Origin of the sequence: Bacillus sp. NH11B (genome assembly GCF_001884205.1) — a bacterium.
Taxonomy (GTDB): Bacteria; Bacillota; Bacilli; order Bacillales; family Bacillaceae_G; genus Bacillus_A; species Bacillus_A proteolyticus.
The window spans coordinates 1-57,671 of the sequence record NZ_MAOG01000110.1 but is presented as its reverse complement, the minus strand read 5'-3'; the positions used below and the strand labels follow the sequence as shown (position 1 = coordinate 57,671).

Below are 57,671 nucleotides of genomic sequence, written 5' to 3'. Positions count from 1 at the left end.
CTTTATGAACTGCTTGCCTTATGTATGCCTCCCACAGCAACATTTATAGCCAATCGGAAAAGTCGGTTTTGAACGTAAAAAAAGATGTTTTTGAGGGGTAACAATCTTATTCCGACCTTTCCGGTAGACTTTATGGTTATTAGCTTATATCTTTCAGTATATTTTGTCAATTATTTCTATATAAATATTTCGAGAATTCTCCAAAAATTATTGAGCAATATTCAATTTAGGTAAACTTAACAAAATACCATTATAGTTATCTTCTTGTAATCCTTGAATTCGTGCATTATGTGCAGACACGACTTTACTATTGTTTAAGAAGATAACAGGTGGATCCTCACTTAACTCTTGATATAATTTTTTATAGATTTCTTTTCGTTTTTCAGTATCCAATGTTTCTAGTGCCTGCTTAGCTAATTCATCTACCTTCGGATTATAATATCCATCATAATTACGCTTACTTGTCGAAACAAACTCCTCAATTGTTCCGCTCGGATCATCAATCATCGGTGTGGAGACCATCGCTAAATCATAATCTCCTTTAATTACCTTGGAAATCATCGTATTAAAGTCCATGTATTCAGGATTGAAATCTACCCCAATCTTTTTATAATCCTCTTTCATAACGGGGATCATCACATCGTTGATTTTACTTGCAGAAGAAGCAAAATAACTTACCTTCAATTTCTGGCCATCTTTTTCCCGAATACCATCTGCCCCAGCTTTCCACCCTGCTTCATCAAGTAATTTCTTTGCTTTTTCTAAATTATATTCGTATTTATTGATCCCTTCTTCTGTATACGCCCAAGAGACTGGTGTAATTGGTACATTGACGAGTGAAGCATAACCTTGGAAATACGTATCAATTACTTTTTGGCGCTCTAATCCGTAAATAAACGCTTGGCGTACACGTTTATCTTTAAAGTAGGGCTTCTTATAATTCATTTTAATATAGCCGTAAGAACTTCCTATATACACATTAATATTAGCGAAACCTAGCTCTTTTAATTGCTCAATCGTTTCCGCACTTGTCGTGAAACCATCATAATCTACTTCTCCCGCTTGAAATTGTTGCAAATTCGTATCACCTTTTGTAATTTTATAAATAAAGTGCCCAATCTTCGGTTTACCTTCAAAATAATTTTCATTTGCTACAAAACGAACTTCTTGACCTGGAATATATTTATCTAGTTTATACGCTCCTGCTCCCATCGGTTTTCCGTATAACTCTTTTAAGTACTCTAAATTCCCTCGCTTATACTCTTTACCGTAATAAGCTTTTGAAATCACTTCTCCACCAATTAACGACAATGTTTGGGCATTTACCTTTTCAATTGTAATCGTAATTGTTTTCGGATTAACTACTTGAATGCCTTCAATAACTGTTGCCTTTCCTTCTTTATATGCTTGCCCACCCTTTATTGCGGTTTGACTTATATCCGTTGCTCCGCTATATGCCGGGTCATGTAGTAACGTTAATGTAAATGCTACATCATCTGCAGTTAACGGCGCACCATCACTAAACTTCAAATCATCTTTCAAGTGGAACGTATATGTAAGCTGATCCTCCGAAATATCCCACTGCTTCGCCAAAATGGGAATTGGTTTTCCTTCCTTATCCAATCCAACAAGAGGCGCAAATATAGCTTGCGTTATATTACCATCCCACCCATTCTACATAAAATGCGGAAGGAATATCCCGCCAGGGCTCGGTATTCCAATTACAAAAGTATCTTTTCTTTCTTTTGCCTTTGCTGGACTTTTTGCTTTGTCACTCGCCTTAATAAACTCATCTTTTACTTTCGGCATCTTTGCTGCTTCATTTGTACTTTTCTCGTCTTGAGCGCATCCTGCTAATAAAACCGATGTACTAAGGAATGTAGCAAGTAACCCTTTCAAAGCCTTTCGCATAATTCTCACCCTTACTTTCCTGTTTTTTAATTAAGAGGGAACATAACGCTCCTTTCTGTAACTATCTTTATTTTACCTATAAAAATAGTATGAATTGATTTCAAGATTATTCCTTTTCAATAGGTATGTCAATCCTTACCAATTGTTTTCTCTCAAAAAAACAAAAAACACCTTCTATTACCTAATAGCCACGCATAGAATAATAACAATCAACTACCAAAAAGGGGGCGAAAATATGGACAACCTATTCCAATATGTCCTGCACTATGTGCTATTAACAATCATAATAGTCGGGGCGTTATTACTATTCCCGTTCTTCCCAAAGTTCGTCCTCTTTTTAGCTTTTTTTATTATGCTCGGGATCGCTATTATAATTTCAACGAGGGAAGATACCACACAAAAAGAAAGCAGAGTTCAGCGAGTAAAGCTGTAACTCTGCTTTCTTTTTTCAGTCGTAACGTATTCTTGTTAAACCAATTACGAAAAATACTCCTGCAAATAAAATGAGTATACCAATATATCCTCCTATATCTGCTAATGTGCCTCCCCTTACAATTAACTCCGTAAAGCCACGCATCGCCCAAGTTTGCGGAACAAAATTTGCCGCTGTTTGCATCCAAGCTGGTTCAATTTCAACCGGCCAATAAAGACCACTAATCATACATGTTGAAATTACAACGATATTACCTAGTGCGGACTGCTGTTCTGTTGTTTTTACGATACTTGCCAATAATAAAGCTAGACCAATGACGGCTAATAACAATACTGAAACGAGTGTAATAACCCCTAATAAATTTCCCCACTGCACATCAAATAATGAATGCGTTAATATCATTAAAACACCAAATTGAATCCACCCTATTAAAAAGAAGGAAAGGATATAACCTGCTAGTATTTGAACTTTTGAAACTGGTGTCCCTAATAAACGAGACCAAACACCAAGTTGTCTAGCTTTCAAAATAGTTCCCGTCGCACTTAACATGACAATCATGACGAATAGAATTGAAAAACCTGCAGCTCGACCTGTAACGTTATTTAACTTTTGATCATCATGTAAAATCGATTCTTTTTGAATCGAAACAGGATTTACTTTTGTATAAATTGTTTCATACATCGTTTCCCACGAAGTGTTACTTTTCTTCTCAAAATCTCTTGCCGCACTAACTTCTATCTCCATCTTTTTTAATGCACTTGCTAATACTTGCCCTACGGAAGTTCCACCCGTAAAATCAGCACTGGCTTGAAATTGAATATTTTCTATTTTTCCATCTAGCATACTCTTTTGAAAATCTTTTGGAACGATGATTATACCAGATGATTTCTTGTTTTCGATCCTCTGTTTCCCTTCCTCATATGTTACCTTCTCTATAGAAATTAAATCACTTTTCTTTATTTCCTCATAATACTTGCTAGATAATACAGAACCATCTTTATCCACTAAACTAATATTTACTTTCTCATTCCCACTTCCACCTAAAAGTCCACCGAAAATAAGTGTAAAAATAATAGGCATTCCAAACATGAGTATATAGCTTTGTGGCTTAATTAAGATTTGTTTTAATTCTAGCCAACAAAGTGCCCAAACCTTTTTCATCATTTCCCCTCCTATCTCGTACGTAAACGTAACGTTCCAATCATAACGGAGATAATTCCTGCACTACATAAACTTAAAATAATAGGGAGTAGCACATCCCAAGATGTTCCCGACATAATATTTAAGAAGCTTGTAAGTGCCCATTTATTTGGAACAATATTCGCAACTGTTTGAAGCGTATCGGGAAATACGTAAATCGGTAACATTGATCCACCTAATATAGCTAATATTTGAATGCCGATTCCCCCCATTAAATCTGCCGTTTTTTCCTCACGAATAAAGGCTGCAATTAGCATGGATAAACCAGAAACACAAATTGCATACGAAACCCCCAACACTACTATTTGAGACACGTCTTCGCCCCATTCCACATGAAACATAAAGTGTGTAGCAACTATAAACATTCCAAATTGTATACAGGCAAATAGTAATGTACCTAAAAATTTCCCGAATAAAATCGAAAATGAACTCGTCGGTGTACTGAACAACCGCGCCAACGTTTCGGTTCGTTGCTCTGTTACAACTGACTTCGCACCTACTGTTATGTTATATAGTAAAAACATGACTAACATCGCTGCTGCATAATATTGCATCGCTGCAACTGTTTTTTTACCAACTGTTCCTTTTTCGATATGATTCGCACTTGCAGTTGCTACCGTCTGTAGATTTCCACTTACCTCTTTTGCAACTTGTGCCACATCACCCTGCTGGGATTTTACTAATTCTGTTACAACACTTTTAGTAGATACTGCGACTGTTTGAACACGTTCTGAAAAAGAGCGGATCATTGATTCGGCAATTTTCGCTTGTATATCTTTTGATGGGTCTATAAGCACCTTTGGTTCTTTTAATTTTCCATCTTGTATTTGTTCGCTCCATTTATTTGGGATGATAATTCCTACATCGATTTTCTTTTCCTTTAACATATCTTCAAGCTCTTCCTGAGAATTAACTACCTTTACTTTCACATCATCTTTTATTTCTTTAGATTGCAATACATCTTTTTGAAAGACATCTGCAAACTCATCCGTTCCCCCTTGATAATAGCCAATTATTGTTTTCGGTAATCCACCACTATCAAATACATTACTTAACGCTGAACCTAAAATCGCTGTTAATAAAAGCGGCATAATTAACATCATCATAAATCCGCGGCGGTCGATTAAACGGATTTTTAAATCTTTCCATGCAATAATGAAACTTTTCATTTCGCACTAACCTCCTTAATCACGCAGTGAACGTCCTGTTAATTGTAAAAATAGTGCCTCTAAATTCGGTTCTTGTACTTCCAGCTTTAAAATTTGCGCGTTGTTCTCAACAACTACTGAAACAACTGTACCAATTGCCTCGCCACCATTTAATCCAATGTCAATCGTGCTATTATCTTCGTCAAAAATAATACGCTCAACAACAGGTAGTGCTTTCAACTTTTGTAGCAGTTCCGTACTATAGCGATTTAATTGCAATTTCACTATAAATCCATCTGTCAGACGATTACATAACTCTCTTTTCGTTCCTAGTGCAATTACCTTTCCGTGATCAACGATGGCAATTCGCTCACATAAATACTCAACTTCTTCCATGTAATGACTCGTATAAATGACCGTCATGCCTTTTTCATTTAATTTTTTAACAGTCTCTAAAATATGATTTCTCGATTGCGGATCAATCCCGACTGTCGGTTCATCCATAATTAATAACTCTGGTTCGTGCATAAGTGCTGCACCAATATTAATACGCCTTTTCATTCCACCTGAAAATGTTTCAATTTTATCTTTTCCCCGATCCTGTAAACCGACGTAACCTAACACTTCCTCCGCTCGCTCTTTTGCAACTTTTCCATTTAAACCGTACATCTTTCCCCAAAAAACCAAATTTTCCTTTGCTGAAAGTGTCGGATACAGCGCAATGTCTTGCGGAACAATACCAATTTTCTTTTTCGCTTCTAATGGATACTCTTTTACCGATTTCCCACCAACTTTTATATCACCACTATCGTATGGAATTAATCCGCAAATCATTGATATCGTCGTTGATTTTCCTGCCCCATTTGGGCCAAGCAATCCAAATGTTTCACCTTTTTTCACTTCAAAAGAAACATTCTTTACGATTTCCTTCTTACCAAATGATTTCGTAATATGATCTATGACTAACATATTGATTCAGCCCCTTTGCATTCATCTACACTTTCATTGTAGAAAAATTTCTTCTTCTCTCCATCACCCTTAAGATAGAAATACAAAATAAAAAAGCAGCAAATTCTGCTGCCTTTTCACACTTGTATATGCCAAAAGTCATGTGTATGTCGTAACACCGTATCTTACTGCGTATATTGCTGCTTGTGTTCGATCTCTCAGTTCTAGCTTACTAATTAAATTAGAAACGTGATTCTTTACAGTTCCCTCTGTAATGAATAACTTTTCAGCAATCTCTTTATTATTTAAACCGCGCCCAATTTCCTTTAAAACATCTACTTCACGCTCAGTTAATTGTTCTAGTTGTTCTGGTGTGGGGCACTCTACTGCTACTTTTGTCTTTTTTAATTCTTTTACAATTTGCGCTGTTATATCTTGAGGAAGCACAGCACCTCCACCGTGTACCGTTAAAATAGCTTGAACGATTGCATCCGTCTCCATATCCTTCAATAAATATCCGCTTGCCCCTTGCTCTAATGCTTCAAAAATAAGCTCACTATCACTAAAAGTCGTTAACATAAGAACCTTTATATGAGGAAACTTTTCTCTAACTAAACGAGTTCCTTCAACACCATTCATACGAGGCATCCGAATATCCATCAAAATAATTTCAGGCTGTAATTGTTTCACCTTTTGTACAACTTCATCCCCATCACTAGCCGTCCCCACCACTTCAAGTTCCGGACGCAAATTTAATATCATTGCCAATCCATCACGAATCAGTGATTGATCATCAACAATCATAATTCGAATCATAACGCTCCCCCTATTATCCATGTTTTTTCTCGCAGTGGGAATTCGATTTTTAAGCGAAAACCTTTTTCTATTTCACTCTCAAATTGAATGATTCCACCATGCTCCTCTACACGTTCTTTCATATTAAGTAACCCAAACCCAGGACTTACTTCATTGACTCCCATACCATTATCCGAAATACATAACTTAACTTGTTCCATTGAACAAACTAAACTTACTTCACACAAGCTAGCTTTCCCGTGACGTTTTGCATTCGTTAAAGACTCTTGCATAATACGAAGCAGCGTAGGCTGTAGTGACAACGGAATCTCAACCGGATCCCCTTGCAATTGAAAAGATATTTGTACTTTCGTCGCTTTAGAATATTCATGTAACATTTCACGCATATTCTCTATTATGTTCCCTAGTTTACTTTCCTCTTTTAAGGCATGCACAGAAGCTCTCACTTCTTGAAGTGATTTTCTAGCTAACCCATGACATGTATGTAATACCTCTTCTGTAGCGTCCGATTTTTGTTTCCATAAAGCCTCCGCTAGTTGTAATTGAACAAGTAAGGCAGTCATATTGTGACCGACTGTATCATGAATTTCTCGGGCAATATCATTCCGCTCCCGAACAGCAGTCAATTCTTCCACCTCTTTAGCATATAACCGTAATTGTTCATGAGCTTCTTTTAAAGCTGTATGAGATGATGCTAATTCCCCATATTGCTCATCTACCATTTGCCGAGCAGCTGTAAGTTTTTTTATTAAGTTTCCAGCTAAAGCACTGAAAACGATGAACATAAAGTTAATTGCATTACTCTCCAATTCCAGGCTCCCTGTATGTTGATACGTATGTAGTATATTTATAAACCAACAAAGAAAGAAAAAAGCGATAAAAAAATAAGTCATCCTTTTACGCCAATCATGAATAAATAATCCTACCGCATCAATTCCAAATATAATTAAATACAAACATGTCTCGGGAAATAAAAACCCTAATAATGCTGTGACAATACCGTTTGTGAGCAAGGTATAAAAAATGATTTTCCTACTCTCTTTTGCTTTTACAAGTAAAATATGATTCACAATATAAATGAAAAGTGCAATACCGACAAAAAATTGTAAATTCGCTGTTTCACGTGAAACATGATTTGCGTAAACTAAACAAATCATAACGATTGTAGCAATCCGCGCGTATCCTAACATAAAATTCCCCTCACGTTTCCGTAGCATAAAGCTCATTTCCTCATCATACTAACAAGAAAATTATACCAATTTTTACCCCTTCGTTATACAAAAAAGAGCAAGCCCTCCCTCAAAATCTGGGAAAACAACTCGCTCTTTTTCATTCTATTTTCTTTACTCTACAATATTCTCTAACTCATTATATAACTCCGCTCGCAAAAACTCTTTTTTCGTTTTTTCTTCATACAATTGTTCAAGCATTTCAACATCAACTACATATTCCATTTTACATTCGAGTGCATATATATCTTCTTCTATATGCATTAACTCGTTTTCAACTTCCTCTAAATTCCTAGACTCCTTCTTTTTTATAGGTATTACTTTTAACACTTTATTCCCTTGCTGCTTCTGTTTTGCTACTTGTTTCTCAATTCTTTCTTCCCACTTTTGACGAGCCCATGCATAGTTCCCCGCAAACTCAAATAATTTGTGCTCATCAATCCAATATGTCTTTTCAAACAATTTATTTAAGAAATAACGATCATGTGAAACAGCTAAAATCGTCCCGTTATATTGTTCAAGGGCTTCCTCTAAAACCTCCCTTGATTCAATATCAAGATGATTCGTCGGTTCATCTAAAATAAGAAAGTTAACATCTTGATACATAAGTTGCGCGAGCCTTAACCTCATTTTTTCTCCGCCACTCAGTTGCGTTACTTTCTTAAAAACAGCTGGACCATAAAATAAAAAGCGAGCTAATATATGTCTTGCCTCTCCCTCTGTTACAGCTACACAATCTCTGAAAGCTTCCAATACATTGTTCTTCATATTCCCGTACGCATGTTGCGATAAATAACCGATTTTCACACTACTACCAATCCGAATTTCTCCAGCATCTTGCTTCATTTCTTCTAATAGTAATTTTAATAACGTAGTCTTTCCTGTACCATTACGTCCGACGATAGCTGAGCGCTCCTGAAAACGAATATGCAAATTTACTTTCTCGAATAAAGATCGTTCAGCAAATCCTTTACTCACTTCTTTCATTACAACAACATCTTTTCCGCTTCTCTCTTGCCCTTCAAACTGAAGTCCCATCTGTTTTCTATCCAAAATGGGTCTCTTTAGTTTCTCTATACGCTCTAATGCGCGTTCCATATTTCTCGCTCTCTTATGCAATCCTTCATTCGGCGGATTCGCCTGATTTGCCCATTCACGTAGACGCTTAATTGCTTCTTTCATTTTCTTTATTTTCTTTTGCTGTTCTTGATACGCTTGAAATTCTTGAAGCAGCCTTTCTTCCTTTTCCTCAACAAACTGGGAATAGTTCGTATGATATACGTGAATTTCTCCATCTTCTAAATCAAAAATTTTCGTTACAACTTCATCAAGGAAATAGCGATCATGTGAAATGATCATAACTGTTCCTGTATATTCTTTTAGAAATTGCTCTAACCATTCCACTGCAAATAAATCTAGATGATTTGTTGGTTCATCTAATAAAAGTAAATCTGGTTTCTGCAATAGCATATACGCAAGACTTACTTTTGTTTGTTCTCCACCACTTAACTCCATAAATGATCGGGGAAATAGTTCCGTCACCTGTAGACCATTTGCTACCTTCATAATATTCGCTTCTATTTCGTACCCACCGAGAAACGCGTACCTTTCTTGAATTACTCCGTACCTCTCCATCAATTTTTGTAAAGCAGATGCTTCCTGTTCTTCCGCCATATTCTTTTCTAAAGCATGCATTTCTCTTTCTAATTCCTTTTCTTCTTTAAAAGCGGAGCTCAATACATCATATACAGTCATATCCTCATCAAATTTTGGAATTTGCGCCACATGACCAATACGTGTACCTTTCTTCATATGAATGGCTCCTTCGTCCAAACTCTCCATTCCTGTTAGAAGCTGCAAGATAGTTGTCTTCCCGCTACCGTTACGACCAACTAAACCAATACGTTCACCATTCTTTATTTCAAGCGATATATTTTCAAATATGATGTTTCCACCAAAAGATTTCGTTATATTATTTACACTACAAATTGTCATTTTCCGTACTCCTTTCAATATAAAAAACCATGGGAAAGAAACATTCCCCATGGTTTTTGGCATAGAAAAAGGAAGCCAAATAGCTCCCTTTTCACACGTTTATCAAAAATGGGTGAAGAGACTTCTATCGTTCAATAGCTACTATGCAATTGTTAAAAAAGGGCATACGTATCCCGTTAACAACTACATCATGAAAAATCGCACGACAAAAATAGATATAATCTAAAAATTTGGCACGCGCAGCTAAAGAACGTTTCATCTCATTCACCCCTTTCGTACGGAATTTAATACTACTTCTTTATTATACTTTCCCATTTCATGTTTGAATAGTCATTTTTCTGAAAATAATGAAGATAGACTAAACATTTCAATAAGTGACATCAAATCTTACAAAACTGTTATGTTCACGTAATGGAAAGCGATAGTACGAAAAGATGCCTCCCTATACAATAAAGTTATAAACAAGAGAGACAAAAACAAGGAGGAAAACAATCATGATGAAAGAAATCGTAAAAGCAATCTTTGAGGTATTAGTGAACGGACAAGCAGTTGTAAAAGAACTAAACGAACTATAAAAAGGAGTGAAGGAATATGATAAACATGGTGAAAATGATTTTACACGCTTTAGTCGACGCAAAAGCAGTTAGCCAAGAATTAAACCAACAATAAAAAGGGGTACATGAATATGAAGAAAGCCATTATTATGATCGCAAGTACGGCAATTGCCTTATACACAATAAAAAATAGAAAAAAGAAAAAAAATGCAAATGCTCTATATTATCCATACACACTATTGAAGAAAAAATAAAAGACAAGGTACCCTATTGTAATGAGGATATCTTGTCTTTTATTTTTCCCTATTCCCTTTAAAGGATTTCCTCCTCCTTTCCCCGAATGTATTAAGCGGGATTTTTACACATATTTTAAAGGGGCCTATATACAAATGGATACTCAACAACTATATTTTTTAAACGATATCGGTAAACAAAAACCAGAAAGCATTCGGAACAGAAGCGCTGCATGTCCTTTTTGTGACAGAGAAAATTTAACGGATATTTTAGCAGCTGAGGGCTCTATTATTTGGCTGAAAAATAAATTTCCTACATTAAAAGATACCTTTCAAACAGTGCTAATCGAAACAGATAATTGTGAAGTTCATATCGGAACATATACAGAAGAACATATGAGAAAACTAATTCGTTTCTCTATTTACCATTGGTTAAACTTACAGAATAACGAAGAATTTGCATCTGTGATTTTATATAAAAATCATGGTCCATTTTCAGGTGGCAGTTTGCACCATGCACACATGCAAATTATCGGAATGAAATATGTAGACTATCTCGAAAATGTAGAAAAGGAAAATTTCCAAGGAGTAATTGTACAAAAAAACGAACGTATTGAACTCAATATTTCAGAGCGTCCTATTATTGGCTTTACTGAATTTAACATAGTCATTGAAGATATTGCATTTATAGATGAAATGGCAAATTATATTCAGCAAACTGTACGTTACATACTGACAGATTTCCATAAAGGATGTAGTAGCTATAACTTATTCTTCTATCACCTAAATGGAAAAATCATTTGTAAAGTTGTTCCTAGGTTTGTCGTTTCACCATTGTATGTAGGGTATAAAATACCACAAGTTTCTACAAAACTAGAAGAGGTGAAAATACAACTAGCGCAGTATTTCATGAAACAAGAAGACAAAATTATTCATAAAAAAACAGAGTAGGTGTCGAAAACCTACTCTTTTATTACGCCTTTATTCCGATAATATACATCTTCTAATCCAACGTTATACTTCATATTGTTATCCGTCCACTCTGGCCCTAGATTCCCTGGCCATCCAGATGTATTTGCTATATATTTCAGTAATGCAAAATCAGTCAGACCCTTTTGCACCCCACGCTTATATCCTTTCAGTAAGTGCGGCATTGCAATTTTCGCATTTGTACGCGGATCTTTCAACTCTTCATCAGTTAAATTATCCGGTGCAAGCCCACCACCGCGGTGCAATTGAAACAATCCGAATGAAGTTCCGTTATCTCCAACACTTCTTGGATTTAACCTACTTTCATGTTCGGCAATTGTCAGAGGTATCCATTCTGGAAGGTTTACTTTCTTTGCTTCCTCTATAATAATTTGTTTCATCTGTTTTGCTTCCTCTGAATCAACATAGCTTGTCTCATTTATTAGCTTATCCATTCCTTCAGACTTCTCTTGGAAATATAAATACACTCCAAGAACAACTAAAAATCCTACAAAGAATTTCTTCACTACCTCTACCTCTTTCTCCGCTGAAATTTGTCCCCTTTCAGCCTTCCCTTTACAATTACCTACATTCTATCATTCTCTTACTCTTCCATCATAGCAAATTACTATACATATTATCATCATGCTTTAGACCGATTTCGCGAAAAATAATTGGTAAATATATGCAAAAATGTAACTAACATGGACTATAACTTATTTCTTGTATATAATTGTAAATTGAATTCTATATAGACTAGGAGCATATATAAATGAAAAAAGCCCTACTACTCTTTTTTAGCATTTTACTACTCATTCCTATACACACATCTGCGCAAACATCATCCAAGCCAAAAGTACTTTTTTTGTATAGTACAGAAGACAACAAAATTACAAACAATGTACAAATCCTTAATACTCAGTTAGGGCACTTTACAAAAGATATAACAGTAAAAAGTTTAAAAGAGATACATGAAATTAGTAACTCATCTTCTTATACACATATCGTTTATATCGAAGAGCAAAAAGAAGTTCTTTCTACTGAAGTAAAACAATTTCTAGAAAGCTTCTCAGGTCCAGTATTAGTTTTAGGTCAAAATGTTGAGCAATTATCTAATCGTTTTTCTTTCATTACCTCGGATGAAACTGATATACGAACTCATACTATAGAATATCCGACACACAAATTAAAAAATGAATTACAAGAAGAACGCTTAATGAAGAAAATTGAAGCAAAAGGAACAACTCTTGCTTACGCCTTGAGTGCCGATGGAGCCCATCCATTAATTGTTCAGCAAGGAATATCATATTATGTTGCAACTCCAAACCTTTTCGATTGGATGTCTCATTACGTCGGTGAAATGCTATTTTCTTACTTTGAACAAAAGCCGATGACAAATAAAACTTCAGCTTATTTACGTCTTGAAGACGTTCATCCAGCTGTAAATGTAAAGCAATTAAAAGAAATTGCTGAATTACTAAAAGAGAAAAACCTTCCTTATATGATTACTGTTATCCCTGTTTACAAAGATCCCGACACAGGAAAAACAGTACATTTAAAGGATAACTCTGAATTAGTCGATGTTTTACGCTTTATGCAAGATAACGGTGGTTCAATCGTTATGCATGGCTACACCCATCAGTTTTATGATAGTGAAACTGGCGAAGGTTTTGAATTTTGGGATGTAAAAACAGATCAACCAATTCGCCAACCAAACCATGAAAAATCAAAGACAAAAGAAGATTTTCAGTCTACAGAAGACTATAATAAATACGTAGAGAACGGAAAAGCCTTCGAAGAAAAATATACTAAAGATCATATTGAAAAAGGGATTACAGAGCTTGTAGGAGCGAAATTATATCCAGTTGCCTTTGAGGCTCCGCACTATACAATGTCTCAAAAAGGATATGAAATACTTTCTCAATATTTCTCTACTTATGTAGGACAACTACAACTAAACGATACAACTTGGAAATCTATGCATTCACCAGCTTATACGAGTACACCATCGTTTTTACATGGGATGAAATTAATACCTGAAACGGTTGGATTTATCGAAGAAGGCCAGCCACAAGATATTGCCAAAATGAAAGAACGTGCTTTATCTATCACTAAACTATCTGATGGAATTATCGGCGCATTCTATCACCCTTACTTAGGTGTTCAACCATTAAAAGAAGTATTAAAAGAACTAGAAAGCATTCCAAACATAGAGTGGATTGATTTACAAAAAGAAACGAATGAAGTAAAAATGAAAGATATTCATATTACTACTAATAAAGACGGCATTCACGTTGAAAAACCAACAAGTGCGAATGACATAATTAATTATATAAAACAATATGGGTTCTTCCTTATAATTGGGTTCATTATAATTGTCTTTCTTTTATTATTAAGACGTGCGAAAAAATTAGAGTCATAAAAAAACACCAAGCGAGATGCTTGGTGTTTTTTTATGACTCACTAACTTTATAAAATCGTACCGTATTCGCATATATTTGCTCAGTAACTTTCTCTACTGATATTTTTTTTATTATACTAATTTCTTGTAATACATCTTTTATCATATAAGGATGTGTCATCGTATCCTTCTGAAATTCCCATGGGCCATCTGTTTCTACCATCATATATTCAAGCGGATAATACGAAACGATTTTTCTAATTTTCTCCTTATGTAAAACATCCGGTGTGATAGAAATATAATAACCGTTCCTCATCATCCGTTTCATTGTCTCTTCACTTCCTTTAAACCAATGGAAGTGTGCGCGTGAAACTTTATATTCTTCAAGAAAATCACATACAGTGTCAGCATCTCCATAAACCGCACGCAATACAATTGGTAAATCATGTTTACTAGCTAGTTCAACAAACTTTTTTAACACCGCTATGTATGGATCGATAGCAATATTTTCATCTTCTTTCCTTAAATAATACGGGAGTCCCACTTCACCAATCGCAACAATGTCCTCTACATGAGCTTCAATTAATTTAAATATGCGCTCACATTCTTCTCTATGAATCGGCTGCTCCGGATGAAAACCTATTGCTGGATGTACAAAAGGATATCGCTTTGCTAAAGATAAAGTTTCTAGGCATGATTGATAATTCATAGATACTGCAATAAGCCCTTGTATCTCTTTACTGTTTTCCACATCTATAAGTAATCTACTTTTCTCTTCATTCTCATATTGATCAACATGTATATGGCTATCAATCCATTTCATCTTTATGCCCCCATAAAAAAAACAAGAAAGGGTCCCCCTTCTTGTTTTATCATCTATATTATTTAACAATTAAATTTGTTATTATATCAAATAATCCAATACATACTATGGCAACAGTAAAGTAGCTACAGAAATCTTTAATTGGAAACTTCACTACTTCTTCTTTACGCATCCCAGTTTTCTCCCTTCTTAATATATCCCTAATTATTTTTTATCTATTTGTATCTATTATGCAAAAAATATGACAAAATTACTATCGAATTAACTTACGTAAACCTTACAATATTGTAAGGTTAAAAAAAGAGCCTCATCTAAATAGAGATGAGGGCTATTAAAAAGTAGTTGGTTTTTCATTCTTCATTAACATTACAAACGGAAAGTGATACAGTGAGACTTTCTAGTTATACTATATGAAATTCACTATATTTTAACTATCGAATTACATTACAGAAGGCTTACATGTTTGTAAGCTATGCGTAATGTAATTCGATAGTTTCCCTTACCTATATTTCGTACAATAAAGTTAGGAAGTAAGCCAAATAAGAAGAACACTCACATAACCAAATTACATTGCTAGTAGCTACTCTTCTTATATCTTTCACTCACGCTACTACAATGTACCCCCTTCCCCTTTATATAATAAAAAAAGCCTTAGTCCATATGGACTAAGGCTTTTTCATGAACTCCAAAATACCCCTACCTAGTATTTTTATTTTCGACAAAAAATAGGTGGGGGTATAATCCGCTATCTCATCGTTAAAAGTTTACTCTTCGCATTAATAGGAATATTTACAACTTCAATTTCTTCAATTGCCTCGCCGTAGCGTCCTTTTGCGTACACCTTTAATGCCCCCTCTCTCTTTAACATATGCTTAACAGTCTTCTTTATTTTTTGCTCTCTTCCACGTTCGTCAAATGCAATAAATTCATATTCATACCACTCATCACCAATATGCTGACCAATTGTATTCACAACCGTATAATATTCTTTCGTCTTATAAAGTGGATTATATTTATCGATAACTGGTCCAAGTTTCGTAGGCAATAACATTACTACTATCACTATCATCGCTATTATAGTAGTGATCATTTTTTTCTTCATAATAAATCTTCCTCCCTTGCAGGATATATATACATCCATTTTAAAAAGAAGGAATAAAATCTACTATTGAATCTCATTACATTACACTTACATTTTTGTAAGAATTAAAAAAGGCGAACGAATTTACTCGTTCACCTTTTAGCTCGCTTTAAAACCACCGCCAAGTACATCACGCACATCGTGAATGACAACGAAGGCATCTTCATCAACCCGGCCGATAACTTGCTTTAACTTAACAAGCTCTTGTTTATTAATAACGACATATAATACTTCTTTATTTTTACCAGTATATCCGCCGCGCCCCTCTAATACAGTGACACCACGTGTCATGTTTTTCGTAATAGCTTCACGAATTAAGTCTGGTTGATTCGAGATAATCGTAACTGCAGTCTTTGTATCCATTCCTTCTACAATGAAATCAATTACTTTCGCTCCGATAAATACAGCAACGAGTGTATACATTGCCTTTTCTTGCCCTATTATAAATACAGAACCAGCAATTACAACGATATCAATAATGAGTACGCCTTTACCAACACTCCAACCTAAGTATTGATTTGCTAACTGCGCTAAAATTGCCGATCCTCCTGATGTACCTCCAGCTTTGAACATACACCCTAATCCGATACCTACAAATAGACCCGCGAATAAAGCTGCTAAGAGCGTATCACTATTTACATGATACTCAATGTGCTCTGTAACATATAAAAACAAAGATGTTTCTACAATCCCTAAAATTGTATAAACCATCGTTTTTTTATCAAAAAATTTATAACCAACAGCCAGTAAAATTGCATTTATAGCAAAATTGACAATCCCTGGCGACCAACCAAATAAATAATACGTAACAACCGTTACACCAATAATGCCACCTTCTGATAAACGGTTTGGAATTGCAAAATAATTAATACCGATTGCGAATAACAATGAACCAATTGTAATTAATGTTATCTCTTTTATACGTTGATTAACCATAGTTCATACCTCCCCCCATTTGACATTGTATCACTATCTCCTAGAGGTTTAGAAGTGGTTTTTATTACGCCATTCTTCTCATAACAGCAATGGTATTATGTTTAAACAAACACCTGATTAATTATTCATATTTGCTCTAACTGCACGAGCAAAGCGTTCCACATTACCTTTCTGAATATACTTAGCTGTTACCGTTTCCTGATTACAAGTAAACACTAATTGCGGATGAAAATTTATGTCGTCTATATGCAAATACGAATACTCTTCAAATGTTGATGGATAATACGAAAATCCTCCATAAAAGAGGAGACGTCTAGTAGTAGCAACGAAAATTCCATGCCGATATGATAAGGTAAAATCATCTTTCTCAAATATCCCTATCACAAATGCTAAAATTTGTTCATCATCCTCTACATACTTTTTCATACTTAATAAAAGTTCATTCATACATATCCCTCCAAATTCTATTCATTGCTTTAACACTTGAAAAGAATCCATGGATTATTACAGACCGGTGTAACTCTTTTATAAAGTATGAAATGCGTTTCCTGTCAAAGACATTTCAAAAAATAATCCGTTATGTGATTATACACATAACGGATTATTGCTAAACTGTAGAGCGTTCCACAAGTTTATACGGAATTTCCATCTTTTCTTGTTTAGAACCCTCATCACTTACTCGTCTGTAAAACATTTCAAAAGCCGTCTTACCTATTTCCTTTAAATTTTGGTCAATAGTTGTCAGTTGTAAAACTTGAGAAATCGGTTGATTATCAAAACCAATAATCGCTAAATCCTCCGGAACTTTAATACCTAGTTTATTAACTTCTGTCATGATCCCAATAGCAACTTCATCTCCTGCCACTATTAATGCTTCAGGTGGATTCTCCATCTCCTTAAATTGATGTGCAACTCTTACACCATCTTCTAATGTAAAGCATTCTGTGAAAATCCGATCTTCCATCACTTCTGCATCTATTAATTGTAGCTGTTGTTTATAAGCATCAAAACGTTTCTTACTACTTGGTCCTAACTTTCTTCCCGTACAATATCCAATCTTCTTATAACCTTTTTCAATAAGGTAACTCATCCCTAATTGAAAGGCATTAAAATGATCTGTATATACACTCGATATACTTTCAATATCATTATCCTCACAAGCAATAACCGCCCCATACGCTGCATACGGCTCTATAATTTCCCACTCATTGGCACGAGAACAAATGATCAGACCATCTAGTTGCTTTGTTTTCAACATATGTAAACTTTTCATTTCTTCTTTTTTATTGTAATTCGTTTGACAAAGAAGCACTCGATAATTGTGAGCTAACGCAACTTCCATCATTCCACCCACCATCGCATCAAAACACGGATGATTAATATAAGGTAAAATCACACCAACAATATTCGTCTTCCCTTTTGATAAATGAACAGCATTTGCATTTTGTGAGTAATTCAATTTCTCAACTATTTCTAAAACAACTTTCCTTTTTTCTTCACTTACATACGGATGATCATTTAATACCCTCGAAACAGTCGTAACCGAAACCCCAGCCATCTTTGCAATATCTTTAATATTAGCCATACACTCACCTCTACTTTTAACTTAATAAATCACATGAACATATGTCAAATCTTCTCATCATGACACCTTCATTCGTTTTTCTTACAAAAGTGTAATTTTCCTGTAAGCTAATTCGATAGTGACTCTCCGCTATATTTCATACAATTAAGTCAGAAACAGGGCAACAACCATTCGAAAAGGAGCGGATCTAATATGATAAACAAAATGAAAGCAAACAATTTCTTAAACACAATGGGCATGGTATTATCTGCTCTTATCGATGCAAAAGCTGTTGCTTCTACATTAAACAAGTAAGGAGAATATATTATGAATAACATCACTTTTAACAAATTAGATTTTTTAGGACTTGCTAGTGGCTCGATTCTTCTTACTGCTTTTATTTACGCCGCTACGCTTGTATAAACTTTGTGTCCCCTTTCCCCTTTATTATAAATAGTAATAGAAAAGACGACCGTCTATGCCCGGTCGCCTTTTCTTATTTTTGATTTGATTGCAAAGTTACCTTTAGCTCTTCAAATTTTTCATTTAATTGATCTGTCATCATTTTCATAGCTGTTTTCCGATCTATTTGTTCTCCCGGATCAATTTGAATCGGATCTCCAAAAATTAATTGCGCCCTTTTTCCTTTTATTAATTCTTTTACACTTGATGGACCAATATAAGCTGCCGGTACTAATGGAACGTTAGAACGCAGCGCAATCGTAACAGCCCCAGCTTTTAATGAAACATCTTCTGATGATCTCGTTCCACTCGGAAAAATCCCGACTACCTTTCCTTCTTTTAATAGGCGTGATGGAATTTTAAGTGTACTCGGTCCTGGATTCGCACGATCTACAGGGAATGCATTTACATTTTTAAAGAACCAATTTTTAAATTTCCCTTCAAACAATTCTTTTTTTGCCATGTAATGAATTTGGGTTGGATACATCCCCGTTGCTAACATTAAAACATCCATAAAACTTGTATGTGTGCACGCAACAACGTAAGGGCCACCTTCTGGTAATTTTTCTCTCCCTTGCACTTCTACCTTCCCAGCCATTTTAAATATATATTTCAACGAAAATGTAATTGGTTTATACATTTGTTTCGTTCCTTTCTGAATATCCGAAGTATAATCATTTTCTTACAACGATTATAACACTAAGTTTTAGGAGTTGGTAATAAAAATAAGTATTTATTGTTAAATTTCAATTCTTACAAAAGTGTAATTTTCTTGTAAGCTAATTCGATAGTTACTTCTTACAATATTTCATATAATTAAGTCAGAAAGAAACAAGTAAGGCGAATGTATTATGGATAACATCACTTTTAACAAATTAGATTTTTTAGGATTAGCTAGCGGCTCCCTTCTTCTTACTGCTTTTATTTACGCTGCTACGCTTATATAAACTTTGTGTCCCCTTTCCCCTTTATATAAATAGTAATAGAAAAGACGACCGTCTATGCCCGGTCGTCTTTTTAATTTTTTCTTTCCTTCAATTCTTTTAAAAGCTGTATCAGTTCAGCTTGTTGTTTTACATTCTTACGACCATTTCGATTAATTGCTGCAAGCTCGCAGGCAACTCCAGCAGCAAAGAAAAACAATAAACTTTCTAACATATAAAATCCTCCAGTTGCCTATTAAACAGCTTGGCGCAATTGCTTTCCTTGCAACATTTGCTTATTTGCATTTTCTTCTTTTCTCTGACAAACATTATTACGAATAAGCGCTGCAATAACAAATAATGTTCCTACAATATCAAATGTTGTTATTTTATACCCTTGCATCATCATAGTAACTAACGTAGTAATTGGCACAAAGTTAATAAATAAAATACCATTAATGGATGATAAGATTTTCACACCGTAGTTCCAAGCAAGTAGTGCTACGATACCTGGTAATGTCATCATAAATAACAAGTCATACTTCACAATAGAGATCGTTTCCATACTTGGAATTGATACATATCCAAGTGCCGTAATGATTACCGTTATAATCCCTGTGACAGTTGTACCAAATACACATGTCAACGTAGAATAACGTAATGTTGACCAATCGCTACATGTTTGACCACCCATCGTATAAATAACCCATCCTACAACACCAACAAATATAAATGCTAGTGAAAACATGTTATCTTTCAATGTTAAAAAGAAACTCATGTCGCCTTTCGTAATAACAAATATAGCCCCTACAAACGCGATAATCATGCTCGTTATCATATACTTCTTCGGCTTTATATGTTTATATCCCCATAAAATACAAATTGAAATCATCGGCATCAGTGCCTCCATAATAGAAGCTACCATTACACCTGATTTCCCCATTAACATTTGTCCTAGAAAAATTAATACATTATATACGGTAAACGCCATTGTTCCAAAAAAGACGAGTAACTTCCCTCTTCCTTCTAAGCGAAATGCTTTCTTTCCTTCTTTCATTAGCAATAATACAATCAGTACAATTGCTACCGCCCCATAACGAATAAACGAAAAATAAAACGGATCTATGTATTCTAGCGCATGATCAGCAACAGGAAACATCGCTCCCCATGACATACTTGCTATTAAACACGCCAAAGCGCCTATTATCATTTGACCTCTTTTCACCACAATCCCCCACTTCTTTCTATTTGCACAAAGAGAATTGTAAAAGAAAAAATATATCACGTAAAATGATTCAAAATGATGTTAAGTATCATTTATAATGATACTTAACATCAAGGGGGCATAAAATGGAATTACGAGACTTACAAATCTTCCAGAGCGTTGCTGACCGAGGTAGTGTAAGTAGCGCAGCAAAAGAATTAAATTACGTACAATCAAATGTAACAGCACGTATTAAACAGTTAGAAAACGAATTAAAAACACCGCTCTTTTACCGTCATAAACGAGGCATGACTTTAACAGCTGAAGGTAGAAAAATGCTCGTCTATGTTAATAAAATTTTGCAAGATGTTGAAGAGCTAAAACAAGTATTTTTAGATAGTGAAACACCATCAGGCATATTAAAAATCGGTACAGTCGAAACAGTAAGTACATTACCTACCATTTTGTCTTCTTACTATAAAAGCTATCCAAATGTCGATTTATCATTACAAGCCGGTCTAACGGAGGAACTTATTAGAGAAGTTCTTGATCATCAATTAGATGGCGCCTTTATATCAGGTCCTATTAAACATCCACTAATTGAACAATGCGATGTTAGTACAGAAAAATTAATGCTTGTGACACAAAATAAAGCTTTTCATATAGACGAATTTACAACGACGCCCCTACTAGTTTTTAATCAAGGATGTGGATACCGTTCCAAACTAGAGCGCTGGCTGAAAGATGAAGGTTTGCTACCAAAAAGAATTATGGAATTTAACATATTAGAAACAATATTAAACAGTGTTGCACTCGGCCTTGGAATTACACTCGTACCACAGTCTGCCGTTCAGCACCTTTCTACAGCAGGTAAAGTACACTGTCATCCGATTCCCGAAAAATACGGCAGTATTTCAACTGTTTTCATACGCCGGAAAGATAGCTACATGACCAATTCGATGCGCAGCTTTTTAAAAACAATTACGGAGCACCATCATATCAATATGCTTTAAAAGACATTCTTACACGAATGTCTTTTTTTCTTACAAAAGTGTAATCCTCCCGTAAGCTAATTCGATAGTTGTAACTACCTATATTTCATATAATTAAGACATAAAGCAGGGCAACAACAATTCGAAAAGGAGCGGATACGCATGATGAACAAAATGAAATCAAACAAATTTTTAAATACAATGGGCATGGTGCTATCCGCACTTGTCGATGCAAAATCTGTTGCAACTACATTAAACAAATAAGGAGAGATTATAATGAGTAACATTACTTTCAACAAATCAGACTTTATCGGACTTGCAAGCGGAGCAACTCTTCTTACAGCTTTCATTTATGCACTTGCTCAAAGTCTTGTTTAATACTTTGTTTCCCCAAACCCCTTTATATAGAAAAGGCTGCTCGTCTTATAGACAAGCAGCTTTTTAGTTTGTTTCATATATAATTTGACCTGTTTTCGTCATATCGTATCCGCCAATCGCTTTTAATTCATCATGAAATTCTTCCGATTGCAGAATGTCTTTCATGACTTCGATCAGCTCTTCATTTTCTTTATTCTTCAAAATCACTAAATCATACTGCTCTTTCATGATTGGAATAAAGTCTACGTTCACAATTTGTGAAAACTTTTCTGATCCTACCCCAACATCAGCTTTTCCATTCGCAACTTGCGAGGCAACACCAAGGTGATTCGATTCTTCCCATTCATACCCGCTAATATCTTCTTTATTTATTTTTTGAATTCGCAATTGCTCATCCACTAATACCCTAATACCAGAACCCTTTTCTCGATTTATAAATCGTATAGATGACTGAGATAAATCAGCCCATGTTTTTATATTTTTTGGATTCCCTTTTTGCACATAAAACCCAACATTCCTTGATAATAAATTAATCATAATACATGGTTGTCCGACTAAAATACGTTTTACGTAAGGAACATTATACGTACCCGTTTCCCCATCAAACAAATGCAAACTAACGACGCTTCCTTCTCCTTGATACATCTTCACCAAACTCGTTAAACTACCTTGATACGCTCTTAATATATTAGAATTTGGCATACGATTTTCTATACGTTTTGCCAGCATATCTAACGTTAGTTCTTGCCCGCTAATAATACATGTATTCGAGGTACTATTACCATCGTTCTTTACAGGAACAACTTGCACCTTACCAGTTTTCATTTGCTTTATATATTGTTCTAAATCCGCTGCATCAATGCGCATCTGTCTACCAACTCTATAAGAAGGCAGTTCTCCTTTTTTAATTAAGTCGTATACAGTTAGTTTTGATACTTTTAATCGCTTTGCTACTTCTTCCGTTGTGTAGGAATGATGATCCATAGACGATTCCTCACTTTCTTCCTTCATTGTAACAAAGAAAAGAATATTTCTCCTATTTTTTAAAAACAACCATATCGTTCAAATTATATTCAATTATAACTAGTTATAATTAGTTATAATTAGTTATAATTAAATATGTCGAAACGAAAGGGGATTTTCTTATGAACAAATTCACATTACGATCTATTGGGGCACTTATACTTTCTTTCCTTCTTATATTTAGCGCTGCTTGTACAAGTGTGGAAAAGAAAGAAAGGTCAGCTGCTAAAGAGGGACAAACAATCGAACTGACTATATCAGCTGCTGCTAGCTTACAAGATGCATTAAAAGAAATTGAAAAGCAATATAAAGAGAAAGAACCAACTATTCAACTTTCTTTTAACTTCGGTGCTTCTGGTGCACTTCAACAACAAATTGAACAAGGCGCACCTGCTGATTTATTCTTCTCTGCAGCAGAAGATAAATTCCAAACTCTTGTTAAAAAAGGATTCATCGATGAAAAAGAAGGGAAAAATCTTCTTGGAAATGAACTAGTTCTAGTTGTCCCAAAAGATAGTTCTCTTGCAAAATTCCAAGATTTAAAAGATGAAAAAATCAAGAAAATTGCACTTGGTACACCTGAATCCGTACCTGCGGGAAAATACGCAAAGGCTTCTCTCACACATGAAAATCTTTGGAATGACATTCAAAATAAAGTCGTATTTACAAAAGACGTTCGCCAAGTGTTAACATATGTAGAGACAGGCAATGTCGATGCTGGTATCGTATACAAAACAGATGCTCTTATTTCAGACAAAGTAAAGATTGGTGAGACAGCAGCAGCTACTTCTCATGAGCCAATTCACTATCCTTTAGGTGTTATAAAGGAATCTAAGCATAAGAAAGAGGCGACTTCATTTTATGAGTATTTGCAGTCAAAAGATGCACAATCTATCTTTAAAAAATATGGATTTACAGTCCTATCATAATTGCCATGAGCTTTGATGCTATTTTGTCACCGATCTTTCTATCTTTACGAGTAGCTGCATACGCCACCATTATCGTTACAATTTTAGGGACGATTATCGGGCGAGCGCTAGCACGCTCCTCATGGAGATATAAAGTAATATTAGAAACGATTTTCTTATTACCAATGGTACTTCCGCCAACTGTAATTGGCTTTTTTCTCATCATCATTTTTGGACATAATAGTCCCATTGGAATGTGGATAGAATCATTGTTTCAGCAGTCCATTATGTTCACATCTACTGCTGCGATCATCGCTTCTACAGTTGTTGCATTTCCGCTTATGTACCAATCAGCAAAAACAGGATTTTCTATTGCGAATGTACAAATTGAAGAAAGTGCTCGTGACCTTGGTGCCAGTGAATATCAAGTTTTCCTGCACGTGACACTCCCACTTGCATTTCCTGCCTTATTAAGCGGAATGATTTTGAGCTTTGTTCGTGCGCTCGGTGAGTTTGGTGCTACACTCATGTTTGCTGGGAACATTCCTGGTAAAACACAGACTATCCCAACTGCAATTTATATGGCGATTGATGCAAGTAATATGCAACTCGCCTGGACACTTGTAGTTATCACTATTAGTATGTCACTTCTATTTCTGCTATGTATTCAGCTTATTAATAAAAGAATTACTAACTCTTAAAGCAGCTTTTTTCGAAGCTGCTTCTTTATTTCTTAGGAAATAAAATATACCGATGGTAAATAACTGAATTTTACCTTTTATTAAAATATACATTTTATTTGAATTCACTTTCTAAAATAGGCAATTTCCTGTTATTATATGGAGGTGTTTCAAAAAATGAAGAAATGAAAACGCATTTATATCGTAAGTTCTTCATCCTGTTTTAGCGATCGGTAATCTTCTACTCTATTAGTGGGGCATTACCGATCGTTAGAACGATATTTAATTATATTGGTATAGAAAACCGAAGGGAGTCTTGTAATGGACATTTTATTAGCGCTTCTTCCTGCAATCGCATGGGGAAACATCTTATTAGTAAGCGTAAAAATGGGCGGTGGTGCATACAGCCAAACGGTAGGTATGACAATCGGTGCTCTATTCTTCGCAACAATTATGTATGTATTTACTCAACCAACTTTAACAATGACAGTCTTGATTGTTGGTTTTATTTCAGGTTTATTCTGGGCTTTAGGACAAGTAAACCAATTAAAAACAGTTGAAAAACTAGGTGTTTCAACTACTGTAACTATTTCTACTGGTATGCAGCTTGTTGCAACTTCTATCTTTGGAGTTATCGCTTTCCGTGAGTGGACTACTACTACGACGATTGTTCTGGGAACGATTGCAATCCTATTAATCGTAGTCGGTGTTGTATTCACATCACTAGACGATAAAGAAAATGCTCAGCCACCAGGACAATTGAAAAAGGGACTTCTCACTTTAATTGTTTCTACTTTTGGCTATCTTGTATACGTAATTATTATTCGTTGGTATAACATTGATGGTTGGTCTGCTATTTTACCACAAGCAGTTGGTATGTTTGTTGGTGCGGTTGTACTGACATCTAAACATAAACCATTTAACAAATATGCAATTCGTAATGCTTTATCTGGTTTACTATGGGGAACAGGAAACTTATTCTTACTTCTTTCATTACCACGTGTCGGAGTAGCAACAAGCTTCCCATTATCTCAAACTGGAATCGTTATCTCAACATTCGGTGCGATTGTATTCTTAGGTGAAAAGAAAACAAAACGTCAATTGATCTTTATTGCACTAGGTAGTGTTTTAATTATCGGTGGCGCTGTATTGCTTGGTATGACGAAAGCATAAGCTTATAATTTATCAATCCCTGAAGCATAAATGCTTCAGGGATTTTTGATTATAACTATTTTTCAAATATAATAATCTTCATAGTTCTTTTTATATAGCCTCCCTTCCCTCCAATTGTATTCTCTCCACTACAAGCCGTTTCTTTTTACAAAATTCTCTTAAAAATGGTATCGTTTTTATAACATATTCTCATCAGAAAGGAATAAAGGATATGCCTAATAAACATCGAATTTTATTTATTGGTGCCGGTCGTATGGCAGAAGCTATATTTGCTGGACTACTTACAACAAGTAAAGAATACATCGAAGAAATTATTGTTTCCAATCGAAGTAACATAGAAAAACTAACGCAACTACAAACTCAATATGATCTATCGATTACAACGGATTGGAAGCAGCATATTAAATCTGTAGATACAATTGTTTTAGCAATGCCGCCTGTTGCACATGAACAGCTATTAGCGGATCTATCGCCTCTTCTAACTGATCAATTTGTCGTGACAGTTGCTGCCGGAATCGGACCATCTTATCTAGAAGAAAGACTTCCTCAAGGGACACCTGTTGCCTGGATTATGCCAAATACAGCTGCTGAAATTGGCAAGTCTATCTCTTTATACACGACGGGAAATTCCGTAGAGCAACGACATCATGAAACGTTACAACTTCTTTTAAGAGGTATTGGTACCTCGCAGTTTTGTACCGAAGAGGAAGTTCACCAACTTACCGCAGTTACTGGTAGTGCACCTGCTTTTCTCTATCACTTTGCTGAAGGTTTAATTGAAGCAACGAAAAGCTATGGAATTGATGAGGAAACAGCAAAACATCTTGTCATTCAAATGATCGCTGGCTCTGCCGCTATGCTCCAGCAAAACCAGGATCCAGCTATGTTACGTGAACAAGTAACAACACCAGGAGGTTCAACGGCTGAAGGTTTAAAAGTTCTATATGAAAATAATTTTTCAGAAGTCATTCAACAAGCAATTGAAGCGACCAATAAAAAAGCTAGGGGGAATTAATATGACTTTAACAAGTTTAAACGACTACACAACATTACATAACGGCGTAAAAATGCCTTGGTTCGGTTTAGGTGTTTTTAAAGTAGAAGACGGATCAGAAGTAATTGATTCTGTAAAAGCAGCTATTAAAAATGGATATCGTAGTATCGATACAGCTGCCATATATAAAAATGAAGAAGGCGTTGGACAAGCAATCCGTGAATCAGGTATTCCACGTGAAGAATTATTTATCACATCAAAAGTATGGAATAGCGATCAAGGTTACGAGTCAACATTACAAGCATTTGAAACTACATTAGAAAAATTAGGTCTGGAATATTTAGATTTATATTTAGTACATTGGCCTGTAAAAGGAAAATACACTGAATCATGGAAAGCTTTAGAGCAACTTTATAAAGATGGTCGTGTGCGCGCTATTGGTGTGAGTAATTTCCATATTCACCATTTGCAAGACGTATTTGAAATTGCTGAAATTAAGCCTATGGTTAACCAAGTGGAATACCATCCACGTTTAGCACAAGAAGAATTGCACACTTTCTGTAAAGAGAATGGTATTCAGCTTGAAGCTTGGTCACCATTAATGCAAGGACAACTACTAGATCACCCAACATTACAAGAAATTGCTACCAAATATAATAAATCGACTGCACAAGTGATTCTACGCTGGGATCTACAAAATGAAGTTGTAACGATTCCTAAATCAATTAAAGAACACCGTATCATTGAAAATGCGAACATCTTTGATTTTGAATTAAGCTCGGATGATATGAAAGCAATTCAAGCTTTAAATGAAAATCACCGTGTTGGTCCAGATCCGGATAACTTTAACTTCTAATAGGGAAACCACTGCCATATGCAGTGGTTTTTTTATTTTTTGATAAAACTGAAAATTTAAACTATATTTCATTTGATTGACACTTCATTATATAAGGTGTAAGATTTTGAATTATCAAAGAAACACAAAAATTAATAAAATTCATTTGTTTACTCATTGTATCAAGAGAGGTGGAGGGACTGGCCCTTTGAAACCTCGGCAGCAGGTTCATTTTGAATACTGTGCCACTTCCTGCAAGCTTTGTGCTTGAAAGATAGAATGAGGGACTTCGTTTATATACGGGTGCATAACTTGTACGTAAAAATCCCTCTTTCTCAATACGAAAAGAGGGATTTTTTGTTTTTCATTCCCTCATCATCCAATCTTATTAACTATTTAGGAGGAAAATCAAATGAAAAAGAAGTTTGTACCCGGTATTGCATCAGTTGTAGGAGTAAGTATTTTATTATCTGGTTGCGGTAGTTATAAAAATGAAGCGAGCGGAGCAAATGCAAAAGACGAGGCACCTAGTAAGCAAGTTTTAAACTTATCTTCACCTACTGAGATTCGAACAATGGATACGGCTCGTGCTACAGATACTGATTCTGGTCAAGTAATGAGAAACGTATTTGAAGGTTTGTATAATCTTGGTGAAGGTAACAAACCTGTCCCTGGCGTTGCAAAATCTCATGAAGTAAGTGCTGATAAAACAAAATACACATTCCATTTACGAGATTCAAAATGGTCAAACGGCACTCCTGTTACAGCGAAAGATTTTGTCTTCGCTTGGCAAAGAGCTGTCGATCCAGCAACAGCCTCTGAATATGCATTTCTATTCTTTGATATAAAAAATGCAACAAAAATTAACAACAAAGAACTTCCAGCCGACCAACTTGGTGTAAAAGCAGTTGATGACCATACGTTTGAGGTAGAATTAGAGCGTCCTGTTCCATATTTTATTAGCTTAACAGCGTTCCCAACATTTCTACCAATTAACGAGGAATTCTTTAAAGCACAAGGTGATAAGTACGCTTTAGAAGATAATACAGTCTTGTACAATGGAGCTTTTACACTAAGCGATTGGAAGCACGAACAAAGCTTTAAATTTAAGAAAAACCCTACCTATTGGGATAAAGATACTGTCAAACTAGAAGAAATCAATTTTAACGTCGTAAAAGAAAAATCAACAGAAGTAAACTTATTCGAATCAAAACAATTAGACCGTATAAAATTAACATCTGACTTCGTTGATAAATATAAAAAGGATGCGAACTTTAAAGAACGCCCGAACGTAGGCGTACAATTTTTACGTATGAATCAACAAAATAAAATACTTCAAAACGTTTCTGCACGCCAAGCAATCGATCAAACAATTGATCGAAAGTCCTTTGTAAATACGTTATTAAATGATGGCTCTACACCAACTTTTGGTCTCGTTCCAAAAAACTTTGCAAAAGGATCTGATGGAAAAGACTTCCGTACTATAAACGGAGATTTAACCAAAGTTGATACAAAATCGGCACAAGAGTTATGGAAAAAAGCTAAACAAGAGCTTGGTTCTGAAAAGATCACATTAGAATTATTAACAAGTGATGCTGACCTTGATAAGAAAACTGGTGAGTTCTTAAAAGGGCAACTAGAAAAGAATTTAGACGGATTAACAGTAAATGTAAAGCCACAACCACGTAAACAACAAGTTTCACTTTTATTAAAAGGTGACTATGAAATCGGAATTGACGGTTGGAGCCCTGACTTTGCTGATCCAATTACATTCCTTGAATTGTTTACAACAAATAACCCTTACAACTTAGATCATTACTCTAATAAGGAGTTCGATGAAACAATTGAGAAAGTTAAAACGACTTTAGCTGGTGATGAAAAAGCTCGCTGGGAAGCATTACTAGCATCCGAGAAAATATTATTTAAAGACTCTGTTATCGCTCCTCTTTACCAAAAAGGTGAATCTTATTTAGAGCGATCTTTTGTTAAAGGCATTGTGCAAGTAGACTTTGCTGGTCAATTAAACTTCAAATGGGCACAAATTGAAAAATAAAAGGCAAGCTGAATTGAAGTTTTTCTATCCACACCAATTGTTTTATTGGAAAAATGTATTAAAAGCGGATTCTCAATAAGAGAAGATCCGCTTTTTTAATATATTATTTTAAAAAATCAATGCTCCACTTTTTATTATTGACATATAGTTCTTTTCAGTGTTAATATTCTAAATAATCAAAGAAACGAAATATTTTACCATCAACATGTAATGTCTACTAAGTTGAAACATATAACGATAGATTATAGTTCAACATGTATATACATATAGAACACCTGATTACCTATATACACATATTTATAATAGGTTTTATCTTCTTCTATAGCTACACTTCAAGACATGGACATTATGACGTTACGAACAACACATTTAGGGAGGAAAGAACAATGAAGAAAAAAGTTGTACCTGTTGTTGCATCTGTTTTAGGGGCAAGTCTACTACTAACTGCTTGTGGGGGAAATAAAGATAATGCGAGCGGAGCGAAAGCAAACGATAAAGCACCTGATAAACAAGCGATTAACTTATCATTTGCTTCAGAAATTCCAACAATGGATGTTGCAAAGGCAACAGACGGGGAATCCATGAATGTAATGCGAAATGTTTTTGAAGGTTTATATGCAATGGGAGAAGATAATAAACCAATTCCTGGTGTTGCTGAGTCGGTTGACGTTAGTCCCGATAAAACAAAATATACATTCCACCTGCGTGATTCAAAATGGTCAAACGGTACTCCTGTAACAGCAAAAGACTTTGTCTTCGCTTGGCAACGTGCCGTAAGCCCTGAAACAGCAGCTGAATATGCATTCTTATTCTTCGATATACAGAATGCAAAACAAATAAACCAAAAACAATTACCAGTTGATCAATTAGGCATCAAAGCTCTTGATGACAAAACTTTAGAAGTACAACTAGATCGCCCTGTTCCCTACTTCTTAAGCTTAACGACATTCTCAACATTCTTACCAATTAATGAAGATTACTTAAAATCCCAAGGTGATAAATATGGTTTAGAAACAAATCATTTAATTTACAACGGTGCCTTCACATTAGGTAACTGGAAACATGAACAAAGCTTCCAATTGAAGAAGAACCCTAACTATTGGGATGCTAAAACTGTAAAATTAGAAGAAATCAACTTCAATGTCGTTAAAGATAAGTCTACAGAAGTTAACTTATATGATTCAGAACAAATTGACCGTGTTGCTTTAACTGCGGAGTTTGTTGATAAGTATAAGAACGATTCAAACTTCAAGGAACGCGCTGAAGTCGGTATCCAATTCTTACGACTAAATCAGAAAAATGCAGTATTAAAAAATCAACATGCACGCCTCGCTATTAACGGAGCAATGAATAAAAAAGCATACGTAGAAACAATTTTAAATAATGGTGCAATCCCAGCAGAAGGAATGGTTCCTGCGAAATTCGCAAAAAGTCCAGACGGTAATGACTTCCGTAAAGAGAATGGAAATCTAGTCAAAGATGATGTGAAATCTGCAAAAGAAAACTGGAAAAAAGCGAAACAAGAACTTGGTACTGACAAAGTAACAATTGAACTATTAACAAGTGATAATGCTTTAGCTAAGAAAACTGGTGAATATTTAAAAGGTGAACTGGAAAAAAATCTAGATGGATTAACAGTGAATTTAAAACCTCAACCACGTAAACAACAGTTAAAACTACTATTAAGTGGTGATTACGAAATCGGAATCGATGGCTGGGGCCCTGACTTCGCGGATCCTATTACATTCTTAGATCTATTCACAACAGATAGTGCTTATAACTTCGATAAATACTCTAACAAAGAGTACGACGAGCTTATTCGTAAAGTAAAAACTGATTTAGCTGGTGATGAAAAAGGTCGCTTTGAAGCAATGAAGCAAGCTGAAAAAATCTTATTACAAGATGGTGCTGTCGCTCCTTTATACCAACAAGGCCGTTCTTACCTACAACGCGGATTTATTAAAGGACTTGTAACAACTGATTTCGGCGGTGAATTTAACTACAAGTGGACAGAAGTTGCAAAATAATAAAATAAAAAAGGTATCCTTCGTGGGGTACCTTTTTTATTTTATACTTCTTTAACTACATGACTTTTTCTCTTTACTATTCCTTTTATAGATACAGTAACCACTGCTACCACTTGTGTAACTAATATAATGACTAATAATGAAATAATATTTTTCTCTAAACTAACCCCCCAAAAATATTATTGTGTAATAACCATTCGCTGCATATGTTGCGGGAAATAATTCGCCGATTGTTTGAAATGCCTATATACATACAAATTTTTTCAATTTAATTAATACATAAGCATGTGTCCCCCCTTAAGTAAATAATTTATTTGGTTTATACATAATTACATGAAATTGGGAAAAACTTGTATAGAACAAATTTACATAAGGAGGAATTTATAATGAGAATTTTACTATCAGCTTTATTAGCTCTTATGCTAGTACCTGCATTAACAGGATGTAAAGCTCCTGCAAAAGAAGACACAACTTCTAATAAAAAGACTACAGAAGAGGCAAAAAACGAAGCTCCTGCTGATTTAAAGCTAAATTTCAATGAATTTGATTTAAAAGCGGACTATCAGGATACAAAGAAAGACTACGAAGCTGATTATAAAAATGTAGCAGCCGATAAAAAAATGGAAGCAAAAGTTGAAGACCATAAAGCAGATGTAAAATTAACAGGTGATGAAGCTATTACAAAATTAAGCCCTCTTCTACAAGAATTAAAATTTGATAAAAACACACCCGATCAAGAAGTAATTGATCAAGTAGTAAATGTATTCAAACTTGATAAAGACTATCAAAAATTCGCTTTAGAAGTTGTCTTCTCTGATGGAACGAAAAAAGAATATAAAAGAGAAATAAAATAAAGAAGTAGGCAGATGCCTACTTCTTTATTTTTTAATTTTTACGTATCTTAGTTCTGGACTAGAACCGATAATGAATTGGACGCCAGATACTGATGGTTTTTGTAAATATGAAGCACTTGGGAAAATAATTGGGATTAATGGTGTTTCATCAAACATAATGTCTTCTGCTTTATGCAATATATCAAAACGTTTATTTTCATCTTGTTCTGTTTTTGCTTGATTAATTAAATTATCAAATTCTTTATTGTACCATTTCGCATAGTTACTTGGACCATCACCTGCATATAATTCTAAACGGGCACTAGGGTCTAAGTTAGAACCTCCCCATCCCATATAAGCTAATTGGAAATCACTTTGCTTGTATGTGTCGATGTAACTCTTCCACTCTTTATTTTCTAATTTAATATCTACACCAAGGTTTTTCTTAAACATTTCTTGCATTGCTTCTGCTACTTTTTTATGTTGTGTATCTGTAGTGAATTTTAATGTTACTTCAGGTAATGTAGACCATCCTTGCTCTTTCATACCTTCTTCTAATAGTTTTTTCGCTTCCACTGGATCAAATTTTACATAATCGCCTTTTTCTTTACGGAAATCACGACCACCTTGTGTTTTTGCCCCTTCTGGAACGAATGCATATGCTGCTTGTGCATTATTTTTATACAATTTTTCAACGATAAATTTACGATCAACTGCTAATGAAAATGCTTTACGTACTTTCGCATTTGTAAATGGCTCTTTTTCTACGTTAAAGGAATAAATATAAGATGAAAATCCTGCAACGCGTTTATATTCTTTATTTTCTTTTTCTTTCTCAATCATCTCTTGTGGTAAACCACTTAGTAAATCTAATTCTTTTGATTTAAATAATTGATACGCTGTTTTAGAGTCTGGAATAATACGAAACTCAATTTCTTTTAATGTTACCTTTTTATCATAGTATTCTTTATTTTTTTGTACTGTAATTGCTTGGTTATGCTTCCATTCTTTTAACGTGAATGGTCCGTTCGTAATTAACTCTTTTGGATCTGTTTTTAATTTATTATTATCATCAATTGATTTTTTAGATAATGGAATAAATAATGAACTTGCTAGTTTTTGTTTGAAAGAAGCAACTGGATATTCAAGTGTTACTTTTAATGTTTGAGGATTAACCACTTGAATCCCAACTTGTCCCTCTTCACCTTTTCCAGTATTATATGCCTCTGCACCTTTAATAAAATACATTTCTGTCGCATTCATAGAACCCGTTTTCGGATTTAATAATCGCTTCCATGCAAACTCAAAATCATTTGCTGTAACAGGAGAACCATCTGACCATTTAATATCTTTCTTTAAATGAATTGTATATTCAGTCCCATCAGCATTTACTTCTTCTTTATCCGCTAACTCATTATGGATTTTCCCATTGTTATCCTCAGTATATAGACTTGAAAATAAATTCCCAATTACATATCTCGAAGTAGTATCTGTCGCAATAGCGGAATCAAGCGTATATGGATCACTACCAATATTCGTTACTAATCGATCCCCTTCTCCCTTACCAGCACTCGCCTTTTGCGTCTCTTTCTTACCGCACGCAACAGAAGTTATTGCTAAAACAGTCATAATGACAAACAGTAAAAACTTCTTCATCCTACATTCTCCTTTAACCTGAAATTTTTGGTGTTGATGCTAATAATGTTTTTGTATAAGAATGTTGTGGATTACGGAATACTTCGTCCGTATTTCCAAATTCAACAAGTTCTCCTTTGTATAAGACAGCCACTTTTTCACATAAATAGTGAACCATCGGTAAATCATGCGCGATAAATAAGTATGTATAGCCTTGTTCCTTTTGAATCTTTTGTAGCAAATGTACAATTTGGATTTGCAGTGAAACATCTAATGCTGAAATTGGTTCATCAAGGATTAATACTTCTGGCTCACATAATAGCGCTCTTGCAATGGCAATACGTTGACGCTGTCCACCGCTAAATTCGTGTGGGTAACGATCAATATATCGTCTATCTAATCCAACACGCTCTAGTGCATCACCTGCGACTTTATCTTTCAGTCCTTTATCACCTAAACCGAACGAAATATATCCTTCTGTTACACTATCGCGTACTTTCCAGCGCGGATTTAATGCAGCTGTAGAATCTTGAAAAATGAACTGTACTTTCTGCAAGAACTCCCGCTTATGAGCTGACTTCAGCTTGTGAACAACTTGACCGTTATAATCAATTTCACCAGACGTTGGACGCTCGATCCCAGCTATGAGCTTACCAAGTGTCGTCTTTCCAGAGCCACTTTCTCCAATAATGCCAAGCGTTGTTCCTTTTGGGATAGAGAGTGTTATATCTTTTAACGCTGCGATTTCTTTATTTTTACTTCCATACGCTTTCGTTACTTGCTTTACAGTAATTAAATCTGTCGTCATGAGGCATTCACCCTCTCTTTTGATTTCGCTTTATTATGCTCCAGAATATGCTGCCAGCAATGTGAACTATGCTCCTCAGAATATGTTGTTCTCTCTGGGAAACGATGAATACATTCTTTTATCGCTACTGGGCAACGATTTACAAAAGGACAGCCAAAGCTATTTAATGTTTCAATGGAAGGTGTCGTTCCTTCTATAGCACGTAATACTTTTTCGGAATCATCTATATTCGGAATTGCTTGTAATAAGCTTTTCGTATATGGATGTTTAGGAGAACCTATTACCTCCTGTATCATTCCTTTTTCAACAACACGTCCCCCGTACATCACAACTACTCGATCAGCTACTTCACGTACAAGTGCTAAGTCATGTGTAATGAGTAAAATGCTCGTATTTTGTTTTTCTTTTCGCTCTTTTAATAGCCCCATAATTTGTTTCTGAATCGTTACATCTAACGCTGTTGTAGGTTCATCTGCAATTACAAGTTTCGGATGGCAAGCAAACGCAATGGCCAAACAAATACGTTGCCTCATACCACCACTTAATTGATACGGGTATTGTTCAAAGCGTTTCTCTGCTTCATGTATGCCTAAATCATTTAGTAAGTTAATTGCAATTTCTTTTGCTTCTTTCTTCGATTTCTTTTCATGCTGCACAATTACTTCTGTAATTTGTCTTCCCACCTTCATCGTCGGATTTAAAGATGAAAGCGGGTCTTGAAAGATAAAGGAAATATCTTTCCCGCGAATTTGATTCCATTCTGATTCTTGTAAATTAGTTAATTCCTTTGATTGGAAAGATATATTTCCATCATCAATATGAATCGATTCTTGATTTAAGCCGATAATTGATTGTGCTGTAACACTTTTCCCTGAACCACTTTCTCCGACAAGTGCAACTATTTCACCTTCGTTAATAGAAAAGGAAACATGCTTCACAATTGCTTGCTTACTAGTCTCTTTTTCAACGGCTAACGTTACGTTTTCTAAAGATAAGATTTGCGCCATGTTTTTTCTCCTTTCGATTACGTTTTACGATTTTCGGATCAATCGCATCTTGCAAACCATCACCAATCGCATTAAATGCGAACATGATTAGTGCAATCATGATTGCTGGGAAGAAAAGTTGCCACCATTCACCGCTTAGTAATGTCCCGAGTGCATCGTTCGTCATCGTGCCCCAGCTTGCCGCTGGTGATTGTACTCCAAGTCCGATAAAGCTTAAAAATGATTCTGAGAAAATAGCTGCTGGAATTGTAAATGATAAATTTACGATAATAATCCCCGTTAAGTTTGGAATTAAATGCCCATATATAATTTTCATATGAGATGTACCTAATCGCTCTGCTGCGATAACAAATTCTCTTTGTTTTAAAGACAAGACTTGCGCTCTAATGAGACGTGCCATGCCAATCCATCCCGTTAACGCAAGGGCGATTATAATTGTAAAAAGTCCTGGTTTCATAACGATTAATAGTAAAATAACAATTAATAAATATGGGATACCGTATAACACTTCAATCCCTCTTATAATCCACTCATCAATTAACGTTCCAAGACGATTACGCCCTCTCACGTATCCACTAAATCCACCGATAAGTACACCGAGTCCTATATCGAGAGCTGCTGCAACTAACCCAACTGTTAGTGAAATTTTCCCACCAGCCCAAGTACGCGCCCAAATATCTCTCCCTAAATCGTCTGTTCCGAACCAATGCTCACTACTAGGCGGTAAATTAGTTGCTTCTTTTACTTGTTCACTCGCAGTAAATGACGTTAAACTTTCGCCAATAAGTGAGAAAACAATAATTAGTAATAACGTCACTGCCCCTAAAACTGCTATAGGATTTGATATAAACTTGCGAAACACTTCCTTTTTTCGGCTAATCGTTTGCTGATCTTTATTTATAGTTAATTCTTTTTTCTCTTCATTCGTTAATAACTGGTCATTAATTTCATAAGCCCCCATTTAAACATCCTCCTCCTTACGTAATAGAACGAATACGCGGATCAACAATACGATGAATGATATCTGTAATAAAAATACATACAATTAATAGCGAACTATAGAAAATGGTTGTTCCCATAATTACCGGATAATCTCGGTTAAAAATACTATCTACAAAATATTTTCCTAAACCAGGAATTGAAAAGATTTTTTCAATAACGAAAGTTCCTGTTAAAAGTCCTGCCATTAATGGGCCAACAAATGTAAGTACCGGAACAATTGCATTTCGAAGAGCATGTCTTATAATGATTTTCTTAATTGGTATACCTTTCGCTCTCGCTAGCTTAATATAATCACTCTGCAACACTTCAATCATATTAGAGCGAACAAATCTTGTAATAACTGCGATTGGCCCGAGCGCTAATGCGAAAGAAGGTAATACAGTATGCTCAAACGTTCCCCAAGACGCCACTGGTAGTAATTCAAATTGGATGGCGAATACTTGTATAAATAGTGGAGCTAAAATAAAACTAGGAATAGAAATACCGAGAATCGCAAGCAAGCTCACACTATAATCAATCACTTTCCCGTGATATAGCGCGGCAAATGTACCTGCGGCAATTCCGACTAACAATGAAATAACAAATGCTTGTAAACCAATAATTGCTGATGGTCCAAAACCGGTTGTTATAATTTCCGATACACCTTGACCTGTCGATTGAACAGATTCACCAAAATCAAAATGAACTACCCCATCCAAATAAGCAACATACTGATTCCATAACGGTTCATCAAGGTGATACTTTGCTCTCATGTTTTGTATCACTTCTTCCGGAAAGATTTTCGCATCTGACGAAAATGGATCCCCTGGAATAATATGCATAATTAAAAATGTTACTGTCGTAATAACCCATAGTGTAAATACCATAACCGATAGTTTTTTAACAACATACACTCTAATAACCACCTAAACTCATAAATTTACTTTGTTTTATTGACGTATCTTTCCCATTACTCCCTTTTCTCTTCTTAAAATACAAAAAGCCTTGATCTTAAAAAATAAGATCAAGGCTTAATAAACAAAGGCCCATCACTTATCTTTCAAGACTTGCTTGCTGGAATTAGCACGGTGTTCTATTACAGAACCCGCTGCTGAGGTGTCATAGGGCCAGTCCCTCTACCTCTCTGGATAAGTAAATTGCTATATTATTATTTGGTTCAAATTGTATATTTTGAATTATAATTCTGAAAAAATGAAAAGTCAATCTAATTGGATATATTTAGAAAAATCAGTTTTTAATGGCGTTATTTCTTAAAATCACTACTTTAACTTATAATAAAGTGAAACTTTAATCAGTGGGGATCTTTGTCCATCCTTCACTGATTATTAGCCCACACCAATCGGGCTGCCCGCAAATAGCGGGATAAAATTAATTACTTTAAAGGAGTTATACGATGGATCCCTTACTTCTAGCCAGCATAGGATTGCCATTAACAATCGTCATACTCTTCATCATCGGCTTCTACAAACTCTTCATTAAGAAAAAACGTATCACTTCTTTTTATACTCCATTCGATAATATCACTGGACAAACAATTTCAGAATTTCACGAAGAACAGAAAGTATTAGTATCCGAGGATGAAGATGGAGATGGTAAGAAGAAAAAATAACCTTGCGCATGCGCAAGGTTATTTTTGGGCCTCTGTTTGAAAACGTTTATAGTATGTCGATGCTGTTGCAAAATTAATTTCTATATCACGAATCAACGAGGAGTCTTCTTCTTCTGCTAACTTCTGCAATTTTTTCATTGATTGTTCTGATTCATTTAAGAAACCAACATATAATTCATGTTCCTGTTCTTTCGACTTCGGAACACGAATTTCTTTACGCATATGATCAATATCTTCTAACATACCCGTTGTTACCTGTTTCACGTCTTCCTTATATTTAGCATTAGTTATTTCCTTACCGCCCTTTTCTTTTGCCACTTCAAATAACTGTAACGCTTTATTAATTTCTTTGTTCATTTTCGCATCATACTTTTCATGTACCTCTTGATACACTTTCATATCTTCTGTCTGTTCAGTAGATTGCTCCACCTTTTCTTTCGGTTCTTTCGCTTCTTTATTCCCATTACATCCTGCTAGAAGGAGCATACCTCCCATTACAGCAATACCCAAAACCTTCTTCATCTTTAATTCTCCTTTTATCTACAGCTACTTCTAATTATAGTTTCTTTTATCTCCACTTGTTTTATTATACCGAGAACATCCTAAATTTTGTACTTAAGATGATTCCTTAATATATATACCCACATTTTTGTCACAGTATCGTCACTTTATGCAAGTAACTTTTGCATGAGTTATTTCAAAGAAATGAAAAAAAGAGCTGATTCAAAGAAATGTTTGAATCAGCTCTTTTTTGTTAAGCCTCTAAATTTTGTTTTTGTTGCAGTTCAAACTGCTTTTCACTTCTTTTTGCCATGAATAAATAACATAACACAGCACCAATTTCACAAAGAGCTATAACAACACCCATAGGAAGTGCGGTATTGCTTCCACCAATACCTACTAGCGGCGCTACAAGTGCTCCTGAGATGAACTGTAATAATCCTAGTAAAGCTGATGCTGTTCCTGCAGCCTGTTTTTGATTTCTCATCGCTAATGAGAAGCCAGTTGTTGATACAACCCCAACACTTGATACAACAAGGAATAGCGAGCATAAAACACCGATTAACCCTATTCCTAATACAATTGTAAGTAGTAACGATAGGCCGCCAACAGCCGCAATAATAATACCGGAAACAAATAAAGTCTTCTCATTAACTTTCCCCGCTAATCGGCCAGTAACTTGGCTAGCAATAATAATACCGATACCGTTAATTGCAAAGAACAAACTAAACTGTTGTGGTGATGCCCCATATATATTTTGCAACACGAACGGTGAACCAGAAATATAAGCAAACATTGCAGCTGTTACTAATCCTTGCGACAATGCATACCCCATAAATAAACGATCTTTCAGAAGCTTTCCGTATGTTGCAAGCGTTCCTGATAATCCACCTGTCTCTCTTTCTTCAGGTGGTAATGTTTCACGTAATACGAAAGTGGCTGATATTAGCATGAATACACTAATTGCTCCAAGAACGATAAAAACGCCGCGCCATGATGTGAACTGTAATAATTGCCCTCCAATAATCGGTGCCAAAATAGGTGCAGCTCCGTTTACTAGCATAAGCAGTGAGAAAAACTTCGTCATTTCAGAACCTGAATACATATCACGTACCATTGCACGTGATATAACGATACCAGCAGACCCTGAAGCACCTTGTAAGAAACGTAAAAGCACTAAACTCCAAATCGATGGTGCAATAGCACAAAGTAAAGAAGAAGCAACATAAATAATAAGAGCGATAATAAGAGGTTTGCGTCTTCCGTAAATGTCACTAATTGAACCTACAAATAATTGTCCCACTGAAAGCCCAAGTAAACAAGCTGTCAATGTAAGCTGCGCAAGAGATGCCCCCGTTTGTAAATCATCCGTTAATTTTGGTAAAGAAGGCAAATACATATCAATCGATAATGGCCCAATTGCCGTAAGTGTCCCTAATACAAGAATCATCCATAACCTGTTTGTCTTTACAGGTTTATATACTTCGTGATTAACTCCATTCACTTTTTTCATTCACCCTTTCATATAAATATCGAATCGTAACAATTATAGTTACAACATAAATATACGTCAAGTATACTGTATTTTCCTGTTTAATAATGTAAAAAAAGCGATAGAATCTCTATCGCTTTACTTTTTCAAATTACTATTTGCAAATTTAGATACAGATGCCATCGTTTCTCCTGTGTCTAAATATGTGATTTGAATTGGATCTCCTACTTCTGTAAACATTGCATATGGGAATTTCTTCGCTGGTACCATAAATACTTTTTGCTCGTTTTCTAATAGTACGTACACAATCGTATTTTCACCTGATTTTTCTTTGTACACACGTTGTACAGTGCCTTCTTTTTGCGCCTCTTTCCCATTTGAAGTCGGTCTAAATGAATCACCACTTCCGCTTAGCGCATTTTTATAGTTCTCAAGTGCTTCTTTTTGCGTCGAACCTGACGCAAACACTTTTGCATTAGAAGCATATATAACAGTATGAGCACGTACTAATCCGCCGTCATCAATAACTGGTACAATCCAAGAAGGTTTACCGTATACGTTATAAATAACTGGCATTGTTCCATGCCATTTCTCTCTCTTAAAGGAATTATCTACTACTTCTGTAGCAGCCGAGCCGTCCATAATTCCCTTCACTTCTTTTCCGTTGTAGTAATACAACTTTCCTGTACGTGCATCAACTAATGAGTAGCCGAGGGCAGAATCTACGCCTTCTTTCGGAGAGGTGAAATCTGTAAAGTAATACAGTTTACCATCCTTTCCGAAGATTGGCGTAACGCCTTCCTTCGTCCCCCACTCAGTCGGAATCTTCATGTCAGTTTGTGAGAATTTCGTATTCCAAAATCCGTGAATATATTTTCCGAAGTACGTATTTAACGTAGATGCTGTTTCATGATTTAATACACCATCAACGAATTTGGGTGCATTCCCTTTATCGTATCGTTTCACATCACCTGTTTGTGCATCAACAACGACAACGCCTTCTACTTCAAACCCTGATCTTCCTGAAATAAACTCACCGTATGTCATTGTATAATACGGTTTTCCTTTATCATCAACTTCAAATTTTGGTTTCCCTTTAAAAACTAAATCTGGCTCTGCTTTTCGAACGACACGTTCTAATTTATTACCGAAAAACATGCTTGGTACATACTTCATTTTATATCCAAGATGTAATTTCGCTTCCGCATCAGGATTTGTACCTGACATTGTTACGTAACCTGGAATTGTTTCCGCTTTACGTGCTTTAAAAAATCCCGAAACTTCTATCGGTGCTACATACAAGGCTTCACCATTTACCATTTGTGGCGTTAATTCCCCTAGCTCAAAATAAGCTACTTTCGGAATATCACCAAATACCTTTTTCATTTTATTTTCCGCTGTTTTAGGCGGAACTGTAAACGGTTGGTCATTTTCAGTAAATGGCTCTGAAATATCTTTCTCTACCTTCACGACCGAATCATATTTCTTTTGCGAGATTACTATATCGTGTAAATAACCAAAATAGCCATAACTTGCGAGTAAAACAAACATTAGAAGTCCTTTTAACGTACCTTCTAATTTCCCTACCTGCTCTTGTGAGAATAAAACAAGCCCAATTAAAATCGCTACTGCAACAGAATAATGAGTAAGAATAGAATCTGCTCGATCATCAATTAGCCAGAAATATTCATAGATTACAATACCTATCCAAAATAAAACAGGAATAACTAAAATAGATGATTTCTTACCCTTTACAACTTTCTCATTTCCTCCTTTATCCACCGCGCGAATTTTATTACCGCTTCTAGTCCATGGAATCAAAAACAAAGTGAGAATAGCTAAAACTATAAATTTCATCAAAGGCAATGTCCCCTTTTCTTTTGTCTTCTCCATAAGTATAACAAATAAAGGGTAATCAGGTAAAAATGGGTATGATTATATTTTTTTGCTACTTAATACAATTCCGCTCACTACATATAAAACTGAAGCAATGTAAAAAATAGTCCCTATCGTAAAGAAATCCACTAAGTAACCAGTTGCAATTATAGCTCCCCCGCCACCAATTGATGTCCATACATGGTATTTCCCAATTTCGTAACCAGCTTCCTTATGCGCTACCTTTCGTGCTAATGATGTCTTCTCCGTATTGCGCTGCACAGCACCTAAAATACCCATTAAAATTTGGAGAATGTATACGTGCCAAACCTCTGTTGCAATAGGAAAACAAAGCATTAATATAGCCATGGACCAGGCGTATATAATTAATAACTTTCTATCACCTACTCTATCAGAGATTCTTCCAACTAACGGATATACTAGAGCTGAAGTTAAGGCAAATAAACCGTACGCCCAGCCAAATTGCGAGAAGCTATTCCCAACATTTCGAAGCAATAGAATGTAAAAAGGAAATACCATACTTCCCGCCATCATAATTATGCTTTGTGACGCTACAAATCTTCTATATGTCATTTGCTATACTCCTTATAAAATAAATTCACAAATCGTTCCTCTGGGTCTACTTCCTTCTTCTTCTGAAGGAATTCTTCTATACGAGGATATGCTTCCTTTAGTTGCTCTTTTGCCGGATAAGAATAATACGGTAAATAATAACTTCCATTATGCTTTAAAGTAACATCAATCATCTTCTGAATAACCACTTTTGTTTTCTTTATTTCCTCCTCAGAACGCCCTTGATTAATTAAAAACACAAGCGCAAACATATCATCTTTCGCATAAGATAGCACCGCATTCTCATTCTTTTCTACATAGCGGATTGTAATGTTAAGAAGGTTTAATTCCTCTTCATTTAAAACACTTCGTAAATCATCTATATACTCTGCAAAACTATCTATTGGTACAAAGTACTCTTGTAAAACTTCGGTCAAGTTCGGATTATCATATTCCATAAAAGCACTATCAGATCTCATTACATTATTTCGAGTTTCATACTTACCATCTGTACGTTCAAAATAACTTCTTTGTATATCCCAAAATGCATTCTTTCCCCAATCACTATAACGCGATAATCCAAGCAAAAACTTCGGTGCGGCTATAATATTTTCTTCCTTTAATTCGCTGTATTCTCCCAGCTTCTGTTGATCTTCCGCCAATACATAATCCGTCACATACATTTCTTTCAAGAACGACTTTGGTGCAACAGAAATACGCGCTAAATGCATACGTATATTCTCAGCCTTCTTCACCTTCTCCTTAAAATACGAAGAATATTCCTTATAGTCTAGTACCCCCGTATGCGTTTCATATAATTCATCATTAGTTAACTTTAGCGTCACATCTAAAATTACACCAAACAATCCGTATCCCCCAATTACATACGGAAACAAGTCCGCATTTTCTTCTCTACTTACATTACGTACCGTACCATCTGCCATTAACAATCTGAGCGACTCTACTGTATCAATCAATGCTTCATGACGAATATCACGCCCATGTACATTTACACTTAATGAACCACCAACAGTAAAAATATTTTGAGATTGCATCACTTGAACTGCAAGACCATATGGATTGATTTTCTTTTGAATGTCATTCCATGTGACACCGCTTTGTACCCTAATCCTCTTTTTCTCCGGATCAAACTCTAATATTTCATTATAGCCCTTCATATCAAGCATCGTGCCGTTCGGATAATACGTCTGTCCGCCTTGGCTATGTTGCATACCTGCAATAGAAATCTTCTCTCCAGAAACATTTGCATCTTGCACTAATTTTTTTAATGAACTTTCATCCTCAGCATTTTCAACACGTTTAATTTTCGTTGGAAGTAACTTTCCTACATCACTCATAATAGGATGATCCAGTTGCTCTTTGTATGTATATATAGATGTCGCGAGCAACACTGTATACGCTACAATAACAACTGCTATCTTTCTTTTTTTCAAATGGCACTCTCCTCGTTTGAAATTCTAATCTCACTAGTACTTCTCTCTATTTTTATTGTACCTACTTTCTTAAAAGGAAAATACTACACTGTAAAAAAGAACTATCCTTCTTTTACTTATTGTGAAGCGAAACCATAAGCATGATTTAAAAAACATTTAAATATGATGTAGAGGAAAATAACTTTATTCAGGAGGTTGCTATGAAAGCAATTATTTGCACAAAATACGGGCCACCTAACGTTCTCAAGCTTCAAAACGTAAAGAAACCTACTCCTAAAAAGAATGAAGTATTAGTTAAGATTCATGCAACAAGTGTAACAACTGGAGATTGTAGAATGCGGAGCTTTTCTAGCCCCCTATTATTTTGGATTCCTATGCGAATTATATTAGGTTTCAGAACACCGAGAAGGCCTATACTCGGTGTAGAATTATCTGGTGAAATTGAGGAAATAGGTACGGATGTAACTCAATTTAAAAAAGGAGACCCAGTCTTTGCATTAACAGGATTGAACGTTGGTGGTTATGCCGAATACACATGTGTGCATGAAAGCGGATTGATAGCATTAAAGCCCCTCAATTTAACATATGAAGAAGCTGCTGTTATTCCTTTTGGTGGCACTTCAGCATTACACTTCTTAAGAAAAGGACATATACGAAAAGGGCAACAAGTCCTCATATATGGCGCTTCCGGATCAGTAGGTACCGCTGCTGTGCAACTTGCTAAATATTTCGGTGCAACTGTTACAGCTGTTTGTAGCAATTCAAATTTTGAGTTAGTACAATCTTTAGGAGCTAATCACGTAATTGATTATACGAAAGAAGATTTTACACAGCGGGATGAACACTACGATATTATATTTGATGCAGTTGGAAAAATTAAAAAATCCTATTGCAAGAAAGCATTAACCGCTAACGGTAAATACGTGTCAGTCAATGGAACGATGGCAAAAGTAAGCAAAGAAGATATGCTTCTACTAAAAATGCTAACGGAAGAAGAAAAATTAAAGCCAGTTATCGATAAGACTTACCCGTTAGAAGAAATTTCAAAAGCTCATACGTACGTAGAGACCGGACATAAAAAAGGGAATGTTTCCATTACCTTAAAATAGAATATATTCAGAAAATAACATTGACAATTCTTTTTGTAAGATTTACTATTAGTACCATATTTAAAAACTACATACACATACTCTTATCAAGAGTGGCGGAGGGACTGGCCCGATGATGCCCGGCAACCGAGCTTATAACGTATAAGCTAAGGTGCTAATTCCTGCAGAACGATTTTCGTTTTGGAAGATAAGAGAGGAACCTATTTCGTCTATTCGGCACCTCTCTTATTTTTGAGAGGTGCTTTTTATTTTGGAACGTATATTAAGGGGGAATTATAGATGAAAAAGGTATTATTAAGTATTGTAAGTGGAGCTGTATTATCGTTAGGTGCATGTGGTGCTAATTCTGATAAAGAGGTAAAAGCATTAGATGAGAAAAAGATTACCGTTGGTGTAACAGGTGGACCGCATGAACAAATTTTTGAAAAGGTGAAAGAAGTTGCAGCAAAAGATGGTCTCGAAATTGATGTAAAGGTATTTAATGATTATGTAGCTCCAAACGTATCTTTAGATGAAAAAAGCCTCGATGTAAATAGCTATCAAACTAAATCTTATTTAGACGTATTTAAAGCTGAACGCAACATGAAATTAACTGAAGTATTTTCCACAGTAACATTCCCTATGGGTGTATATTCTAAAAGTTTAAAAGATGTAAAAGAATTAAAAGAGGGCGATGCAATCGCTGTCCCAAATGATCCAACAAATGAGCTTCGTGCTTTAAAGCTATTTGAAAAAGCGGGAGTTTTAAAAGTTGATCCAAAAGCTACAGAAAAAGCGACTGCAAAAGATGTAATTGAAAATCCGAAAAATTTAAAGATTGTTGAATTAGAGGCATCTCAATTACCAACGCAGCTAAGTGAAGTAAAGGCAGCTGCAATTAATACAAACTTTGCATTAGGTGCAAAATTAAGCCCCGCGAAAGATTCTATTTTCCGCGAAGGAAAAGATTCACCATATGTGAACTGGGTCGTTGTTCGTACTGAAAATAAAGATGATGCTGTTGTTAATAAATTAAAGAAAGCTTATCAATCTAAAGAAGTAAAAGATTTCATTGAGAAAAAATTCGATGGTTCTGTTTTACCGTCTTGGTAGGAGCTGACTATAATGATTGAATTAAAAAACGTCTCCAAAGTATTTACAACAAAAAAAGGGAATGTTGAGGCTCTTAAATCAACTTCCCTCAAAGTAAAAAAGGGCGAAGTATTTGGAATCATCGGATATAGTGGCGCTGGCAAAAGTACATTAATTCGTTGTGTAAATTTATTAGAAAAACCAACGACAGGAAATATCATTGTAAATGAAAAAGATTTAACAACCTTATCGACAAAAGAACTCGCAAAAGCAAGACAAAAGATCGGCATGATTTTTCAAGGATTCAATTTACTTAAAACCGTTACCGTTTATGAAAACATCGCTCTACCCTTACGTCTATCTGGTCTCTCCAAAAATGAAATTGAAAAAAGGGTAGAAAAGTATTTACGTATTGTTGATCTTTTTAATAGAAAAGATGCATATCCAAGCGAATTATCTGGTGGTCAAAAGCAACGTGTAGCAATTGCTCGCGCACTATCTCATGAGCCTGAAGTTTTATTAAGTGATGAAGCAACGAGCGCATTAGATCCGGAAACGACCGATTCTATTCTTGATTTGTTATTAAAGATCAACGAAGAAATTGGAATTACGATTTTGCTAATTACACACGAAATGAATGTCATCCAGCGTATTTGTGACCGAGTTGCTGTAATGGAACATGGGGCGGTAGTCGAAAGTGGAACCGTAAAAGATATTTTCACGAACCCACAACATGTAACAACGAAGAAATTTGTAAATAGCGCATTTGCAGCTAAAATTCCAGAAGAGGTACAGAAAGAGCTACAAAGTACTGGAGAAATCGTAACACTTTCATTTATAGGAACCGCTTCAGGAGAACCAGCGTTAGCTATCGCTACAAAACGTTTTCAAGTATATCCGAATATTTTATCAGGCAATATTACGCAGTTAAAACATGAAGCATATGGAAAACTGACCGTTCATATGCAAGGTGAAAAAAATGAAGTACACCGTGCCTTATCATTTTTAAAAGAACAAGGGATCATCGTAGAAGGAGGTAGAACAGATTATGGGAAACAAGTCCTTTTTGGATGAGTGGGGTAACGTAATATGGGAAGCAACAATTCAAACATTCCAAATGACATCTATTTCACTACTTATCTCTATTCTTATTGCGTTACCACTTGGTGTCACACTTGTTTTAACGAGACCTGGTGGACAGCGAGAAAATAAAATTATCTATCCTATTCTTAATACAATTATTAATGTCATTCGCTCTCTTCCATTTATCATTCTATTATTCTTTATTTTACCTTTCACAAAGTTTCTAATGGGAACGTCCATTGGCATGCAAGGTGTTATCGTACCACTTGTCGTATTTACAGCCCCTTATATTGCACGTTTAATGGAAACTGCTTTATTAGAAGTGGATCGCGGTGTCATTGAAGCATATCAAGCAATGGGAGTCTCTACTATAAAAATCATTTGGCACGTTATGGTTAAAGAGGCTCGTCCGTCTCTCGTACTTGGATTAACAATCGCAACAATTGGCTTAATCGGTGCAACAGCAATGGCTGGACTTGTAGGTGCTGGAGGCCTCGGTGATCTCGCATATCGATTCGGACATTTACGCTACGAACCTGAAGTAATGTATGCAACAGTCTTTATTTTAATCATTCTCGTTCAAGGATTACAGTCATTAGGGAATGGTATAGCACGAAGCTTGAAGAAAGATTAAAAAGAAGGTATCTCACTGAAATGAGATACCTTCTTTTTATTTATAAATTTATCTCTTAAATCCACCTTCTGAATGAATAACTTGCCCTGTAATCCATCCGGCTTCTTCGCTCACTAAAAACTTAATAAGCCTTGCTGCATCTTTCGGTTCACCTATTCTACCGAAAGGAAACATTGGTGTTAACCCCCGCTTTATCTCTTCTGTCATCCAGCCCGTATTAGTTGGACCTGGATTAATCGCATTAACCGTTATCCCTAAATGAGCCACTTCTGCTGATAACGTACTAGTGAGAGCATCAATAGCTCCCTTCGTTGTTGCATACGCTAGCTCTCCAGCCATAGGTCCTTTAAATTGCCCCGACGTAATATTAACAATTCTACCACCAGCTTTCTTATCAAACCCTTGGGCAAATTGACTACTTAACAACGTAGTCGCACGAACATTTACCATGTAGTGCTTATCTAATTCTTCAGCAGTCAAATTAGAGAAATCATTATTCGTAGAATACGCTGCATTATTAATTAATATATGGGGGTACCCTAGTTGTTCAGTAACTTTATTTATAAGCTCTTTCGGTGCATCATTTTGAGTTAAATCTAACTCCATACTCGATACTTTGACACCGTTTTGTATCAGCTCTTCTTTTAATTGTATTTGTTCATTTTTATCAACGCCCCAAGGCATCTCTTTATCGTATTCTGTCCAATACGTAAAAAATATATCGTATCCAGCCTCTGCTAACTCTTTACAAATAGCTGCTCCAATACCGTCTAGACGACTAACACCCGTAACAACTGCTACTTTACTTTTTAATTGGTCCATCATACACTCCTCCAAAGTTAAAGGACGCATATTTTATATAAGAGATATAAACTTTCCCCACATAGGTATCTATTCTTACAAAAGGGATGTACAAGCTAAATATGCAGTCCTTGAATGATTTACAGATAGCTAAATAAACCCTCATTAATGAGAGAAAATTTCCTCTATCCACTTTCTAATCATTAAAAGTTCATCCACATATCTAGTCTTTATCCCCTTTCAATATATCTCTATTATTTACTCTAACAAAAAGATTAAATATTTAAAATAGAAAAGATAATCTTCTCTCTCTTTTGGCGGAAAAATATTGTAATTACCTATATAAGCTTTAACTATGTTTCTATTAAAAATAATCATTAAAATATCAAAATAATAAAAACAATCGGAAAAAGCTGGCAAATACTGGTTCACTTTCTTATAATAAAACGTGGGGCTAATGTGAGAGGTATAAAGGGTCTGATTATACAGACTCAACTGGTTTTAAACAAATAGGGGGAAGAAATATGTCAAAAAAATTACTTTCTTTATTTTCTACACTAATCGTAGCAGCTTTTGTAATAACTGGCTGTGGTCAAAGTGATACGACAAATAAAGAACAAAAAGAAGATGTAACGAAAGAAAGCAAAACAGAAAAAACGGATACAACGAAAGAAAATAAACCTGAAGAAAAAAAATCCGAAGATAAAAAGACTGAAGATAAAAAGACCGAAAATACAGCCACTAGTTCCAGCGATTATTCCAAGCTGATTTCTTATATGGAAAAAGAAACAGGTGGTAAAACAAAAGTTCTTTTTGAAAATAAGGAACCACAAGTCCATAAAGCTGAAGATATTTCAGTATCAATGAATAGTTATACATTAGTTGAATTAAATGGATTCCATACGGACTTTAACATTCCATTTAATCGTCAAACAGAGGGCGGAGTTATTCTTGTGAACTATAGCATAAAAAATAGTTCAGCTAAAGATCTTTATTATATGCCAACATTGGACATGTCATTTACTGGTGCTCAAAAAGCATATAGTAACTATAGAGATTTAATTCCAACAGAAGATCAGCTACCAACTAAGCTCGCTCCAACAAATGATTATTTAGTAAAAGCAGGAGAAACAATTTCTGGTTATATCGCTTATCCATTTGGAAAAGATGATCTAGCAAAAATTTTAAGTCTCTCAACAGTCTCTGTCTCAGTCCCAACTGCACAAGCTAATAAAGGAAAATTTGATGCCCCAATTGGAAGCCCTGGAAACTTTTCATTAAGTTTAAACAAACAAGGCGCTGAAAAGGTTGCAGCAAATAAAACTTTCTACCAAGATAAAGTAACTGCTAATAACATGGGCGATAAAAAAATGCTAAAAGAACAATCCGGTATTAATAACAGTCAAGAATTAGGTGCTGTCAATGTTACATTAGATGGATATCAATTCGCTCAATTCACACCAAATTCCGTCGAGGCTCCACGATTTGCAAATTTCAAGAATGGTATTGTTCTATTAACAGTAAAATTCAAACTTGATAACAAAGATACGCAAGACGTTGCACTATCTCCTATAAGCTCTACATTGAGAGTTAATGATGGTTCACAATATACAATTAGCGAAGGTATGCTATTAAATTACGACTATAACGCTGCAGTCAAAACAGGAACATCTGGAGAGTTACTGCAAGTATATATTTTAGATCAAGAACAGTATGAAAAAATTTGGAAAGACAAAAGCTTTGAGATTGAATTAGGACCTATGAGAAATAAAGAGGCAAAAGATATTTCACAAGGTAAAAAAGCTAAATTTGCATTACCTAAATAAATTACTACTTATATAATAGAAAAGGCATATAACATATGATTGTTATATGCCTTTTCTATTTGTATCAAGAACAAAACTTTAATTTAAGTGTATACATTTATGATTACCTATCCGTTGTATAAGTGTAGGGAGGAAAAATGATGGGAAAAGAAAATATATTAACCTCCTATCTTATCAACTTAGAGGAGGAAGTGTTTAAGCTATTACTAGCGAAAGGGGCTATAAAAGAAGATGATCTCAAGAATGCCATACCTAAGGATAAGACCAAAACAGTAACGCCAGACAACTCCATCAAATTAAATCCATCATTTGAGAAACTACCTACGAAAGAAAAAAATAAAAAGCTGCAATCACAGGCTAAATAAGAAAAAAGCTTCCTTATGTATCCTGTGAGGATATCCATTATAAAGTCCTAAAATCTTTCATACTTTCCCCAAGAATATAGTGTGAAAACCACATCAAATTCTGCTTCATAATAGCCGCATTAATTCCTGGCTGGTCAGAACTATATGCCATTCCTTTAAATATAATTAATTCTGTATCAACTTCCATATCCCTTAATCCTTGATATAGCTCATATGCGTTTAGAGTTGGGATTCTTGCATCCTTTTCGCCATGTTGGATTAAAGTGGGCGTACAGGCTGATTTAATATACGTCATTGGTGATGTTTTCGTATATATCTCTGGATCATTCCATGGTGTATTTCCTAGATGCATTCTAATAAAGTAAGGGATATCTGTATTTACATAATGGGTACTCCAATTAGTAATTCCACCTCCAACTGAAATAGCTTTAAATCTACTACTATATGTAGAACAGAAAGCTGATATATATCCCCCGTTGCTCCATCCCATAACCCCTACTCTATCCTTATCTACAATCCCTTGATCAACTAGTTTATCCACTCCAGATATAACATCATCGTAGTCAGCAATTCCCTGTTTTCTATAGTTTGCTTTTAAGAATTCATTACCATAACCAGAACTTCCCCTATAGTTCGGCTCTAAAACTATAAAGCCTTTTTCGATAAACTGTTCAATAGGATATTTCTCATTAAAACAGTCTGAAAATATCGGAAAGGATGCCCAAGCCGGACCACCATGGATTACTACTAATAAGGGATATTTTTTATTTGCGTCAAACTCTACTGGAGTTGATAAAACACCCTCTATTTCAAGACCATCACTACTTTTCCATGAGATTATTTCCCTATTACTTTTAAGCTTTCCTTCGAAAAAGCTATTTTCATTCGTTATTTTTTTATCGTCTAAATAGATTTCAAAGGTTTCATTTGTTATAGCTTTATTATAGGATATATGATTTCCATCCCTTGTTATAGAAGCATCCATTATAAATCCATCTACTTTTTCACTTAGCATTTCTACAGTGCCATCCTCAGATAGCAACCCGATAAGATAATTAGTTTTATCCTGCCATCTAATTAAAATTCCTTTAGCTGTCCACTGTAATGGCATAACCGTACTATCAAAATCTAGTAAAGGTTGAATTAGCTCTCCATTATTAATATCATAGATTTCTAATGTACTGTCTTGTATATGAGTCTTATAGTATTCCTTCTCCCTTATGCTTACTGAGTAACATATTTTGCTGCCTTCAGGAGAAAAGCAAACGCTCCCTCCCAACAACTTATCTATATTCATCTTTTGTAGCTCTCCAGCTTCAATATCTAATATGTATAGATCACCATTCATATAATCATTTGGACTTGGTGTAGCCATAAATACAACCTTTTTCCCATCATTTGAAATATCAAATCCGTGGATATGAAAATCCTTCCCATTAGTTAGTTGATAAACACCACTATTTTCGTGTTCCTCTTTATCATTTTGTATCGCTTTTTCTACTTCAATGTAATATAAACAATTATTCTTGTACTCCTTACCTATATGTTGGAAATCCCCATATAGTTCCTTCCGTTTCTTTATCAGCTCAGATTCTTTTGACTGTGCCACATAATAAAAGCCTTTGCCATTAGGCTCCCATTTAAAATTACTGACCCCTTCTTTCTCATCAGTAATTTGTAACTCACTATAACCATCTATTGACTTAACAAAGATTTGATTTTTCTTATTATCCCCGTCACCAACTGGGCTAAGGTATGCGATATCCCTAGAATCTGGAGACCATAATGGGTGTATACTATCTATATCCCCAGTTGTTAATGGGTAACTCTGCTCCTTATCTTTTTCATATATCCATACATGATTCCTATATGTATTGTCTTTCCAGTTAGCTGTCTTCTTAACAAATGCTACGCTTTTGCCATCATCACTTATGTTTGTATTTGATAAGGTTGGTAATGAAATGATCTCTTCTATACTTAAATATGTTTTTTCTTTCACCTTCATTAATAATCCCCCTCGTAATGTCTAGTAATCTAATTTGTTCAATAAAGTGAAACTCTAATCAGTGGTTTTTTCCATCAACAAATACCCGAAATAACAACAGAAAATTCAGTTAAATGGAAGTAGTTCCGTCCCAAATCCGATAAAAACTCATGTTGTCTGCCGATTTTTATACTTTTTAATCCTACTGACCGATTTAATGAGGAATCGTCTTGAATTTCAAGACAAGGCTGATAATCTCTCCCACTGCCAGTTCCTTGCCCTCTTTAATCCACTTATCGATATTAGATGTTCTTTTTTTCGACACAAAAATGCCCCTTTAGATAATCATATCCAAAGGGGCAAAGCTTCACAACTTTTTTATAAACGTCGCGACTTTATTTTAAATTTACAATAATCTGTTGGATGACAAAAAAGTTGGGAACTATGAAGCAGCAAAACCCGCAATCTTACGTTCAGATTCACCGCTTGTAAAAATAAAATTCAGGAACCGTGTTTTTTCCTACTGTACAAAAAAGTCGGGAACTGAATGATTTACAACTGCTTATTTTTAAAGTTCTCTAATTCATTTTATAGTTAGCTATAATATGTAATAATTGCTCATGCTGTTTATATAAAGAATGAAGCCATCCAGTAAATCATAAGGGACAATAAAAAATTGAGTTTAAAAATCTACAAGTTTCAAACTGAATTACGAATTTTTCTTAATCTAGTCTATACCATTGTAATAAATACTAGACTAAAGCTGTCCCTTCTTGTTTTGCGCTTGTAATTGAAACATGATTTTCTTTTATAACCCGTTCGATAATTGAGTTTTCAGGAAGATAATCAGTAGAGGAAATTGATCTAATAAACCCTCTATCTTCCAATTCACGCTCATGTAAATATTTTAAGAATATCTCAATTGTTTTCTTAATATTATCAAGTTGTCCTGATGAAGGATTATAAAAATACTGTTTTACATTCTTCTCTAACTCTTCAGCTATTTTCGGATCTGTTATGGGTGTATCTATTAATACATGGTATAAATATCGCCAGTTTAATAATAAACTATTGAGGTAATACTTCCCGAGTTCTGATATTCTTACCTGTTCTGTGTTTGAAATTTCTCTTCTAGCTCCAATATCTGAGTCAATAATATAATGTTTTAATAAAGGCTCAAGGACAGCCATTAATTTACTTTTGTCTAAAAAGAAAGCCGACATATGTTCTAATATCTCATCCAAATCTATAAAGCCGTTTTGTTGTTCGTAATGTTTTTCTTTCTCCTCCAAATATTTAAGAATGTAAATTCCTGAGAAATGAGAGTACAAACCATCATCATATATATTAAAAATGTTATAAATACCTGAATCCTCAGAATGATAAAACCGATTATCTCCTAAAGCAATTCCATCAAAAATATCTTCGAACTCCATTATCTCTTGTTCTAAGTTTTTTATTAAACCTATTTTTTCGTACAATTTTGTATTCCCTGATTGAATAAATTTTTTAAATAGTAAAAGAGACCTTCTCATATCATTTCCAGATAAACTTACGATGAGTTCTTCAGAAGATACGTCAGGAACATTATTCAAAGTATTATCTAATAATTTCACAAACTTTGAAATAGGAACTGAAATTGATTTCCCCTTGATTTCCAAATAAAAATTTTCTCTTGGATATTTCAAAGAAGCTTCTAGACGTTTTCTTAATAATTCCTTTACACGCGGTGGTTCAATTCTAAATATATTTGGTTGATAAGCATCAAATGTTGCCTTGTTCATAAATGTAAAATACTGTTCCAATCTTATTGCTGTTATTACAATACTTTTATAAATATTTGCCCTTTTAAATGAGTTAAAAATGATTTCCTTTTGTTCTTCATAAGTTTTTTGGTCCGTATTATCAAAAACAAAACATATTTTCTTACCCAATTTATTTCTTAAGTAACTGAAAACACTAGATAAATGCTCTTCCCTGTTCTTTTCCTGCTCTGTAATCAGATTATATATTTCAGTTTCTACTTTCTCTTCATTCTTTTTCATAAAAGGTGGCATTCCACTAATTAATTTCTGTACTTCCTCTTCATAAATCAACTTTTTAACTTCATATTCTTCTAACTTCAAATCCGAATACATACCTGATTTAAATAATATTTTATATATTTCATTTGTTATCCATTCATCAAGTTTGTTAATAGGTGATGCGAAGTCAAGAAAATCCATCTTAATCCAGATAATATTTTTTCTATTTTGTTCCGTTAATCCATAGTGATAGAAATGACTGATAAAGGTGGATTTGCCTGCACCAACACCACCAACTAGTACGAAAACAGAGCCATCCGGTTCCTTTATTTTCTCCAAATACCTATCTTGAACATTTCCGTAATCCTGAAACTTATCTTTTACGGTAGCTCTTGTTATTGCTTCAATAGGCTTTGATTGAAGACGATTTTTTAATGATGTTTGCAAACTCAAAAATCTTTGATTTGAGTCACAATAGCATTCTTTTAGGATTTCAACCTGAGAATCACTAGTTAATTCATCAAAATATTTTCTAATATAATCTTCCGTTGCACCCTTAATTGGATTTAATTTAAATTGATCATATTTATTAAACAACGAATCAAAAATTCTTTTTTCATGTAAAGGTTTTGGCCGCTGTTCATCGGGTCTTGCAAAAATTTCATCTAGAATCAGCGCACCATTTGAATACGGACTGAGGATGTCCCAAAATTGAATAAAATTACTTTCAATTTCTTCTATATCTCGGAATACTATAACATCCCTTGTCTGCTCAACCCGCGTATTACGGATAATAATGAATTGTAAACCATTAGACAACACACAAAAAGGCATACCAACTTTTTTCGTATATTTTATTCCCTGATCCATAAATGAGGCATTACTGTCGTACTTACGCAAAACTCCTCTACTTGAATATATTCTTTTTTTTGTATTTGGTATTTTAAAATACCTACCATTTTTTTTTGCTTCGACAATAAATTTATTTTGTTCTGCGTCCAATAAATAATCTGCAAATAACTGCTTATGTTGTTGAACTTCAGCACTATCTCCCATGCTAAATTCGAGGTCCATAGCTTCTTTACTCCAGCCAAGTATATCGATAAATATGGTATCGATTATTTTTAATCTTGTATTGGCTTCGTTCAAAACTTGATTGTTACACCTGACTAACTCATCTTTGAGTTCTAAAAATTTTTCCAATGCTTGTTCTGATGGATTCATAATTATTTTCACCTACACAAAATAAAACTTAAGTTTTTACACTTAAGTTCCATTTTATAACAAACTGCTATTTTCTAACAGACTCCAGGCATAATTATTTACTCTAAGGTTATTAAAAAATGGCTTTAATCTTAATAATTTTTTTATTGTTTGTTCTTTTGTTCTTGCACCATTTTTTGATAAATAATGTATGGAAGCTAGTAACTCAGACCACTTTGCCACTGTCATATCTTCTGGGCATTTATTTACAAGTTCTTTTAAAATATTTAATTTTTGTTTCGCTCCGGGGTTTAATGTAAACTCATTAGCTTGATTAGAAACTGTACCCACATTATCTCTAATGCCATACAAAACACTAGTATAACTGCTTGAATATGGACCTGCTAAATGCCAATTAAAGTTAAATTCATCTAATGGTAACCCCATCTGTTGGCTTAAGTAACCAACTTTTTGCCACAATAAACGATTATCGTAAGTATCAGTTGTAGGCGAGTTTCCTATTACATGCCTATATATCATATAGGGTACTAGTAATTCAGACATTACCTTACCTTGTTTCATGTTTAATTCCCTCTCTATATTGACCTGTTGATCATTATTTGTTATTCTCCAAAAAATTTATTTAAATTATATTATTAATATTAATCTTGATTTTAATTTAGATCTTAATCTTGATCTTAATCTTGATCTTAATCTTGATTCTACTCTAGATTTTAATCTTGATTCTACTCTAGACCTTAATCTTGATTCTACTCTAGATCTTAATCTTGATTCTACTCTAGATCTTAATCTTGATTCTACTCTAGAT

Annotated in this window: 53 protein-coding genes, 4 pseudogenes and 3 riboswitches; of the genes and pseudogenes, 23 read left to right on the top strand and 34 right to left on the bottom strand. The window is 34.8% G+C overall.

The window, feature by feature from the left end:
- Positions 1 to 207: 207 nt before the first annotated feature.
- Positions 208 to 1,911 (bottom strand): annotated as a pseudogene (locus BAU27_RS20765) (ABC transporter substrate-binding protein).
- A gap of 235 nt (positions 1,912 to 2,146) precedes the next feature.
- On the opposite strand from BAU27_RS20765, the gene BAU27_RS20760 reads away from it, so the two are divergent.
- Entirely contained in the window at positions 2,147 to 2,344 is a 198-nt protein-coding gene (locus tag BAU27_RS20760; protein ID WP_002115459.1) for a hypothetical protein, read from the top strand.
- Between the two features lie 15 nt (positions 2,345 to 2,359).
- On the opposite strand, the gene BAU27_RS20755 is transcribed toward BAU27_RS20760, so the two are convergent.
- From BAU27_RS20755 to BAU27_RS33240, 7 genes are all read right to left on the bottom strand, one after another.
- The gene (locus tag BAU27_RS20755) at positions 2,360 to 3,505 is read right to left on the bottom strand and encodes an ABC transporter permease (RefSeq protein WP_071771791.1); all 1,146 of its coding nucleotides are present in this window, start codon (positions 3,503 to 3,505) and stop codon (positions 2,360 to 2,362) included.
- Between the two features lie 11 nt (positions 3,506 to 3,516).
- Positions 3,517 to 4,713 (bottom strand): ABC transporter permease, encoded by a 1,197-nt coding sequence (locus BAU27_RS20750; RefSeq protein WP_071771790.1) that lies wholly within the window; start codon positions 4,711 to 4,713, stop codon positions 3,517 to 3,519.
- 15 nt (positions 4,714 to 4,728) lie between these two features.
- Positions 4,729 to 5,661 carry an ABC transporter ATP-binding protein gene (locus tag BAU27_RS20745; RefSeq protein WP_071744521.1) on the bottom strand — a complete coding sequence of 311 codons (933 nt, stop codon included), beginning with the start codon at positions 5,659 to 5,661 and terminating at the stop codon, positions 4,729 to 4,731.
- Positions 5,662 to 5,799: 138 nt separating this feature from the next.
- Positions 5,800 to 6,456 (bottom strand): response regulator, encoded by a 657-nt coding sequence (locus tag BAU27_RS20740; RefSeq protein ID WP_071744520.1) that lies wholly within the window; start codon positions 6,454 to 6,456, stop codon positions 5,800 to 5,802.
- The gene (locus BAU27_RS20735; protein WP_071771789.1) at positions 6,453 to 7,646 is read right to left on the bottom strand and encodes a sensor histidine kinase; all 1,194 of its coding nucleotides are present in this window, start codon (positions 7,644 to 7,646) and stop codon (positions 6,453 to 6,455) included. Before BAU27_RS20735 ends, BAU27_RS20740 begins: the two co-directional genes overlap by 4 nt.
- Before the next feature lie 153 nt (positions 7,647 to 7,799).
- On the bottom strand, positions 7,800 to 9,680 hold the full coding sequence (abc-f, locus tag BAU27_RS20730; protein ID WP_071771788.1) for a ribosomal protection-like ABC-F family protein: 1,881 nt from the start codon (positions 9,678 to 9,680) through the stop codon (positions 7,800 to 7,802).
- Positions 9,681 to 9,804: 124 nt separating this feature from the next.
- Complete coding sequence (locus BAU27_RS33240; RefSeq protein ID WP_079999070.1) at positions 9,805 to 9,939, bottom strand: RAxF-45 family protein; 135 nt, start codon at positions 9,937 to 9,939, stop codon at positions 9,805 to 9,807.
- Between the two features lie 420 nt (positions 9,940 to 10,359).
- Here BAU27_RS33240 and BAU27_RS20725 point away from each other — a divergent pair, with 420 nt between their 5' ends.
- Positions 10,360 to 10,488, top strand: a complete 129-nt coding sequence (locus BAU27_RS20725) for a spore coat protein B (RefSeq protein ID WP_071744517.1) — start codon at positions 10,360 to 10,362, stop codon at positions 10,486 to 10,488.
- Positions 10,489 to 10,623: 135 nt separating this feature from the next.
- Complete coding sequence (locus BAU27_RS20720; protein WP_071771787.1) at positions 10,624 to 11,418, top strand: DUF4931 domain-containing protein; 795 nt, start codon at positions 10,624 to 10,626, stop codon at positions 11,416 to 11,418.
- Between the two features lie 11 nt (positions 11,419 to 11,429).
- Here the strand turns inward: BAU27_RS20720 and BAU27_RS20715 are convergent, their stop codons facing one another.
- On the bottom strand, positions 11,430 to 11,963 hold the full coding sequence (locus BAU27_RS20715; RefSeq protein WP_071771786.1) for a transglycosylase SLT domain-containing protein: 534 nt from the start codon (positions 11,961 to 11,963) through the stop codon (positions 11,430 to 11,432).
- A gap of 245 nt (positions 11,964 to 12,208) precedes the next feature.
- Between BAU27_RS20715 and BAU27_RS20710 the strand changes: the two genes are divergently transcribed.
- Entirely contained in the window at positions 12,209 to 13,858 is a 1,650-nt protein-coding gene (locus tag BAU27_RS20710) for a DUF2334 domain-containing protein (RefSeq protein WP_071771785.1), read from the top strand.
- 31 nt (positions 13,859 to 13,889) lie between these two features.
- Here the strand turns inward: BAU27_RS20710 and BAU27_RS20705 are convergent, their stop codons facing one another.
- The 5 genes from BAU27_RS20705 to BAU27_RS20680 all read right to left on the bottom strand — a co-directional run bounded on the left by BAU27_RS20705 (position 13,890) and on the right by BAU27_RS20680 (position 18,322).
- Positions 13,890 to 14,660 carry a TatD family hydrolase gene (locus BAU27_RS20705; RefSeq protein ID WP_071771784.1) on the bottom strand — a complete coding sequence of 257 codons (771 nt, stop codon included), beginning with the start codon at positions 14,658 to 14,660 and terminating at the stop codon, positions 13,890 to 13,892.
- Between the two features lie 745 nt (positions 14,661 to 15,405).
- Positions 15,406 to 15,762, bottom strand: a complete 357-nt coding sequence (locus tag BAU27_RS20695) for a YxeA family protein (RefSeq protein WP_071744512.1) — start codon at positions 15,760 to 15,762, stop codon at positions 15,406 to 15,408.
- A gap of 138 nt (positions 15,763 to 15,900) precedes the next feature.
- Positions 15,901 to 16,737 (bottom strand): YitT family protein, encoded by an 837-nt coding sequence (locus tag BAU27_RS20690; RefSeq protein WP_071744511.1) that lies wholly within the window; start codon positions 16,735 to 16,737, stop codon positions 15,901 to 15,903.
- Positions 16,738 to 16,854: 117 nt separating this feature from the next.
- The gene (locus BAU27_RS20685) at positions 16,855 to 17,184 is read right to left on the bottom strand and encodes a PH domain-containing protein (RefSeq protein ID WP_071744510.1); all 330 of its coding nucleotides are present in this window, start codon (positions 17,182 to 17,184) and stop codon (positions 16,855 to 16,857) included.
- A 160-nt stretch (positions 17,185 to 17,344) separates the two neighbouring features.
- On the bottom strand, positions 17,345 to 18,322 hold the full coding sequence (locus BAU27_RS20680) for a LacI family DNA-binding transcriptional regulator (protein ID WP_071744509.1): 978 nt from the start codon (positions 18,320 to 18,322) through the stop codon (positions 17,345 to 17,347).
- Between the two features lie 306 nt (positions 18,323 to 18,628).
- Between BAU27_RS20680 and BAU27_RS20675 the strand changes: the two genes are divergently transcribed.
- Positions 18,629 to 18,724: a DUF3948 family protein gene (locus BAU27_RS20675; protein ID WP_001059999.1), complete on the top strand. Its 96-nt coding sequence runs from the start codon at positions 18,629 to 18,631 to the stop codon at positions 18,722 to 18,724.
- Between the two features lie 73 nt (positions 18,725 to 18,797).
- Here BAU27_RS20675 and BAU27_RS20670 read toward each other — a convergent pair whose 3' ends face one another.
- A complete protein-coding gene (locus tag BAU27_RS20670; RefSeq protein ID WP_071771783.1) occupies positions 18,798 to 19,403 on the bottom strand; it encodes a lysophospholipid acyltransferase family protein in 606 nt (201 codons plus the stop codon).
- A 211-nt stretch (positions 19,404 to 19,614) separates the two neighbouring features.
- Here BAU27_RS20670 and BAU27_RS20665 point away from each other — a divergent pair, with 211 nt between their 5' ends.
- The gene (locus BAU27_RS20665) at positions 19,615 to 19,710 is read left to right on the top strand and encodes a DUF3948 family protein (protein ID WP_071744506.1); all 96 of its coding nucleotides are present in this window, start codon (positions 19,615 to 19,617) and stop codon (positions 19,708 to 19,710) included.
- Positions 19,711 to 19,780: 70 nt separating this feature from the next.
- Here the strand turns inward: BAU27_RS20665 and BAU27_RS20660 are convergent, their stop codons facing one another.
- Both BAU27_RS20660 and BAU27_RS20655 read right to left on the bottom strand, forming a co-directional pair.
- On the bottom strand, positions 19,781 to 19,921 hold the full coding sequence (locus tag BAU27_RS20660; protein ID WP_071744505.1) for a YrzO family protein: 141 nt from the start codon (positions 19,919 to 19,921) through the stop codon (positions 19,781 to 19,783).
- A 21-nt stretch (positions 19,922 to 19,942) separates the two neighbouring features.
- Positions 19,943 to 20,911 carry a DMT family transporter gene (locus BAU27_RS20655; RefSeq protein WP_071771782.1) on the bottom strand — a complete coding sequence of 323 codons (969 nt, stop codon included), beginning with the start codon at positions 20,909 to 20,911 and terminating at the stop codon, positions 19,943 to 19,945.
- A gap of 125 nt (positions 20,912 to 21,036) precedes the next feature.
- Between BAU27_RS20655 and BAU27_RS20650 the strand changes: the two genes are divergently transcribed.
- Complete coding sequence (locus BAU27_RS20650; RefSeq protein WP_071771781.1) at positions 21,037 to 21,903, top strand: LysR family transcriptional regulator; 867 nt, start codon at positions 21,037 to 21,039, stop codon at positions 21,901 to 21,903.
- A 255-nt stretch (positions 21,904 to 22,158) separates the two neighbouring features.
- Positions 22,159 to 22,260, top strand: a complete 102-nt coding sequence (locus BAU27_RS20645) for a DUF3948 family protein (protein ID WP_071744502.1) — start codon at positions 22,159 to 22,161, stop codon at positions 22,258 to 22,260.
- 63 nt (positions 22,261 to 22,323) lie between these two features.
- On the opposite strand, the gene BAU27_RS20640 is transcribed toward BAU27_RS20645, so the two are convergent.
- Positions 22,324 to 23,271, bottom strand: a complete 948-nt coding sequence (locus BAU27_RS20640; protein ID WP_083596095.1) for a helix-turn-helix transcriptional regulator — start codon at positions 23,269 to 23,271, stop codon at positions 22,324 to 22,326.
- Between the two features lie 134 nt (positions 23,272 to 23,405).
- Between BAU27_RS20640 and modA the strand changes: the two genes are divergently transcribed.
- From modA to BAU27_RS20605, 7 genes are all read left to right on the top strand, one after another.
- A complete protein-coding gene (gene modA / locus BAU27_RS20635) occupies positions 23,406 to 24,212 on the top strand; it encodes a molybdate ABC transporter substrate-binding protein (protein WP_071744501.1) in 807 nt (268 codons plus the stop codon).
- Between the two features lie 5 nt (positions 24,213 to 24,217).
- A complete protein-coding gene (gene modB / locus BAU27_RS20630) occupies positions 24,218 to 24,892 on the top strand; it encodes a molybdate ABC transporter permease subunit (protein ID WP_071771780.1) in 675 nt (224 codons plus the stop codon).
- A gap of 300 nt (positions 24,893 to 25,192) precedes the next feature.
- Positions 25,193 to 26,044 (top strand): GRP family sugar transporter, encoded by an 852-nt coding sequence (locus BAU27_RS20625; RefSeq protein WP_070140575.1) that lies wholly within the window; start codon positions 25,193 to 25,195, stop codon positions 26,042 to 26,044.
- 211 nt (positions 26,045 to 26,255) lie between these two features.
- Positions 26,256 to 27,059: a pyrroline-5-carboxylate reductase gene (proC, locus tag BAU27_RS20620; protein ID WP_071744499.1), complete on the top strand. Its 804-nt coding sequence runs from the start codon at positions 26,256 to 26,258 to the stop codon at positions 27,057 to 27,059.
- Position 27,060: 1 nt separating this feature from the next.
- A complete protein-coding gene (locus tag BAU27_RS20615) occupies positions 27,061 to 27,894 on the top strand; it encodes an aldo/keto reductase (protein WP_071771779.1) in 834 nt (277 codons plus the stop codon).
- A 155-nt stretch (positions 27,895 to 28,049) separates the two neighbouring features.
- A riboswitch (SAM riboswitch) is annotated at positions 28,050 to 28,154 on the top strand.
- A gap of 131 nt (positions 28,155 to 28,285) precedes the next feature.
- Positions 28,286 to 29,926, top strand: a complete 1,641-nt coding sequence (locus BAU27_RS20610; protein ID WP_071771778.1) for a peptide ABC transporter substrate-binding protein — start codon at positions 28,286 to 28,288, stop codon at positions 29,924 to 29,926.
- Between the two features lie 386 nt (positions 29,927 to 30,312).
- Positions 30,313 to 31,953, top strand: coding sequence for a peptide ABC transporter substrate-binding protein (locus BAU27_RS20605; protein WP_071771777.1), 1,641 nt, complete (start codon positions 30,313 to 30,315; stop codon positions 31,951 to 31,953).
- Between the two features lie 41 nt (positions 31,954 to 31,994).
- On the opposite strand, the pseudogene BAU27_RS20600 reads toward BAU27_RS20605, so the two are convergent.
- Positions 31,995 to 32,193: pseudogene (locus BAU27_RS20600) on the bottom strand (ABC-2 transporter permease); the annotation flags it as partial.
- Between the two features lie 146 nt (positions 32,194 to 32,339).
- Here BAU27_RS20600 and BAU27_RS20595 point away from each other — a divergent pair.
- Positions 32,340 to 32,807 carry a YusW family protein gene (locus BAU27_RS20595; RefSeq protein ID WP_071771776.1) on the top strand — a complete coding sequence of 156 codons (468 nt, stop codon included), beginning with the start codon at positions 32,340 to 32,342 and terminating at the stop codon, positions 32,805 to 32,807.
- A gap of 24 nt (positions 32,808 to 32,831) precedes the next feature.
- Here BAU27_RS20595 and BAU27_RS20590 read toward each other — a convergent pair whose 3' ends face one another.
- From BAU27_RS20590 to BAU27_RS20570, 5 genes are read right to left on the bottom strand one after another with little or no spacing between them, the layout of a single operon-like run.
- Entirely contained in the window at positions 32,832 to 34,442 is a 1,611-nt protein-coding gene (locus BAU27_RS20590) for a peptide ABC transporter substrate-binding protein (protein ID WP_071771775.1), read from the bottom strand.
- Between the two features lie 13 nt (positions 34,443 to 34,455).
- Positions 34,456 to 35,229 carry an ABC transporter ATP-binding protein gene (locus tag BAU27_RS20585; protein ID WP_071771774.1) on the bottom strand — a complete coding sequence of 258 codons (774 nt, stop codon included), beginning with the start codon at positions 35,227 to 35,229 and terminating at the stop codon, positions 34,456 to 34,458.
- A complete protein-coding gene (locus BAU27_RS20580) occupies positions 35,226 to 36,236 on the bottom strand; it encodes an ABC transporter ATP-binding protein (RefSeq protein WP_071771773.1) in 1,011 nt (336 codons plus the stop codon). The genes BAU27_RS20585 and BAU27_RS20580 overlap by 4 nt, the downstream gene beginning before the upstream one ends.
- Positions 36,193 to 37,197: an ABC transporter permease gene (locus BAU27_RS20575; RefSeq protein ID WP_071771772.1), complete on the bottom strand. Its 1,005-nt coding sequence runs from the start codon at positions 37,195 to 37,197 to the stop codon at positions 36,193 to 36,195. Before BAU27_RS20575 ends, BAU27_RS20580 begins: the two co-directional genes overlap by 44 nt.
- 16 nt (positions 37,198 to 37,213) lie before the next feature.
- Positions 37,214 to 38,131, bottom strand: a complete 918-nt coding sequence (locus BAU27_RS20570; RefSeq protein WP_071771771.1) for an ABC transporter permease — start codon at positions 38,129 to 38,131, stop codon at positions 37,214 to 37,216.
- 136 nt (positions 38,132 to 38,267) lie between these two features.
- A riboswitch (SAM riboswitch) is annotated at positions 38,268 to 38,372 on the bottom strand.
- Between the two features lie 259 nt (positions 38,373 to 38,631).
- Between BAU27_RS20570 and BAU27_RS20565 the strand changes: the two genes are divergently transcribed.
- Positions 38,632 to 38,847, top strand: a complete 216-nt coding sequence (locus BAU27_RS20565) for a DUF3951 domain-containing protein (protein ID WP_071744488.1) — start codon at positions 38,632 to 38,634, stop codon at positions 38,845 to 38,847.
- 18 nt (positions 38,848 to 38,865) lie between these two features.
- Here the strand turns inward: BAU27_RS20565 and BAU27_RS20560 are convergent, their stop codons facing one another.
- The 5 genes from BAU27_RS20560 to BAU27_RS20540 form a co-directional block, all read right to left on the bottom strand.
- A complete protein-coding gene (locus tag BAU27_RS20560) occupies positions 38,866 to 39,369 on the bottom strand; it encodes a hypothetical protein (RefSeq protein ID WP_071744487.1) in 504 nt (167 codons plus the stop codon).
- Positions 39,370 to 39,601: 232 nt separating this feature from the next.
- Positions 39,602 to 40,861 (bottom strand): multidrug effflux MFS transporter, encoded by a 1,260-nt coding sequence (locus tag BAU27_RS20555; RefSeq protein ID WP_139254667.1) that lies wholly within the window; start codon positions 40,859 to 40,861, stop codon positions 39,602 to 39,604.
- A gap of 117 nt (positions 40,862 to 40,978) precedes the next feature.
- A complete protein-coding gene (locus tag BAU27_RS20550) occupies positions 40,979 to 42,697 on the bottom strand; it encodes a DUF3981 domain-containing protein (protein ID WP_071771770.1) in 1,719 nt (572 codons plus the stop codon).
- 78 nt (positions 42,698 to 42,775) lie between these two features.
- Positions 42,776 to 43,309: an MFS transporter gene (locus tag BAU27_RS20545; RefSeq protein ID WP_071771769.1), complete on the bottom strand. Its 534-nt coding sequence runs from the start codon at positions 43,307 to 43,309 to the stop codon at positions 42,776 to 42,778.
- A complete protein-coding gene (locus BAU27_RS20540) occupies positions 43,306 to 44,742 on the bottom strand; it encodes an FAD-binding oxidoreductase (protein ID WP_071744484.1) in 1,437 nt (478 codons plus the stop codon). Before BAU27_RS20540 ends, BAU27_RS20545 begins: the two co-directional genes overlap by 4 nt.
- Positions 44,743 to 44,942: 200 nt before the next feature.
- Between BAU27_RS20540 and BAU27_RS20535 the strand changes: the two genes are divergently transcribed.
- From BAU27_RS20535 to BAU27_RS20520, 4 genes are all read left to right on the top strand, one after another.
- Positions 44,943 to 45,851 carry an NAD(P)-dependent alcohol dehydrogenase gene (locus BAU27_RS20535; protein ID WP_071771768.1) on the top strand — a complete coding sequence of 303 codons (909 nt, stop codon included), beginning with the start codon at positions 44,943 to 44,945 and terminating at the stop codon, positions 45,849 to 45,851.
- An 80-nt stretch (positions 45,852 to 45,931) separates the two neighbouring features.
- A riboswitch (SAM riboswitch) is annotated at positions 45,932 to 46,045 on the top strand.
- A gap of 85 nt (positions 46,046 to 46,130) precedes the next feature.
- Positions 46,131 to 46,943 carry a MetQ/NlpA family ABC transporter substrate-binding protein gene (locus BAU27_RS20530; protein WP_071771767.1) on the top strand — a complete coding sequence of 271 codons (813 nt, stop codon included), beginning with the start codon at positions 46,131 to 46,133 and terminating at the stop codon, positions 46,941 to 46,943.
- A gap of 12 nt (positions 46,944 to 46,955) precedes the next feature.
- Positions 46,956 to 47,996: a methionine ABC transporter ATP-binding protein gene (locus BAU27_RS20525; protein WP_071771766.1), complete on the top strand. Its 1,041-nt coding sequence runs from the start codon at positions 46,956 to 46,958 to the stop codon at positions 47,994 to 47,996.
- Positions 47,971 to 48,639 (top strand): methionine ABC transporter permease, encoded by a 669-nt coding sequence (locus BAU27_RS20520; RefSeq protein ID WP_071771765.1) that lies wholly within the window; start codon positions 47,971 to 47,973, stop codon positions 48,637 to 48,639. Before BAU27_RS20525 ends, BAU27_RS20520 begins: the two co-directional genes overlap by 26 nt.
- A 48-nt stretch (positions 48,640 to 48,687) precedes the next feature.
- Here the strand turns inward: BAU27_RS20520 and BAU27_RS20515 are convergent, their stop codons facing one another.
- Positions 48,688 to 49,464 (bottom strand): SDR family oxidoreductase, encoded by a 777-nt coding sequence (locus BAU27_RS20515; protein ID WP_071744479.1) that lies wholly within the window; start codon positions 49,462 to 49,464, stop codon positions 48,688 to 48,690.
- A 500-nt stretch (positions 49,465 to 49,964) separates the two neighbouring features.
- Here BAU27_RS20515 and BAU27_RS20510 point away from each other — a divergent pair, with 500 nt between their 5' ends.
- Together BAU27_RS20510 and BAU27_RS20505 are read left to right on the top strand one after the other, a co-directional pair.
- The gene (locus BAU27_RS20510) at positions 49,965 to 51,266 is read left to right on the top strand and encodes a DUF5068 domain-containing protein (protein WP_071771764.1); all 1,302 of its coding nucleotides are present in this window, start codon (positions 49,965 to 49,967) and stop codon (positions 51,264 to 51,266) included.
- Positions 51,267 to 51,406: 140 nt separating this feature from the next.
- Positions 51,407 to 51,499: pseudogene (locus BAU27_RS20505) on the top strand (RNA polymerase sigma factor); the annotation flags it as partial.
- Between the two features lie 169 nt (positions 51,500 to 51,668).
- Here BAU27_RS20505 and BAU27_RS20500 read toward each other — a convergent pair.
- The 4 genes and pseudogenes from BAU27_RS20500 to BAU27_RS20485 form a co-directional block, all read right to left on the bottom strand.
- Positions 51,669 to 53,636 carry a S9 family peptidase gene (locus BAU27_RS20500; protein WP_071771763.1) on the bottom strand — a complete coding sequence of 656 codons (1,968 nt, stop codon included), beginning with the start codon at positions 53,634 to 53,636 and terminating at the stop codon, positions 51,669 to 51,671.
- An 80-nt stretch (positions 53,637 to 53,716) separates the two neighbouring features.
- Positions 53,717 to 53,940 (bottom strand): annotated as a pseudogene (locus BAU27_RS33405) (TnsA endonuclease N-terminal domain-containing protein); the annotation flags it as partial.
- Positions 53,941 to 54,367: 427 nt separating this feature from the next.
- Positions 54,368 to 56,863: a P-loop NTPase fold protein gene (locus BAU27_RS20490; protein ID WP_071771762.1), complete on the bottom strand. Its 2,496-nt coding sequence runs from the start codon at positions 56,861 to 56,863 to the stop codon at positions 54,368 to 54,370.
- A gap of 54 nt (positions 56,864 to 56,917) precedes the next feature.
- Positions 56,918 to 57,424, bottom strand: a complete 507-nt coding sequence (locus BAU27_RS20485; protein ID WP_071771761.1) for a hypothetical protein — start codon at positions 57,422 to 57,424, stop codon at positions 56,918 to 56,920.
- Positions 57,425 to 57,671: the final 247 nt, after the last annotated feature.

Bases quoted from the DNA above. Each gene is read 5' to 3' on its own strand.
- BAU27_RS20760 (WP_002115459.1), top strand. From the start codon at position 2,147: ATGGACAACCTATTCCAATATGTCCTGCACTATGTGCTATTAACAATC.
- BAU27_RS20755 (WP_071771791.1), bottom strand. From the start codon at position 3,505: ATGAAAAAGGTTTGGGCACTTTGTTGGCTAGAATTAAAACAAATCTTA.
- BAU27_RS20750 (WP_071771790.1), bottom strand. From the start codon at position 4,713: ATGAAAAGTTTCATTATTGCATGGAAAGATTTAAAAATCCGTTTAATC.
- BAU27_RS20745 (WP_071744521.1), bottom strand. From the start codon at position 5,661: ATGTTAGTCATAGATCATATTACGAAATCATTTGGTAAGAAGGAAATC.
- BAU27_RS20740 (WP_071744520.1), bottom strand. From the start codon at position 6,456: ATGATTCGAATTATGATTGTTGATGATCAATCACTGATTCGTGATGGA.
- BAU27_RS20735 (WP_071771789.1), bottom strand. From the start codon at position 7,646: ATGTTAGGATACGCGCGGATTGCTACAATCGTTATGATTTGTTTAGTT.
- abc-f (WP_071771788.1), bottom strand. From the start codon at position 9,680: ATGACAATTTGTAGTGTAAATAATATAACGAAATCTTTTGGTGGAAAC.
- BAU27_RS33240 (WP_079999070.1), bottom strand. From the start codon at position 9,939: ATGAAACGTTCTTTAGCTGCGCGTGCCAAATTTTTAGATTATATCTAT.
- BAU27_RS20725 (WP_071744517.1), top strand. From the start codon at position 10,360: ATGAATATGAAGAAAGCCATTATTATGATCGCAAGTACGGCAATTGCC.
- BAU27_RS20720 (WP_071771787.1), top strand. From the start codon at position 10,624: ATGGATACTCAACAACTATATTTTTTAAACGATATCGGTAAACAAAAA.
- BAU27_RS20710 (WP_071771785.1), top strand. From the start codon at position 12,209: ATGAAAAAAGCCCTACTACTCTTTTTTAGCATTTTACTACTCATTCCT.
- BAU27_RS20705 (WP_071771784.1), bottom strand. From the start codon at position 14,660: ATGAAATGGATTGATAGCCATATACATGTTGATCAATATGAGAATGAA.
- BAU27_RS20695 (WP_071744512.1), bottom strand. From the start codon at position 15,762: ATGAAGAAAAAAATGATCACTACTATAATAGCGATGATAGTGATAGTA.
- BAU27_RS20690 (WP_071744511.1), bottom strand. From the start codon at position 16,737: ATGGTTAATCAACGTATAAAAGAGATAACATTAATTACAATTGGTTCA.
- BAU27_RS20685 (WP_071744510.1), bottom strand. From the start codon at position 17,184: ATGAATGAACTTTTATTAAGTATGAAAAAGTATGTAGAGGATGATGAA.
- BAU27_RS20680 (WP_071744509.1), bottom strand. From the start codon at position 18,322: ATGGCTAATATTAAAGATATTGCAAAGATGGCTGGGGTTTCGGTTACG.
- BAU27_RS20675 (WP_001059999.1), top strand. From the start codon at position 18,629: ATGAATAACATCACTTTTAACAAATTAGATTTTTTAGGACTTGCTAGT.
- BAU27_RS20670 (WP_071771783.1), bottom strand. From the start codon at position 19,403: ATGTATAAACCAATTACATTTTCGTTGAAATATATATTTAAAATGGCT.
- BAU27_RS20665 (WP_071744506.1), top strand. From the start codon at position 19,615: ATGGATAACATCACTTTTAACAAATTAGATTTTTTAGGATTAGCTAGC.
- BAU27_RS20660 (WP_071744505.1), bottom strand. From the start codon at position 19,921: ATGTTAGAAAGTTTATTGTTTTTCTTTGCTGCTGGAGTTGCCTGCGAG.
- BAU27_RS20650 (WP_071771781.1), top strand. From the start codon at position 21,037: ATGGAATTACGAGACTTACAAATCTTCCAGAGCGTTGCTGACCGAGGT.
- BAU27_RS20645 (WP_071744502.1), top strand. From the start codon at position 22,159: ATGAGTAACATTACTTTCAACAAATCAGACTTTATCGGACTTGCAAGC.
- BAU27_RS20640 (WP_083596095.1), bottom strand. From the start codon at position 23,271: ATGAAGGAAGAAAGTGAGGAATCGTCTATGGATCATCATTCCTACACA.
- modA (WP_071744501.1), top strand. From the start codon at position 23,406: ATGAACAAATTCACATTACGATCTATTGGGGCACTTATACTTTCTTTC.
- modB (WP_071771780.1), top strand. From the start codon at position 24,218: ATGAGCTTTGATGCTATTTTGTCACCGATCTTTCTATCTTTACGAGTA.
- BAU27_RS20625 (WP_070140575.1), top strand. From the start codon at position 25,193: ATGGACATTTTATTAGCGCTTCTTCCTGCAATCGCATGGGGAAACATC.
- proC (WP_071744499.1), top strand. From the start codon at position 26,256: ATGCCTAATAAACATCGAATTTTATTTATTGGTGCCGGTCGTATGGCA.
- BAU27_RS20615 (WP_071771779.1), top strand. From the start codon at position 27,061: ATGACTTTAACAAGTTTAAACGACTACACAACATTACATAACGGCGTA.
- BAU27_RS20610 (WP_071771778.1), top strand. From the start codon at position 28,286: ATGAAAAAGAAGTTTGTACCCGGTATTGCATCAGTTGTAGGAGTAAGT.
- BAU27_RS20605 (WP_071771777.1), top strand. From the start codon at position 30,313: ATGAAGAAAAAAGTTGTACCTGTTGTTGCATCTGTTTTAGGGGCAAGT.
- BAU27_RS20595 (WP_071771776.1), top strand. From the start codon at position 32,340: ATGAGAATTTTACTATCAGCTTTATTAGCTCTTATGCTAGTACCTGCA.
- BAU27_RS20590 (WP_071771775.1), bottom strand. From the start codon at position 34,442: ATGAAGAAGTTTTTACTGTTTGTCATTATGACTGTTTTAGCAATAACT.
- BAU27_RS20585 (WP_071771774.1), bottom strand. From the start codon at position 35,229: ATGACGACAGATTTAATTACTGTAAAGCAAGTAACGAAAGCGTATGGA.
- BAU27_RS20580 (WP_071771773.1), bottom strand. From the start codon at position 36,236: ATGGCGCAAATCTTATCTTTAGAAAACGTAACGTTAGCCGTTGAAAAA.
- BAU27_RS20575 (WP_071771772.1), bottom strand. From the start codon at position 37,197: ATGGGGGCTTATGAAATTAATGACCAGTTATTAACGAATGAAGAGAAA.
- BAU27_RS20565 (WP_071744488.1), top strand. From the start codon at position 38,632: ATGGATCCCTTACTTCTAGCCAGCATAGGATTGCCATTAACAATCGTC.
- BAU27_RS20560 (WP_071744487.1), bottom strand. From the start codon at position 39,369: ATGAAGAAGGTTTTGGGTATTGCTGTAATGGGAGGTATGCTCCTTCTA.
- BAU27_RS20555 (WP_139254667.1), bottom strand. From the start codon at position 40,861: ATGAAAAAAGTGAATGGAGTTAATCACGAAGTATATAAACCTGTAAAG.
- BAU27_RS20550 (WP_071771770.1), bottom strand. From the start codon at position 42,697: ATGAAATTTATAGTTTTAGCTATTCTCACTTTGTTTTTGATTCCATGG.
- BAU27_RS20545 (WP_071771769.1), bottom strand. From the start codon at position 43,309: ATGACATATAGAAGATTTGTAGCGTCACAAAGCATAATTATGATGGCG.
- BAU27_RS20535 (WP_071771768.1), top strand. From the start codon at position 44,943: ATGAAAGCAATTATTTGCACAAAATACGGGCCACCTAACGTTCTCAAG.
- BAU27_RS20530 (WP_071771767.1), top strand. From the start codon at position 46,131: ATGAAAAAGGTATTATTAAGTATTGTAAGTGGAGCTGTATTATCGTTA.
- BAU27_RS20525 (WP_071771766.1), top strand. From the start codon at position 46,956: ATGATTGAATTAAAAAACGTCTCCAAAGTATTTACAACAAAAAAAGGG.
- BAU27_RS20520 (WP_071771765.1), top strand. From the start codon at position 47,971: ATGGGAAACAAGTCCTTTTTGGATGAGTGGGGTAACGTAATATGGGAA.
- BAU27_RS20515 (WP_071744479.1), bottom strand. From the start codon at position 49,464: ATGATGGACCAATTAAAAAGTAAAGTAGCAGTTGTTACGGGTGTTAGT.
- BAU27_RS20510 (WP_071771764.1), top strand. From the start codon at position 49,965: ATGTCAAAAAAATTACTTTCTTTATTTTCTACACTAATCGTAGCAGCT.
- BAU27_RS20500 (WP_071771763.1), bottom strand. From the start codon at position 53,636: ATGAAGGTGAAAGAAAAAACATATTTAAGTATAGAAGAGATCATTTCA.
- BAU27_RS20490 (WP_071771762.1), bottom strand. From the start codon at position 56,863: ATGAATCCATCAGAACAAGCATTGGAAAAATTTTTAGAACTCAAAGAT.
- BAU27_RS20485 (WP_071771761.1), bottom strand. From the start codon at position 57,424: ATGAAACAAGGTAAGGTAATGTCTGAATTACTAGTACCCTATATGATA.